Source organism: Streptomyces sp. NPDC085944, from assembly GCF_040686295.1.
Classification (GTDB): domain Bacteria; phylum Actinomycetota; class Actinomycetes; order Streptomycetales; family Streptomycetaceae; genus Streptomyces; species Streptomyces salinarius.
The window spans coordinates 1-57,507 of the sequence record NZ_JBFBJX010000018.1 but is presented as its reverse complement, the minus strand read 5'-3'; the positions used below and the strand labels follow the sequence as shown (position 1 = coordinate 57,507).

The window sequence follows — 57,507 nt, the reverse complement described above, 5'->3', positions numbered from 1 at the left end:
GCGAGCCCTGGCCCGTCGCTGCGCCGGACCGTACGCCGAACACGCGGCCGCGCCCCTCACCCTCGCGGGCTGGGTCGCCTGGTCCACCGGTGACGAGCTGGAGGCACGGGAAGCACTGGCCATGGCACTCGGCGCGGATCCCGACTACCTCTTCGCCCGCCTGCTGCACCAGGCGTGCAACGAGGGCCTCGACCCCGAGTCGATCCGCCGCTGTCTGCGCGAGGGCAGAAAGGGCGGCGCGGACACGGGCGACGGTGCGCCGGACGACGAGGGGCGCGGCGAAACGCGGCCGGAGCGAGAGCCGGCCGAGCCCTCGTCCAGCGTGCCGGCCGGCCGTCGGCGCCGCTCGCGCACCCTCCCCTCGGCGCATGGCGCCCGACGCCGCACGAGGGCGCACGCTCAGGAGCCGAGCGCTGCGATCGCGCGCCCCCGGGGGACGCACAGGGGAGAGCGCCGGGCCGGTGGGGCCGCGAGTGCCCCCGAAGCGGGTGGTCGCGGCCCTCGTCACGGGCTTGACCTGGCGCGAGATCTCCTCGCACGGCCCGCCGGGGCGGGCGTTCGGACACGGGCGGGCAGGGAGTGGATCAATGGTCGAAGCGGTTGACGAAGGGAGTGCTTATCGTCAGGAAGACGACTATGATCACCGCATGCCCTACGACCCGTCAGCCTTTCCGCCCTTCGCCGTCACTGTGGACCTGGTCGTGCTGACCGTGCGCCGCCACTCCCTGTGCGCGCTGGCGGTGCGCAGGGGCGAGCCGCCGTTCCAGGGCCGCTGGGCTCTGCCCGGCGGGTTCGTGCGGGACGGCGAGGACCTGGCGCAGGCGGCGGCGCGGGAGCTGGCCGAGGAGACCGGGCTGTGCGCCCACGACCCGGCCGCGCCCGCTCAGGACAACGGTGCCCATCTGGAACAACTCGCGACCTACGGCGACCCCGAACGCGACCCCCGGATGCGCGTGGTCAGCGTCGCCCACCTCGCACTCGCCCCCGACCTGCCCGCACCACGAGCGGGCGGTGACGCCAGCAACGCCCGCTGGGCGCCGGTGGAGGAGCTGCTGGAGCAGAGCGGCTACGGTCACGCAGGCGAGGCGGTTGCGCCGCTCGCCTTCGATCACGCCCAGATCCTGGCGGACGGGGTGGAGCGAGCCCGTTCCAAGATCGAGTACTCGTCGCTGGCCACCGCCTTCTGCCCGCCCGAGTTCACCGTCGGCGAGCTGCGCCGGGTCTACGAAGCGGTGTGGAGCGTGGCGCTCGACCCCCGCAACTTCCACCGCAAGGTGACGGGCACGCCGGGGTTCCTCGTGCCCACCGGCGGGACGACCACCCGCCAGGGCGGCCGTCCCGCCCAGCTCTTCCGGGCGGGCGGCGCCACCCTGCTCAACCCCCCGATGCTCCGTCCCGAGGTCTGACGCCGAGGTCCGGGCCGGACCCGCGGGCGTGGTGTGCGAGGGATCCGTGGTGTGCGAGGGATCGAGGACGCGGGACCCTGCCCGTGCCGGTAAGCCGTACGGTGCCCGAAAAACCGGATATCGCACGCTATCTTGCTACGGGTGATCCAGGCCTTCGGACTGACCAGCAACCCCCGCAAGGAGCTTCCGCCCGCCGTCGACGACGTCTCGTTCGAGGCGCCCGCGGGCCGCGTCACCGCGCTGCTCGGAGCATCGGGCGCCGGCAAGACGACGGCACTCAGACTCATGCTCGAGCTCCAGCACGGCCGGGGTCTCACCTACTTCAGAGGCCGCCCCCTGCACCGCATCGCCCGCCCCTCCCACGAGGTCGGCGTGCTGCTGGGCGACGTCCCGGGGCACCCGGCCCGCACGGTGCGCGGCCACCTCCGCATGCTGTGCGCGGCCGCCGGCGTCCCCGTCCGCAGGGCCGACGAGGTCCTGGAATCGGTCGGTCTCGAGGGGCTGCGCGACGAACGCCTCGGCACCCTCTCCAGGGGCATGGACCGACGGCTGGGCCTGGCCTGCGCGCTCGTTCCCGACCCGCACACCCTGGTCTTCGACGACCCCGCCGGCGCACTCTCCGCCCCCGACGCCCGACGGTTGCACGGCGCGCTGCGCGCCCACGCCGCCCAGGGCGGCACCGTCCTGTTCAGCACGGCGGACCCCAAGGAGGCCGCGCGCAACGCCGACCACGTCGTCACGCTGGAGCGGGGCAGGGTCGTGGCCGACCAGGAGGCCGCGGAGTTCTCCCGCACCCGGCTGCGTCCCCGCGTCGCCGTCCGCAGTCCGCACGCCGCCCGTCTTGCCGCCCTGGTGGCCAAGGAGGCGCGCACGGCCCGCCGTTCCGTCGAGGTGGTACGTGAGGGAGGCAACCGGCTCGCGGTGTACGGCAGTACGTGTGCCGACATCGGCGAGACCGCCTTCAGGCACGGCATCCTCGTGCACCAACTGGCCGACGAGGTGGGAGACATGGGCGCCGGGGCCGGTGCGGTCCCCGCGGCACGGCACCAGGAGTGGCGGGACAGTGGCGGCGACCGCGCGCAGGTCAACGGGGCGCCGAACACGTCCCGCACCGCGGCCGCCGGCCCCTCCTCGTCTCCCTCCGGCGCCGCCCAGCCGCAGCCGCACCGCCGCGAAGCCCGCCCCCAGGCAGGCCCCCGCCGGGCGCCCGCCCCGGACGGGGACAGGGACGGACCCGCGTCCGGGACGGCCCGCCGCAGGACCCCCGGGCCCCGTCAGGCCCTCGTCCCGGACGGCACCCCCGGCAGCGGCCCCGAATCGCCCGGAGCCCCCGGGGCCGTCGCCCCCGACGTCGCCCCGGGCCGCGCATCGCGCCTCTTCAGCGCGCTCACACCGGGCGCGACGAAGCCGGCGGACACGGCCGTCACGCTCCCGCCCCCCATCTCCGTCCGCTCCGCCCCCAGCCCCCTCCGGCCGCTGCGTTACGAGCTTCGTCGTGCGGTGGGCGTCGGCACCGGCTTCGTCACCGGCGCGGTCGTGCTCCTCGTGTCCACCGTCACCGCCGTGTTCCTCGCCCGGATCGGACACACCCCACAGGCACGGCTCCTGGCCGCGTGGCCGAGGGAGCTCCCGCTGCCGCCCGCCGCGCTCGGCGCCGGGCTGCTCGGCGCGCTCGCCTTCGGCGACGAGTTCCGCCACCCCGCCCTCGCGGCCGACCGCGGGACCGTGCCCCGCCGCATCGGGCTGCTGACCGCCAAACTCCTCGTCTCCGCGGCCGCCGCACTGGTCCTGGCCGCCCTGACCGTGGGCTGCGACGCCGTGGCGCTGCGGCTCTTCTACGGCTCCGAACTCGCGGGGTTCCCCGCCGACTGGCCCGCGCCGGGCGCCGGTTGGATCGCGCTCGTCGTCGGGTGCGCATGGGCCGGCGTGCTCGCCGCGGGTGTCTTCCGGTCCACCACCGCCGGGCTGGCGGCCGTGGTCGCCGTTCCGGTCGTCGTCGTACCGCTCGTACAGAAGGTCTGGGAGGGCCCGTCCGTACGAACCGCCGCCGGCTTCCCGATGCGGGTGCGCGAGGTCCTGCTGACCCAGTGGCCGTTCGGGGGCGAGCGGTACGTGGCGGAGGCGCTGCGTCTGCTCGCCCAACCCGTGGGCGGCGCAATGACGTTGTCCCTGACCGCTCTGCTCTGCGCGTATCTGCTCATGACCCTGCGCAGCAGGATGCGGTGACGCCTGTCTCACCCTTCCGTTCCGACCGTGTGCGCAACTCCCCGGGGAAAGCCCATTTCTTTCCGATAAGGCGTCAATTGCGACGGGGTGAGCGATCACCCTTTCGTGTGCTTTTCACCAAAGACCTCAAGGGAGTTGGGGTCAGCGCCGACAAAGGATGCGTGAGTACCCTTGCGCACACCATGATGACCGCCGCCCGTTCCGCCGACTCCGGCCTCGCGAACCCGGGCGAACTCGACCGCTACCCGTACGCCGAGACGCCCGCCGTCGACCGCGTCGGAGCGCCCTCCTGGGAAGGGATGGAGCCCGAGCTGGGCCGCGTGGGCCGGCGCACCGCGGGCAACCGTGGCCGCGGGTTGCACGGGCAACTCGTCCAGCAACTGGGCCAGATGATCGTTTCGGGCGACCTGGGCGCCGACCGCCCGCTGGTGCCCGAGGAGATCGGGCAGCGTTTCGAGGTCTCCCGCACCGTGGTGCGCGAGTCCCTTCGTGTGCTGGAGGCGAAGGGGCTGGTCAGCGCCCGCCCGAACGTCGGCACGCGCGTGCGCCCCGTGAGTGACTGGAACCTCCTCGATCCGGACATCATCGAATGGCGTGCCTTCGGGCCGCAGCGCGACGACCAGCGCCGGGAGCTGAGCGAGCTGCGCTGGACGATCGAGCCGCTCGCCGCGCGCCTGGCCGCCGGACACGGGCGCGAGGACGTCCAGCAGCGGCTGTCCGACATGGTGGGGATCATGGGGCACGCCATGGGACAGGGCGACGCGCTCACCTTCTCGCGTGCCGATGCCGAGTTCCACACCCTGCTCATCCAGGTCGCGGGCAACCGGATGCTGGACCACCTCTCGGGGATCGTCTCCGCCGCCCTCCATGTCTCCGGCGGCCCGGTCACCGGCTGTGACCGCCCGAACGACGTGTCGCTCGCGCAGCACGGCAGGATCGTCGACGCCCTCGCCACCGGCGACGGCGCGGCGGCCGAGACGGCCATGCGCCAACTTCTGACCGTCCACCCCGAGGTGGAACGCGTGGTGCCCGCCCCGCGCGAGCACTGACCGCCTTCCGCCGCAGCGGCGCGGTCCGGGCACGCCATACCCCTCCTGTGGCAGTGGCCGGCACGCCGTCACCGTCGGACCCCGCGGAGCCTCTCGTGGTTCCCCGGGGTCCGACGGTGCGAATGAGAGGCTGAGTCGTCCCGGCATGGCCGGTGCACACGAGTTGGTGACCTTGTTCATCCGGATCTGACCGGTTTTGATCGCTTACGGGGTGTGACTCGGGCCACGCGGATTGGGCGTAACGCTCTTGGGAACAACACGATGACCTAAGAGGTGACAGCCGCGGAAGGAATACGGACGCCGTTCACGGCGCTGTGCATCTCCCCGGCCCGCCCGCACCGTCGGCCCATTCCCGAGCCGGTGGTCGGCTCCTGTCCGCCGTGGACGGGGCCGGAAGCCGTTTTTCAACGTTCCGAGAGGTTGTTCGTGTCGGCCAGCACATCCCGTACGCTCCCGCCGGAGATCGCCGAGTCCGTCTCTGTCATGGCGCTCATTGAGCGGGGAAAGGCTGAGGGGCAGATCGCCGGCGATGACGTGCGTCGGGCCTTCGAAGCTGACCAGATTCCGGCCACTCAGTGGAAGAACGTACTGCGCAGCCTCAACCAGATCCTCGAGGAAGAGGGTGTGACGCTGATGGTCAGTGCCGCAGAGCCCAAGCGCACCCGAAAGAGCGTCGCAGCGAAGAGTCCCGCCAAGCGCACCGCCACGAAGACGGTCGCGGCGAAGACGGTGACCAGCAGGAAGGCGACCGCTCCCGCCGCCCCGGCGGCACCCGCGGCCGAGCCCGCCGCCGAGGAAGAGGCACCCGTCAAGAAGGCGGCGGCCAAGAAGGCGACCGCCAAGAAGGCGACCGCGAAGAAGGCGACCGCCAAGAAGACGGCGGCCAAGAAGACGACCGCCAAGAAGGAAGACGGCGAGCTTCTCGAGGACGAGGCGACCGAGGAGCCGAAGGCCGCGACGGAGGAGCCCGAGGGTACCGAGAACGCGGGCTTCGTGCTGTCCGACGACGACGAGGACGACGCGCCGGCCCAGCAGGTCGCCGCGGCCGGTGCCACCGCCGACCCGGTCAAGGACTACCTCAAGCAGATCGGCAAGGTCCCCCTGCTCAACGCCGAGCAGGAGGTCGAGCTCGCCAAGCGCATCGAGGCCGGTCTGTTCGCCGAGGACAAGCTGGCGAACGCCGACAAGCTGGCGCCCAAGCTCAAGCGCGAGCTGGAGATCATCGCCGAGGACGGCCGCCGCGCCAAGAACCACCTGCTGGAGGCCAACCTCCGTCTGGTGGTCTCCCTGGCCAAGCGCTACACCGGCCGCGGCATGCTCTTCCTGGACCTCATCCAGGAGGGCAACCTCGGCCTGATCCGCGCGGTGGAGAAGTTCGACTACACCAAGGGCTACAAGTTCTCCACGTACGCCACCTGGTGGATCCGTCAGGCGATCACCCGCGCGATGGCCGACCAGGCCCGCACCATCCGTATCCCGGTGCACATGGTCGAGGTCATCAACAAGCTCGCCCGCGTGCAGCGCCAGATGCTCCAGGACCTGGGCCGCGAGCCCACCCCGGAGGAGCTGGCCAAGGAGCTCGACATGACCCCGGAGAAGGTCATCGAGGTCCAGAAGTACGGGCGCGAGCCGATCTCGCTGCACACCCCGCTGGGCGAGGACGGCGACAGCGAGTTCGGTGACCTCATCGAGGACTCCGAGGCGGTCGTGCCGGCCGACGCGGTCAGCTTCACCCTCCTGCAGGAGCAGCTGCACTCCGTACTCGACACCCTGTCCGAGCGCGAGGCGGGCGTCGTCTCCATGCGCTTCGGTCTCACCGACGGTCAGCCGAAGACCCTCGACGAGATCGGCAAGGTGTACGGCGTCACGCGTGAGCGCATCCGCCAGATCGAGTCGAAGACCATGTCGAAGCTGCGCCACCCGTCGCGCTCCCAGGTGCTGCGCGACTACCTCGACTAGGTCGCAGCAGGCAGTACAGGCAGACGGTACGAGCGGACAGCACGTACGACGCAGGCCCGGTCCCGCCAGGTGCGGAGCCGGGCCTTCGCGCTGGGCAGCGGGTGCGCGGGGCCGCGTACTGGATCACTCTGGGTGTCTCATGACCACCTAGGAGTGAGGAGCCCGCATGCGTCGTCTCTGTGTCCGGACACTGGCCCGGCCGCTGGTGCTGGCGGCCGCCGCGACCGCGATACCGCTGGGGTCCGCCACCCCCGCGGCCGCCGACAGCATCGTCGTCGGAGGCTTTCCGGTCGAAGTGTCCGACAGTCCGTGGACCGTCGCCCTGTCCAGTCGTGACCGGTTCGGGGGTACGCGGGCGGGGCAGTTCTGCGGGGGAGTGGCCGTCGGCCGGACCACCGTGCTCACGGCGGCCCACTGTCTGGGGGAGGAGGTTCTCGGGTCGCCGCCGGAACAGGTGGAGGACCTGCGGGTCATCGCCGGCCGGACCGATCTGCTGTCGGACCGGGGACAGGAGATCCCCATCCGCTCCGTCTGGGTGAACCCGGCGCACGACGACCGCAGCAACGCCGGCGATTTCGCGGTGCTCACTCTCTCCGAGGCGCTGCCCGCCGACTCGGTCATAGGGATGGCGGCGGAAGGTGACCCCGCGTACACGCCCGACACGGGTGCCCTCGTCTACGGCTGGGGCGACACCTCGGGCGCCGGGGACTACGCGAACGGCCTGCACGCGGCCCGGGTGCGGGTGCTTCCCGACGCCTCCTGCGAGCGGGCGTATCCGGGGAACGACGACGGGCGGTATCGCTCGGACAGCATGCTCTGTGCCGGGCAGGAGGCCGGGGGACGCGACGCCTGTCAGGGGGACAGCGGGGGGCCGCTGGTCGGCCGGGGGAGACTCATCGGCCTCGTGTCCTGGGGGAGTGGCTGCGGGCGCCCCGGCAGCCCCGGGGTGTACACGCGCGTCTCATCGATACTGCGGACGTTGGGGTGGGACGGCACGGCCACGAAGCAGCGCGAGGGCGTCTGACGGCCGCTGAGAGCCCGCCGGACACGAGTACGGGCGGCCGCCTCCGGGACACGGAGACGGCCGCCCGTTCATCGGCCTGTGCCGATTCGGCTCGTCGTCGGGCGCGTTGGATTCAGCCCTCTTCCTCGGCGGAGGAAGCCGGAACGGCCGTCAGCCGCTCCGTCTCGTCCTGTATCTCAGCGGCGATCTTCTTGAGTTCCGGCTCGAACTTGCGACCGTGGTGGGCGCAGAAGAGCAGTTCTCCGCCGCTCAGCAGGACGACGCGCAGGTATGCCTGGGCGCCGCAGCGGTCGCAGCGATCGGCGGCCGTCAGCGGGCTTGCGGAAGTCAGAACAGTAGTCACGTCGCCTCTTCTCTAGCTCGACGAGCTGTCGTACCAGGGTCAACATCCAACCAGCCCCAAAACGTTCCCGCTCGTGGCTTTTCCTCGAAAAAAACTTTCCGAGGGGCCGGCTGTTGCCGATTGGCGGCGAATGTGCCGTAGTGCGTGTCTCTGTGTCGTACGGGTTCGCGCGGTCGGTCAGTGTCGGTCCCGCCGGCTGGGTTGCCGGTTTGTTCATGAGGACGTGCCCGGAGCCTAAATGGTTCATGCCTCGAAGGGAACGTGATGTGTGCTTCACCCCATCGAGGGATCGAACAGGCATGCGACCGTGGACTAGGGTGGTTGGGCGACGAGGGTGGCGTTACAACGGCTCTACCAGGCCTCGGTACCCTCTGAGCGGTGAACCGAGCCACGCCCTTACCCAGCGGGGCCCCATCTGAAATTCAGCGAGGAGCGAACCGCGTGACCGCCGAGACATCCGTGCCGTCCACTGCGCTGCTGGCAGGAGCAGACCGGGACGGATCCAACTACACCGCGCGGCACCTGCTCGTCCTCGAGGGGCTCGAGGCCGTGCGCAAGCGTCCGGGCATGTATATCGGATCCACCGACAGCCGCGGTCTGATGCACTGCCTGTGGGAGATCATCGACAACTCCGTCGACGAGGCCCTGGGCGGCTACTGCGACCACATCGAGGTGATCCTCCACGACGACGCCTCGGTGGAGGTCCGGGACAACGGCCGGGGCATCCCGGTCGACGTCGAGCCCAAGACCGGCCTGTCCGGCGTCGAGGTCGTCATGACCAAACTGCACGCCGGCGGCAAGTTCGGCGGTGGCTCCTACGCCGCCTCCGGCGGTCTGCACGGCGTCGGCGCCTCCGTGGTGAACGCCCTGTCCGCACGCCTGGACATCGAGGTGGACCGCGGCGGGCACACCCACGCGATCAGCTTCCGCCGCGGGGTCCCGGGCACGTTCGCGAAGACCGGCCCGGACGCCAGATTCGACGCCGGGAACGGGCTGCGCAAGGTCAAGAAGATCCCCAAGAGCCGCAACGGCACCCGCGTGCGGTACTGGGCGGACCGGCAGATCTTCCTCAAGGACGCCAAGCTCTCCCTGGACACGCTGCACCAGCGGGCCCGCCAGACCGCGTTCCTGGTGCCCGGACTCACCATCGTCGTCCGCGACGAGTTCGGCCTCGGTGACGGTGGCAGCAAGGGCGAGGAGTCGTTCCGCTTCGACGGAGGCATCAGCGAGTTCTGCGAGTTCCTGGCCAGTGACCGGCCCGTCTGCGACACCCTCCGCTTCAGTGGTCAGGGGTCCTTCAAGGAGACGGTCCCCGTCCTCGACGAGGAGGGGCAGATGACGCCCACCGAGGTCACCCGCGACCTCGGCGTCGACGTCGCGCTGCGCTGGGGCACCGGCTACGACACCACGCTCAGGTCGTTCGTGAACATCATCGCCACCCCGAAGGGCGGCACCCACGTCGCCGGCTTCGAGCAGGCGGTGGCCAAGACGATGAACGAGGTGCTGCGCACCAAGAAGATGCTGCGCGTCGCCGAGGACGACATCGTCAAGGACGACGCCCTGGAGGGACTGACGGCGGTCGTCACCGTCCGGCTCGCCGAGCCGCAGTTCGAGGGCCAGACCAAGGAGGTCCTCGGCACCTCGGCGGCCCGCCGGATCGTGAACAACGTGATCAGCAAGGAACTGAAGGCGTTCCTGACCTCGACCAAGCGCGACGCGGCCCAGCAGGCCCGGACGGTCATGGAGAAGGCCGTCGCCGCGGCCCGCACCCGTATCGCCGCGCGCCAGCACAAGGACGCCCAGCGCCGCAAGACGGCCCTGGAATCCTCGTCGCTGCCCGCCAAGCTGGCCGACTGCCGCAGCGACGACGTCGACCGCAGCGAGCTGTTCATCGTCGAGGGCGACTCCGCGCTGGGCACGGCCAAGCTCGCCCGGAACTCCGAGTTCCAGGCGCTGCTGCCGATCCGGGGCAAGATCCTCAACGTGCAGAAGTCGTCCGTGACGGACATGCTGAAGAACGCCGAGTGCGGGGCGATCATCCAGGTCATAGGAGCCGGGTCGGGCCGTACCTTCGACATCGACGCGGCCCGCTACGGAAAGATCATCATGATGACCGACGCGGATGTGGACGGCTCCCACATCCGCACCCTGCTGCTGACTCTGTTCCACCGCTACATGCGGCCCATGGTGGAGGCGGGCCGGGTGTTCGCCGCGGTGCCGCCGCTGCACCGCATCGAGCTGATCCAGCCGAAGAAGGGCCAGGACAAGTACGTCTACACGTACTCGGACCGCGAGCTGCGCGACAAGCTCATGGAGTTCCAGAGCAAGAACATCCGGTACAAGGACTCCATCCAGCGCTACAAGGGTCTCGGCGAGATGGACGCCGACCAGCTGGCGGAGACCACCATGGACCCCCGGCGCCGCACCCTGCGCCGGATCAACCTCACCGATCTGGACTCCGCCGAGCAGGTCTTCGACCTGCTGATGGGTAACGACGTCGCTCCCCGCAAGGAGTTCATCTCCAGCTCGGCCGCGACGCTGGACCGCTCGCGCATCGACGCGTGACCACGCCCGACGGCCGAACCGGGCCCGGGAGCGATACCCGGGACCGGTCCGGCCAGAGGGACCTCTCAGGGTGGAATCACCTGATGGGGTGAAGTGCCCGAGGAAGAAGAGTCGGGGATCTTCCCGTTCTGTCCATCCTTGGGCATGCAGTCAAGCAACGATCGGCCCCGCGGCGCCGGGGGCGGTCCCGAAAGCGCGGCCGACCACCGCGCCGCGCCGGGCAGGGCCCACATCGAGACGGCCCCCGGCCCGCGGTACGACGCTCATCGGCACGAGGATCTGCGGTACGACGACCCGTGGTACGACGCGCTCGCCTCCGGCTGGGGCGAGTCGGCCGGCCCCGGAGCCCCGGAGCCGGCCGTGCCGCCGATGCGCCGGGACCCGGCGGCGGAGCCGTCCCGGGCCGCGGCCGACGTGTACCTGGAGGTGCAGCGCAGCGCGGCCTTCCAGGAGGTCCGCAGCCGCTACCGTGGGTTCGTGGTCCCGGCGGTCGCCGCCTTCTTCCTGTGGTACCTCGCCTACGTGGTGGCCGCCACGACGGCTCCCGCCCTGATGGCCCGCCCGGTGGCCGGCGCGGTGAACGTCGCGATGGTCGCCGGCCTCGGCCAGTTCCTCACCACCTTCCTGCTCACCTGGGCCTACGCACGGCACGCCAGGCTGCGCAGGGACCGGGCGGCACTCGAACTGCGCTGGGACACCCAGGAACTGACGCGCGGTGTGCGAGGCGGTGCGTCGTGACGGGCGATCACCAGACACTGGCGCTCCTGCTGTTCAGCACCTTCGTCGCCGTCACGCTCGCCATCACCACCTGGGTGGGCCGCCACCGGCACGGTTCGGCGGAGGAGTTCTACGCGGGCGGCCGCCTCTTCTCGCCGATGGAGAATGGTTTTGCCATCTCCGGCGACTACATGTCGGCCGCGTCCTTCCTCGGTATCTCGGGGCTCATCGCCCTCTACGGCTACGACGGCATGCTCTACTCGGTGGGCTTCCTGGTGGCCTGGCTCGTCGTCCTCTTCCTCGTCGCCGAACTCGTCCGCAACTGCGGGCGGTTCACCCTCGCCGACGTCGTGGCCGCCCGGATGCGGGAGCGGCCGGTACGCATCGCGGCGGGGACCTCCTCGGTCACCGTCTCCGTCCTGTACCTGGTGGCGCAGATGGTGGGCGCGGGCAGTCTCGTCGCGCTGCTGCTGGGCGGGACGAGCGAGGCGGCGCGGACGTGGACCGTCATCGGCGTCGGCGCCCTCATGGTGATCTACGTGTCGCTGGGCGGGATGCGCGCCACCACCTGGATCCAGATCGTCAAGGCGGTCCTGCTGCTCGGCGGCACCGTGGCGCTGACCACGCTCGTCCTGGTCCGCTTCCACGGCGACGTCGACCGGCTGCTGCGCACGGCGGCCGAGCGCAGTGGCCACGGCGACGCGTTCCTCGCGCCCGGCCTGGCCTACGGCGGGGACTGGGTCTCCCGCTTCGACTTCATCAGCCTGGGGCTCGCCCTGGTGCTCGGCACGGCCGGGCTGCCGCACATCCTGTCCCGCTTCTACACCGTGCCCACCGCACGGGCGGCGCGGCGGTCCGTCATCTGGTCGATCGGCCTCATCGGCGGCTTCTACCTGATGACGATCGTGCTGGGCTTCGGCGCCGCCGCCCTGGTCGGTCCGGACGCCGTACGCGCGTCGAACGCCGCCGGGAACACGGCGGTGCCGCTGCTCGCCCTGGACCTGGGCGGCGGCGCGCAGTCCACCGGCGGGACGGTCCTGTTCGCCGTCGTCGCCGCCGTCGCGTTCGCCACCATCCTCGCGGTGGTCGCCGGCATCACCCTGGCCTCCTCGACGTCCGTCGCCCACGACCTGTACGCCTCCCTGCGGCGCCGCCGCTCCGAGCCGCGCAGCGAGGTCGCCGTGGCGCGGGTCGCCGCCGTCGGCATCGGAGCCGTCGCGATCGGGCTGGGCCTGCTCGCCCGCGACCTCAACGTCGCCTTCCTCGTGGGCCTCGCCTTCGCCGTGGCCGCCTCCGCCAATCTGCCGGTGCTGCTCTACTCGCTGTTCTGGCGCGGCTTCACCACCCGGGGTGCGGTGTGGGCGGTCTACGGCGGCCTGGTGCCGTCCGTGGTCCTCGTGCTGCTGTCCCCGGTGGTCTCCGGCAGCCCGCAGGCACTCTTCCCCGGCCTCGACTTCCAGTACTTCCCGCTGCAGAACCCCGGCCTCGTCTCGATCCCGCTGGGCTTCTTCGCCGGCTGGCTCGGCACGGCCACCTCCCCGGAGGTCCCGGACGAGGCCAGGCACGCCGAGACCGAGGTGCGGTCGCTGACCGGGGCGGGGGCCGTGTAGGGGGGGAGCCCCAGGGCTCCCGGGGCTCAACAGCGGTTCAGGCGCGGGTCGCCCACGCGTAGCGGTGTTCGGGGCGGCCAGCCTCGCCGTATTTGAGGGTCAGTACGGCCCGCCCGGTGCGTTCCAGGAGCTTCAGATAGCGCTGGGCGGTCTGGCGGCTCACCCCGGTCCGATCGGCGATCTCCTGGGCGGAGAGCGGCCCGTCGGCCTGCAGCAGGCACTGGCGCACCAGTTCGGCGGTGGTGGGGGAGTGCCCCTTGGGCAGCCCGGGCTCGGAGGGTGCCGACAGGGCGCCGAAGATCCGGTCGACCTCGGCCTGTTCCGCCTCGCCGCCCCCGTCGAGGGTGCGGCGCAGCTGCGCGTACGCCTCCAGCTTGGCGCGCAGACCGGCGAAGGCGAACGGTTTCACCAGGTACTGGAGAGCGCCCTGGCGCATCGCCGCCTGGACGGTCGAGACGTCCCGGGCGGCCGTCACCATGATGACGTCGGTCTGGAGCCCTCTGCGCCGCATCTCCCCGACGACCTCCAGGCCGGTCCGGTCGGGCAGGTAGTGGTCCAGCAGGATCAGGTCCAGGCGGGGCAGCCGCTCCGTCGCGCCCAGCGCCTCCAGCGCGCTGTGCGCCTCACCGGCGACATGGAAGCCGGGCACCTTCTCGACGTACGCGGCGTTGACGCGCGCGACCCGCGTGTCGTCGTCCACGACCAGGACCTCGATCATCGGGACTCCTTCTCGGCAGCGGTGGTCACAGAGGCGGTGGGGGCGGCTTCCGGGCCCGAGCCCGGGCCCGTCGCCGGTGTCGGCACCGGTTCCGGTTCCGTCAGTGCCTCCGGCAGGGCTACGACGAACTCCGCGCCCCCGCCGTACGCCTCGCCGGCGGTCGCGCTGCCACCCTGCCGCTCGGCCAGGCGGCGCACCAGCGGGAGTCCGATGCCGCGCTCGCGGTGGGCCGGCGCCTCCTTGGTGGACCAGCCCGTCGTGAACACCAGCTCGCGGTGGTCCGCCGGTATGCCGGGCCCCGTGTCCCGCACCGTGAGCGTGGCGGCGCGTCCCTCGGTGCGCAGTTCGACCTCCACGCGCGCGTGCGGTGTCCCGGCGGTGGCGTCGAGCGCGTTGTCGACCAGGTTGCCGACGATGGTGACGAGGCCCCCGGGGTCGACCAGACGGTCGGGCAGCCGCGTCCGGTCCGAGACCCACAGAGCGACTCCGCGTTCGGCCGCGACGGTCGCCTTGCCGACCAGCAGGGCGGCGAGCAGGGGGTCCCGGATCCGCTCGGTGATCTGTTCCGCGGTGACCCGGTGGTCGCCGACCACCTCGCCGACGAACTCCACGGCGTCGTCGTACATCTCCAGTTCCAGCAGGCCCAGCAGGGTGTGCATGCGGTTGGCGTGCTCGTGGTCCTGCGCGCGCAGGGCGTCGATCAGGCCGCGCGTGGAGTCCAGCTCCCGGCCGAGCTGCTCCAGTTCGGTGCGGTCGCGCAGCGTGGCGACGGCCCCGCCGTCGTCGGTGGGCATCCGGTTGGCGACCAGGACCCGCTGGCCGCGCACGGTCAGCAGGTCGGTGCCGGTCACCCGGCCGGCCAGCACGTCGGCCGTGCGGCCCGCGCCGAGCGCTTCGCCGGGGAAGCGGCCGACGGCCTCGCCGCCGATGCCCAGCAGGCGCTGAGCCTCGTCGTTGAGCAGGCGGACCCGGCCCTCGCGGTCGAGGGCGACGACACCCTCCCGGATGCCGTGCAGCATGGCCTCGCGCTCGGCCAGCAGCCCCGCGATGTCCGAGAAGGCCAGGTCCCGGGTCTGCCGCTGCACCCGGCGCGAGATGACCCAGGACGCCAGGGCACCGACGGCCAGTGCGCCGCCGGCGTACGCGAAGAGGCCGGGGATGGCGTGGATCAGCCGCGCCCGGACGCTGTCGTAGGCGATGCCCACCGAGACCGCACCCACGATCGCGCCGTCGCTGTCGCGCAAGGGCACCTTCCCGCGGGCGGAACGGCCCAGGGTGCCGTTGTCGATCTCCATGACCTCGCGTCCCGCCAGGGCCTGCCCCGGATCGGTCGAGACGACCTGGCCGATCCGCTCCGGGTCGGTGTGCGACCAGCGCACCCCCTTGCGGTCCATCACGACGACGTACTCCGCCTTGGTGGCCCTGCGGACCCGCTCCGCCTCCTGCTGCACCGGCCCGTCCGCCGCCGGCCGGGTGGTCCGCAGGTCCCGCACGACCTGCGGTTGCTGCGCGGTGGTCTGCGCGATCGCCAGCGCCCGGCGCATCGCCTGGTCGTCCAGCTGGTCACCGAGCGGCGCCAGGAACAGCCCGGTCGCGAGTACGGCGACGCCCGCGGCGATCGCCAGCTGCATCAGCAGCACCTGCGAGAACACCCGTCGCGGCAGGCCCAGGCGCAGTCGGCGTACGGGGGGAGTGGAGCTCATGGCCAAGACGGTACGTGCGGACCGCGGCGGGCCGTAGCGGGGTGTGGCGTGTATCTCCCGTCCGGCGGCTCTGCCCGCGTCCCCGGCCGAGGGGGCAACCGAGCTGCCGGCCGGCTCCCGGGTGGTCCGCGCGTCAGCTCGCCAGTGCCGCAGCCGGCGCCGGCAGCTCGCGCACCGCCGTGACCTTCATCCGGGCCGGCGAGCCCAGCACCGACGCTCCGCAGCTCTCCGGTCGCGGGGGCGCCGAGGCCCCCTGTACGACGGTGACCCGCCAGCGCCGGCCGTCCGAGTGGGCCAGGGTCACCTCCCAGCGCGGAGCGGCGCCGTCCGTCCGTACGACCGTCAGTGCCTGCGCCGCGTCCTCGGCGACGGCCGACCGCAGGGCCAGCTCGGCCGCCTGGCCGGGGCGCTCCCAGGCGGAGTGCCCGCGGCAGCCCTCCACGACGATCCGGCCCTCCTGCGCACGGTGCAGGACCTCCTTGACGGAGTGTGCCCGGACCCGCCCGTAGACATAGCCGTGCGGCAGCACCAGCACGGTCGGCGAGAAGCGGTGGCCTCCCAGGTGGGTGACTTCCCAGACGCCGTCGGCCCCGGAGGCGGCGATCTCGGCCGCCAGCGGCCTGCCGAGGAGCGCGCAGCACCGGTCGCGTTTGCCGTTGGTGCAGACGAGCGCGAGCGGATCGCCCTGGTGGGGGCCACCGGCCAGCACCGAGTCGAAGGTGTGGTGGTCGCCCCGGCCGAGTGCCGGGAAATCGAGGTCCAGCAGTCGGCTGGGGTCCTCGATCGTGGTGCCGCGCAGCCACACGTTGCCCGGCACGGTGTGCGCCGCGTACACCCTGCGCTCGGCGGGCGTGCCCCGGTCCGCGTGGCGCCCGGGGCGGCGGATGAGCGCGATGCGCACGCCCGTCCCCTTCGCCGCCGACTCCAGGGCACGCCCCAGCGCGGGGTCCAGATGGCTCGAGGTGAGCGCCTTGGCGCCCCACGGGCCGGGCTGTTCGAGCAGCAACCAGGTCCTCGCGACGGGTGCGGTGCCCGCAAGGGGCTCGTCGAGGTCCCGGGAGACGGCTGAGCACGTACTCACAGAGGTGAGCCTAACCTGACTTGCGCCACGGCGACGTCCAGCCGCGCCTGGGCGCTACTCCGGTAGGGGGCGCGGCGGCCTGGGGCCGGAGTACAGCCCGCTCGGCCGCATCCGCAGGGGGCGCTCCCCGTACTCCTCCAGGGCATGCGCGATCCAGCCCGCCGTGCGGGCCACCGCGAAGATCGTCTCGGCAGCGGTGGATGCCATGCCGGACGACGCGGTGAGCACGGCGAGCGCCAGGTCGACATTGGCGTGCAGCGGGGTGTGGCGGGCGGCGGTGGCCTGGATGTCCCTGGCCGCCGCGAGCGCGGGCGCCGCCCGGGGGATGTCCTCCAGGAGCGCGAACAGGGCACGCGCGCGTGGGTCCTCACCGGGGTAGAGCCGGTGGCCGAGTCCCGGGATGCGCCGGCCGGCCCGCAGTTCCTCCGCGACCACCGGGCCCGCGCTGCCCAGTTCGAGCACCTCCATCAGCATCCGGTGGGCGAGTCCTCCGGCGGCGCCGTGCAGCGGTCCCTCGATGACGCCGAGCCCGGCGGACACCGCGGCGTAGGCGTGGGCCCGGGCCGACGCGGCGACGCGCACGGCGAGCGTGGAGGCCGCCAGGTCGTGGTCGACGAGGAGGCAGAGCGCCGCGTCGAGAGCGCGCAGCGTCGGCTCGTCGGCCTCCCGCCCGCTGAGCCGGGTCCACAGGCGGTGGGCGATCGGGGCCCGGTCGTCACCGTCGCGCAGCACGGGGGGCAGTGCGGCGACGAGAGTGGGGATGAGGATGCGGGCCGTGCCCAGCACCGCGCCCTCCGACAGGTCGAAGCGGAGCGGGTCCGCGACCGCGGCGGCGATCGCCGCCACGCGGAGCCGGTCGGTGGGGCCGGCGTGTTCGGGCAGGGCGTCGACGGCCCGGCGGGCAGCGGTCACGGAGGGTTCCGGCGCCGAGAAGGCGGTGCCCGGACGCAGCTGCCCGGTCCAGAACCACTCGACCACCTCCTCGTAGGTGTGGTGTGCGGCGAGTTCGGCCGCGTCGACGCCCCGGTAGTAGTACCGGTCGCTCTCGATGAGCGTGAGGCGGGTGCGTACGGTCAGCTCCTGACCGGCGGCCGAGGCCGCGGGTCCGCCGCCGTCGCGCCGGTTGCGCCGGGCGAGGGCCCGGACCTCCTCGGCGTCGAAGGTGCTGCCCCGGCCGCCGGGTGTGCGCCGGCTGCCGAGCTGGCCGCGGCTCACGTACGCGTAGACGGTCTCGGGTTTCACCCCGAGCAGTTCGGCCGCCTCCCGGGTGGTCAGGCGCCGCTCCTCGGCGTCGGGACGACCGGGCTCTTGAGCACGCATGGGGTCACCGTATCCAGCCGAAGGGGGTGCGTGTTGAGTCGTGAAGCACATGCATTGATTAAAGCCGGTCTCAATCAATATTGACACTTAGGTAGTCAAGTATGGACAGTTGAATCAAGTTCGAGGAGGTAATCATGTCCGTCAACAGGACCGCAGCCCCCACACCGCTCGTCGAGGTGCCGCGCGGACTCGCCGGGGTCGTGGTGGCCGACACCGAGGTCGGCGACGTACGAGGGCTCGAGGGCTTCTACCACTACCGGCAGTACTCGGCCGTCGAGCTCGCACAGAACCGCCGCTTCGAGGACGTCTGGCACCTCCTGGTCCACGGAGAACTCCCCGACGCCCGACGCGGCGCCGCCTTCGCCGCCGAGACCGCGGCCCTGCGGCGGCTCCCCGACGCGGTGCGCGCGGCACTGCCCGCCATCGCCGCGGCCGGCGGGCGCTCCGGCCCGCTCGCCGGGATGCGCACGGGTCTGTCCCTGCTGGGCGCGGCCCTGGGCTTCAGGCCGGTGTACGACCTGCCGGCCGACCGGCGCCGGCAGGACACCCTGGTCGCCGTCGCGGCCGTGCCGACACTGCTCGCCGCGCTGCACCGGCTGGGGCAGGGCCTCGAGCCGGTGGAGCCCCGAGAGGACCTGCCGTACGCGGCGAACTACCTCTACATGGTGACCGGCGACGAGCCGGACGAGATGCGCACGCGCGCGGTCGAGCAGTACCTGATCTCCACCATTGATCACGGGTTCAACGCGTCCACCTTCACCGCACGGGTCATCGCGTCGACGGGTGCGGACGTCGCGGCGTGTCTGGCCGGTGCGGTGTCCGCCCTGTCCGGCCCGCTGCACGGCGGCGCGCCCAGCAGGGCGCTGGACACTCTGGACGCGATCGGCACGCCCGACCGCATCGACGGGTGGATCCGCGAGCGAGTGCTCGCCGGTGACCGCATCATGGGCTTCGGCCACGCGGTCTACCGCACGGAGGACCCGCGCTCGCGCATGCTGCGGGAGGTGGCCCAGCGGTTCGGCGGTCCGCGGGTGGAGTTCGCCGTCGAGGTGGAGCGACAGGTCGAGGCGATCCTCGCGGAGCTGAAACCGGGGCGCGAACTGCACACCAACGTCGAGTTCTACGCGGGCGTGGTCATGGAGCTGTGCGGTCTGCCCCGCGAGATGTTCACGCCGACGTTCGCGGCGGCGCGGGTGGTGGGCTGGAGCGCGAACATCCTGGAGCAGGCGTGCGACTCGAAGATCATCCGGCCGGCGGCCCGGTACGTGGGGCCGGGAGCGCCGGTCGGCGTACCGGCGGTGGCCTGAGAAACGCGAGCGGCCTGGTGCCGTTCGGGCGCCAGGCCAGGTCGGGAAGGGTCGAGCAAGGTCGGGGTGCCGGGTTGCTCGCCGGGAGTGGGGCCCGTGCGCGGTCGGCGGTGGGTACGGCCAAGGACACGGCTGCCGTCAGGCGTCGGGGATGTCCGCCTTGGCCCGGATGAGGGTCTCCCGGCTGACGACCACGATGCGTTCGTAGTCGGCCCGGGAAGCGTCGGCGGGCAGCTCACGCTCGAGGGCCTCGGTGGCTTCCGTACCGATCACGGCGAAATTGCCGTCGCTCAGTTCGAACAGATCCGGGCAGAGTGCCGAGCGGCGCTGATCGACGGGGAGGCGGAGAGGCGGCGCACGGAGGGAAGCGAGGGTCGCACGGTCCGGCGCCATGCAAAACGTCTGCCCACCAAGTGCTGCTAACAATCGTTCACTCCGCGGGTACTCCGCCGGCTCGTATCCTGAGCAGGCAATTCCGTACGTGGGTGTACGCCCTGCCGCGGGCCGGCGTACGCGTGGGTGAGAGAGAGGTCGCACGGTGGGGCAGCGCCCGACTCCGCAGCAGATCCCGGTCGTCGTACTCGCCGGATTCCTCGGCTCCGGGAAAACCACCCTTCTCAACCATCTCCTCCACCGCAGCGGAGGCAGCCGTATCGGCGCCGTCGTCAACGACTTCGGCTCCATCGAGATCGACGCGATGGCCGTCGCGGGCGCCCTCGGCGACTCCACCGTGTCACTGGGCAACGGATGCCTGTGCTGTGCCGTCGACGCGAGCGAACTCGACGGGTACCTGGAGCGGCTGGCCCGGCCCGAGGCCGGCATCGACGTCATCGTCATCGAGGCCAGCGGTCTCGCCGAACCGCAGGAACTGGTGCGCATGCTGCTTGCCAGCGAGCAGCCGGGGGTCGTCTACGGCGGTCTCGTCGAGGTCGTCGACGCCGCCGAGTTCGACGACACCCGCGCCAAGCACCCCGAGATCGACCGGCATCTGGCCCTCGCCGACCTGGTCGTGGTCAACAAGACCGACCGTGTCCGCGACCCGGAGCGCGTGCTCGCCCTCGTGCGCTCGCTCGCCGACGGTGCCGCCGTCGTCCCGGCGACCTACGGCCGTATCGACCCGGAGTTCCTCTACGACTGCCGGCCCACCGAGGAGCGCGTGGGGCAGCTGTCCTTCGACGACCTGCACGACCACTCCGGGGGCGGCGCGCACGCCGGGCACCTGCACGCCGCCTACGACACCCTGTCGTTCGTCTCCGACCGCCCGCTCGACCCGCGCCGGCTCATGCGCTTTTTCGACGGCCGGCCCGAGGGCCTCTACCGCATCAAGGGGTACGTCGACTTCGGCCCGTACGACACACGGAACCGGTACGCCGTCCACGCCGTCGGACGCTTCCTGCGCTTCTACCCGGAGCCCTGGACATCGGCGGCCGAAGCCGCCGGTGCCGCCGACACCCCCGGCGCCCGCCGGACCCAGCTCGTCCTCATCGGCACCGGCATCGACACGGCCCCCCTCGGCGAGGAACTCGCCGCGTGCCGCCGGGACGCCGGCGCCCCACCCGCCGACGAACACGGCATGTGGGGGGTCCTGCGCTACGTGCCCGACGGTGAGGAGCCCGACGGCGAGGAGCCGCCGGACGCCCCGTAGGCCTCCCTAGGCCGGCCCCGCCACCACCGACACCGTCTTCGGCAGCGACACGCCCGAGCCGTCGCGGCGCGGGTCGATGTCCGGGAGCTGAGCAGGCGTGCCGTTCTTCTGCGCGGCGAGTGCCGGGGTGGCGCCCGCCCAGGCGAAGGCCAGGCAGTCCTCGCCCTTCAGGAACCGCTGGCAGCGCACACCACCCGTGGCACGGCCCTTGCGCGGATACTGGTCGAAGGGCGTCAGCTTGGCCGTGGTCTGCACGGAGTCGTCCAGCGTGCCGCGCGATCCGGCCACGGTGAAGACCACCGCGTCCGCCGCCGGGTCCACCGCCGTGAAGGAGATGACCTTGGCGCCGTCGGTGAGCTTGATGCCGGCCACACCACCCGCCGGACGGCCCTGCGGGCGGACCTGCGAGGCCTGGTAGCGCAGGAGCTGCGCGTCGTCCGTGACGAAGACCAGGTCCTCGTCGCCGGTGCGCAACTCGACACCGCCGACGACGCGGTCGCCCTCCTTGAGGGTGATGACCTCCAACTCGTCCTTGTTGGAGGGATAGTCGGGCACCACCCGCTTGACGACGCCCTGTTCCGTGCCCAGCGCCAGCCCCGGCGACGACTCGTCCAGCGTGGTCAGGCAGACGACGTCCTCGTCGTCCTCGAAGGACACGAACTCGGCCAGCGGCGCGCCGCCCGCGAGGTTCGGTGCCGGCATGGACTCCGGGAGCTGGGGCAGGTCCACGACGTTCACCCGCAGCAACCGCCCCGCGGACGTGACCACGCCCACCTCGCCGCGCGCCGTGGCCGGCACGGCCGAGACGATCACATCGTGCTTGACCCGCTTGGCGCCCGCCTCCGTGACCAGGGGCTCGTCGTTCGCGGTGCGGGCCAGCAGGCCCGTCGACGACAGCAGCACCCGGCACGGGTCGTCCGCCACCTGGAGCGGCACGGCGGCGACCGGGGCGCCGCTGGACTCCAGCAGCGTCGTACGGCGGTCGGTGCCGAACTTCTTCGCCACCGTGGCCAGTTCGGCCGAGACCAGCTTGCGCAGTTCCGCGTCCGAGTCGAGGATCCGGGTCAGCTCCTCGATCTCCGCGTTCAGCCGGTCCTTCTCGGCCTCCAGCTCGATGCGGTCGTACTTGGTGAGCCGGCGCAGCGGTGTGTCCAGGATGTACTGCGTCTGGACGTCGCTCAGCGAGAAGCGCTCCATCAGCCGCTGCTTGGCCTGGGCGGAGTTCTCGCTGGAGCGGATGAGCCGGATGACCTCGTCGATGTCGACCAGGGCGGTGAGCAGGCCCTCCACCAGGTGCAGCCGGTCGCGCTTCTTGCTGCGGCGGAACTCGCTGCGGCGCCGGACGACGGTGAAGCGGTGGTCGAGATAGACCTCCAGCAGCTCCTTGAGGCCCAACGTGAGGGGCTGGCCGTCCACCAGGGCGACGTTGTTGATGCCGAAGGACTCCTCCATGGCCGTCAGCTTGTAGAGCTGCTCCAGGACCGCCTCGGGCACGAAGCCGTTCTTGATCTCGATGACCAGGCGCAGTCCGTGCTCGCGGTCGGTCAGGTCCTTGACGTCCGCGATGCCCTGGAGCTTTTTCGAGCCGACCAGGTCCTTGATCTTCGAGATGACCTTCTCGGGGCCGACCGCGAAGGGCAGCTCGGTGACGACGAGACCCTTGCGGCGGGCCGTCACCGTCTCCACCGACACCGTCGCGCGGATCTTGAAGGTGCCGCGCCCCGTCTCGTACGCGTCCCGGATGCCGGGCAGGCCGACGATGCGGCCGCCGGTGGGCAGGTCGGGGCCCGGCACGTGCTTCATCAGCGCGTCCAGGTCGGCGTTCGGGTACCGGATCAGGTGCCGGGCCGCCGCGATCACCTCGCGCAGGTTGTGCGGCGGCATGTTCGTCGCCATGCCGACCGCGATGCCCGAGGCGCCGTTGACCAGCAGGTTCGGGAAGGCGGCGGGCAGCGCCACCGGTTCCTGCTCCTGGCCGTCGTAGTTGGGGGCGAAGTCGACGGTGTCCTCGTCGATGGACTCCGTCATCAGGCCCGCGGCCTCGTCCATGCGGCACTCGGTGTACCGCATGGCGGCCGGCGGGTCGTCGTTGCCCAGCGAGCCGAAGTTGCCGTGGCCGTCCACCAGGGGGACGCGCATCGAGAACGGCTGGGCCATGCGCACCAGCGCGTCGTAGATCGACGCGTCGCCGTGCGGGTGCAGCTTGCCCATGACCTCGCCGACGACGCGGGCGCACTTCACGTAGCCGCGCTCGGGCCGCAGGCCCATCTCGTTCATCTGGTAGACGATGCGGCGGTGCACCGGCTTGAGGCCGTCGCGGGCGTCCGGCAGCGCACGGGAGTAGATGACCGAGTACGCGTACTCGAGGAAGGAGCCCTGCATCTCGTCGACGACGTCGATGTCGAGGATCCTCTCCTCGTACGAGTCGTCGGGCGGCGGGGTCTTCGTACTACGGCGGGCCATCGCTGCCGGCTCCTTGCTGAAGCGTGAACGGTGATCTGACGCCGTCCATTGTGGACTGCGGCACTGACAGCGACCGACCAGGACCCGTCACGGGCTGCCCGGCCCGGCGCTGCCCGCAGCGTACGCCCTCGTGCCGCGGGCAGCGTCCGCGCAGCCGTCCCCGGCGGCCCGTCAACCGCCTGCTCGCTCTCGGCGTACGAGCCCCGGGAACTCCACCGGCGGCCCGCACGCTTGCATACAGTGGCAGGATCGGCGGAATTCCGCAGTTCCGCCCGCTGATTCCCCCGGTGGTTCACCCAGTGATCCCACCAGATATTTCGCGATCGAAGGGACGTACATGCCCATGGGTCACACGGCCACAGCCCAGGCAGGCTCCGGCGGCCTGACAGCGACCGAGCACCGCCTGGCCAACGGCCTGCGCGTGGTGCTCTCCGAGGACCACCTGACCCCGGTCGCGGCGGTGTGCCTCTGGTACGACGTCGGTTCGCGCCACGAGGTCAAGGGACGCACCGGCCTGGCTCACCTTTTCGAGCACCTCATGTTCCAGGGCTCCGCCCAGGTCAAGGGCAACGGCCACTTCGAGCTGGTGCAGGGCGCCGGCGGCTCGCTCAACGGCACCACCAGCTTCGAGCGGACCAACTACTTCGAGACCATGCCCGCCCACCAGCTGGAGCTCGCCCTCTGGCTGGAGGCCGACCGCATGGGCTCCCTGCTCGCCGCCCTGGACGAGGAGTCCATGGAGAACCAGCGGGACGTCGTCAAGAACGAGCGCCGCCAGCGCTACGACAACGTCCCCTACGGCACGGCCTTCGAGAAGCTGACCGCCCTCGCCTACCCGGAGGGCCACCCCTACCACCACACGCCGATCGGTTCGATGGCCGACCTGGACGCGGCGACCCTGGAGGACGCGCGCGCGTTCTTCCGCACCTACTACGCGCCGAACAACGCCGTGCTGTCGGTCGTCGGCGACATCGACCCCGAGCGGACGCTGGCCTGGATCGAGAAGTACTTCGGCTCCATCCCCTCGCACGACGGCAAGCAGCCGCCCCGGGACGGCTCGCTGCCCGACGTCATGGGCGAGCAGCTGCGCGAGGTCGTCGAGGAGGAGGTCCCGGCCCGCGCCCTGATGGCCGCCTACCGCCTCCCGGAGGACGGCACGCGCGCGTGCGACGCGGCCGACCTCGCCCTGACCGTCCTGGGCGGCGGCGAGTCGTCCCGCCTCTACAACCGGCTGGTGCGCCGCGACCGTACGGCCGTGGCCGCAGGGTTCGGCCTGCTGCGCCTCGCCGGAGCCCCCTCCCTGGGGTGGCTGGACGTGAAGACGTCGGGCGACGTCGAGGTGCCGGTCATCGAGACCGCCGTCGACGAGGAGCTGGCCCGGTTCGCCGAGGAGGGCCCCACGGCCGAGGAGATGGAGCGCGCCCAGGCCCAGCTCGAGCGGGAGTGGCTGGACCGCCTGGGCACGGTGGCCGGCCGTGCCGACGAACTGTGCCGGTACGCCGTCCTGTTCGGCGACCCGCAGCTCGCCCTCACCGCCGTGCAGCGGGTGCTGGAGGTGACCGCGGAGGAGGTCCAGGAGGTCGCCAAGGCCCGCCTGCGTCCCGACAACCGCGCGGTGCTCGTCTACGAGCCCACCGCCCCGGCCGACGAGACCGACGCCGACCCGACCGACGCCACCGACGAGAACGAGGAGGCGGCCAAGTGACCGAGCTCGCCACCATGGACTTCCACGCACAGCCGCAGGCCGGCGAGCCCAAGCCGTGGGCCTTTCCGGCCCCCGAGCGCGGCAGCCTCGACAACGGACTCACCGTGCTGCGCTGCCACCGCCCAGGCCAGCAGGTCGTCGCCGTCGAGGTGCTCCTGGACGCGCCCCTGGACGCCGAGCCGGCCGGTCTCGACGGCGTCGCCACCATCATGGCGCGCGCCTTCTCCGAGGGCACCGACAAGCACTCCGCCGAGGACTTCGCCGCCGAGCTGGAGCGCTGCGGCGCCACCCTCGACGCGCACGCCGACCACCCGGGTGTCCGGCTGAGCCTGGAGGTCCCCGCCTCGCGCCTCGCCAAGGCGCTCGGCCTGCTCGCCGACGCCCTCAGGGCGCCCGCCTTCGCGGACGGCGAGGTCGAACGGCTGGTGCGCAACCGGCTCGACGAGATCCCGCACGAGCTGGCCAACCCCTCCCGCCGCGCCGCGAAGGAACTCTCCAAGGAGCTGTTCCCGGCCGACTCGCGCATGTCGCGCCCGCGCCAGGGCACCGAGGAGACCGTCGCGGCCGTCGACTCGGCCGCCGTACGCGCCTTCTACGAGCGGCACGTCCGCCCCGCCACGGCCACCGCCGTGGTCGTCGGCGACCTCACCGGCGTCGACCTGGACGCGCTGCTCGGCGACACCCTGGGCGCGTGGACCGGTCCGGCCGCAGAGCCGCGCCCCGTGCCCCCGGTGACCGCCGACGACCGGGGCAGGGTCGTCATCGTGGACCGTCCCGGCGCCGTCCAGACGCAGCTGCTGATCGGCCGCACCGGCGCCGACCGGCACGACCGCGTGTGGCCCGCGCAGGTGCTCGGCACGTACTGCCTCGGCGGCACCCTCACCTCGCGCCTGGACCGCGTCCTGCGCGAGGAGAAGGGATACACCTACGGCGTACGGGCGTTCGGCCAGGTCCTGCGGTCCGCGCCGGACGGGACGGGCGCCGCGATGCTCGCCATCAGCGGCTCCGTCGACACCCCCAACACCGGTCCCGCCCTGGAAGACCTGTGGACGGTGCTGCGCAAGCTCGCCGCGGAGGGGCTCACCGACGCCGAGCGCGACGTGGCCGTGCAGAACCTGGTGGGTGTGGCGCCGCTCAAGTACGAGACGGCGGCGGCCGTGGCGGACACGCTCGCCGACCAGGTCGAGCAGCACCTGCCCGACGACTTCCAGGCGACGCTCTACCGTCAACTCGCCGCCACGGGCACCGTGGAGGCCACGGCGGCGGTCGTGAACGCCTTCCCGGTGGACCGCCTCGTGACGGTCCTCGTCGGCGACGCGGCGCAGATCAAGGAGCCCGTCGAGGCCCTCGGCATCGGTGAAGTCACCGTGGTGGCGGCCGAGTAGCGGCAGGCGCGTGCGGTGGCCCTGGTGACCGGAGTGTCACCAGGGCCGCCGTATGTCCCAATTGGGGGAGTGGCTGCCTGTCTGCCCTGTGGCGTGCGCTACAAAAAGCCTGTTGCGTTTGAGGATTGAACACAGCCGCGTTTAGCGTCTTCCGGGCTGTTCGTCAGGCAGTGCGCCGCACCCGCGGCACCGGACAGTCATCGCCGAGTCCCCGTACGGCGCGAGCCAGGGGAGCCGGGGACCCACCGCAGTCCCTGGGGTGAATCGGACGCCCGCGCGCGCAGCGAGGGGGTCCGTAGGAGACCTTCCACCTCCGAACCCGTCAGCTAACCCGGTAGGCGAGAGGGAAGGAAAGGACAAGCCTCTACATGGCGTTCACGCGCGCCACCGGGAAGCACCGCCGTCCCAGTCGGGTGCACCGCACCACCGCCCGTGCGGCGGGAGTCGCGGCCCTCGCCACCACCGGCGTCGTCGGCACCCTCGCGGCTCCGGCGCTCGCCGCCGAGCCCGAGGTGGAGCAGAGCGGACTCACCCCGGTCGTCACCATCGGCGACTCCATAGCCGACGAGATCGACGCCCAGGCCGTCGCCCAGAAGCAGGCGGCCGTGGACGCCGCCGCCCGCGAGGCGGCCCGGGAAGCGGCCCGCGAGCGGGCGGCCGAGGCGGCCAAGGAGGCGCGCGAGGCCAAGGAACGCGCCGCGCGGGAGGCGGAGCGCAAGCGCCTCAACACCTTCGTCACGCCGATCACCGCCTCCTACGTCTCCACCGCGTACCGGGCCGGCAGCTCCCTGTGGTCCTCCGGCAGTCACACCGGCATCGACTTCCACGCCGCCGGCGGCACCTCCGTGCACGCGGTCGGCGTCGGCACCGTCGTCGAGGCCGGCTGGGGCGGTGCGTACGGCAACCAGGTCGTCATCAAGATGCACGACGGCACGTACACGCAGTACGGGCACCTGTCCTCCATCGGCGTCTCGGTCGGTCAGTCGGTCGGGCCCGGGCAGCAGATCGGCCTCTCCGGCGCCACCGGCAACGTCACCGGACCGCACCTGCACTTCGAGGCACGCACGAGCCCCGAATACGGCTCGGACATGGACCCCGTCGCCTACCTCCGCTCGCACGGCGTGAACGTCTGACGGCCGCGTCAGAAAAGCCCCGCCTCCTTGAGTCGGGGCTTTTCGCATTCCATATTCGCTTGATTGGCCTAGAGTCGCTGAACATGCGTCCATCGTCGACGTTTCAGGGATCGAGGCGGAGGTCGGTCATGCGTATTCCGGCGCATTCTGTGTGCACGGCGATCCGGGACGACATCGTCGCCGGTGTCCACGGACGCGGGAGCCGGCTCACCGAGGAAATCCTCGCCCGCCGCTACGGCGTCTCGCGCGTCCCCGTGCGCGAGGCCCTGCGCACGCTGGAGGCGGAGGGCTTCGTGGTGACCCGGCGGCACGCGGGCGCCTGCGTCGCGGAACCGACCGAGCAGGAGGCCGCCGACCTGCTGGAGACCCGCGCCCTCCTGGAGCCGCTCGGTGCCTCCCGGGCTGCCCGGCGGCGCACCGAGGCCCACCTCAAGGTGTTGCGCGGCCTGGTCAGGCTGGGGCAGGAGCGGGCCAGGCAGGGCGGCGGGGAGGATCTGCGCCCGCTGGGCGGCTGGTTCCACGAGACCCTCGCCCGGGCGGCGGGCAGCCCCTCCCTGGCCGCACTCCTGACCCAACTGCGCCACAAGATCGCCTGGATGTACGTCCAGGAGGCCCCCGCCGGACCCGTGCAGCACTGGGCGGAGTGCGGCGCGATCGTCGACGCGGTGGCCCGGGGCGACGGTGAACGCGCCCGGGCGCTCATGACGCTGCACACCGAACGGTCGGCGTCGGCATACCGGCTGCGGTTCGCCTCCGGCGGCGGGCGGACGGAGTGCGTGAGGAATGCGCAACAATCCGTACACACGGCGGTGCTGCCGAAGTAACACGAGTGCCGTACAAAGAGGCGGGGAATTCAAGGACCGCTTTTCCGGTGCTCGGAACGGAAAAGGTGAAAGGCCCGCCGGGCGATACCGGCGGGCCTTTCGGTGCTGCTGCTCCCTGGTCCGTCAGACGGTCTCGGGAAGCTCCTCGAGCCCCTCGGCGACCAGCTTCGCCAGCCGGTCCAGGGCGGCCTCGGCGTCCTCGGCGTCGGAGGCGAGGACGATCTCCTCGCCACCCTGGGCGCCGAGGCCGAGGACGGCCAGCATGGAGGCCGCGTTGACGGGGGACCCGTCGGCCTTGGCGATCGTCACCGGGACGCCTGTGGCCGTGGCGGCTCGGACGAAGATGGAGGCGGGGCGGGCGTGGAGACCCTCGGCCCAGCCGACGTTGACGCGGCGCTCAGCCATGTGATGCTGCCCTTCAGGTGTTCAGAGGGGTTGGAGTTGTCTAGACCAGGTTGTCTAGACCAGTTTCCCACATCGTGAAGCAAGGCGGGACGACCGCGTGTGCCGTCCCGTGCGGTGCCCGGACCGCGGCCTCGGTCCGGGATTCCGTTGTCCACAGACTGCCCCGCGCCGTTGTCGTACGCGAGCCGTAGTCTGGGGCCCATGCAGACCTCGTCGGACCGGCACGAGTACCCCGCCCACTGGGAAGCCGACGTGGTGCTGCGCGACGGCGGCACCGCGCGCGTCCGCCCCATCACCGTTGATGACGCCGAGCGCCTGGTCAGCTTCTACGAGCAGGTCTCCGACGAGTCGAAGTACTACCGCTTCTTCGCGCCGTACCCTCGCCTGTCCGCCAAGGACGTCCACCGCTTCACGCACCACGACTTTGTGGACCGGGTGGGACTCGCGGCCACCATCGGCGGCGAGTTCATCGCCACCGTACGCTACGACCGGATCGGCGCCGGCGGAACACCCGCCACCGCACCGGCCGACGAGGCCGAGGTCGCCTTTCTCGTCCAGGACGCCCACCAGGGACGCGGCGTCGCCTCCGCCCTCCTGGAGCACATCGCCGCCGTCGCCCGCGAGCGCGGCATCCGCCGCTTCGCCGCCGAGGTGCTGCCCGCCAACACCAAGATGATCAAAGTCTTCATGGACGCCGGGTACACCCAGAAGCGGAGCTTCGAGGACGGCGTGGTCCGCCTGGAGTTCGGTCTCGAACCCACCGACCGCTCGCTCGCCGTGCAGTACGGGCGCGAGCAGCGCGCGGAGGCCCGTTCCGTCCAGCGGCTGCTGCAGCCCGGCTCGGTCGCGGTCGTCGGCACCGGCCGCACCCCGGGCGGCGTCGGCCGCAGCATCCTCGACAACATCCGCGACGCCGGCTACACGGGCCGTCTGTACGCCGTGAACAGGGCGTTTCCCGAGGAGCAGAAGACACTCGACGGGGTCACGGCGTGCCGCTCCGTGCGCGACATCGACGGACCCGTCGACCTCGCCGTCGTCACCGTGCCCGCCGCGCGCGTCCCCGACGTCGTCACCGAGTGCGGCGAGCACGGCGTGCAGGGCCTCGTGGTGATCTCCGCCGGGTACGCCGACAGCGGCCCCGAAGGCCGTGAGCGCCAGCGGGCCCTCGTGCGCCAGGCGCGCACCTACGGCATGCGGATCATCGGGCCCAATGCCTTCGGAATCGTCAACACCTCCCCGGACGTGCGGCTCAACGCCTCCCTCGCCCCCGAGATGCCGCGCCCCGGCCGGATCGGCCTGTTCGCCCAGTCCGGCGCCATCGGCATCGCCCTGCTCTCCCGGCTGCACCGGCGTGGCGGCGGGGTCACCGGCCACACCGGCGTCTCCACCTTCGTCTCCTCCGGCAACCGCGCCGACGTCTCGGGCAACGACGTCCTGCAGTACTGGTACGACGACCCGGACACCGACGTCGCGCTGATGTACCTGGAGTCCATCGGCAACCCGCGCAAGTTCACCCGCCTCGCCCGACGGACCGCCGCGGTCAAGCCCCTGGTCGTCGTGCAGGGCGCCCGGCACGGCGGCGTGGCACCCCAGGGACACGCCGTACGGGCGACACGGCTGCCGCACGCGACGGTCTCCGCGCTGCTGCGCCAGGCCGGCGTGATCCGGGTCGACACCATCACGGAGCTGGTCGACGCGGGGCTGCTCCTCGCCCGCCAGCCGCTGCCGACCGGACCGCGGGTGGCCATCCTGGGCAACTCCGAGTCCCTGGGACTGCTCACGTACGACGCGTGCCTCTCCGAGGGACTGCGCCCGCAGCCCCCGCTGGACCTGACGACCGCCGCGTCGGCCGACGACTTCCACGCCGCCCTGGCCGGGGCCCTGGCCGACGGCACCTGCGACGCCGTCGTGGTGACCGCGATCCCCACGGTGGGGGAGGGGGCCGCCGGGGACGCCGCACTGGCCGAGGCGCTGCGCTCGGCGGCTGCCGCGGTCCCCACCAAGCCGGTCCTCGTGGTCCACGTGGAGCTGGGCGGCCTGGCGCAGGCCCTGTCGGCGGCGACAAGCACCGCCCCCCAGGCCGGCTCCGCCCCGACCGCCGCCCCGGCTGCGCCGGGCACCGCAGCCCAGTCCGCTCCGGGCACCGCCGCGCAGGCCGCCCCGGGTGCCCCTTCCGACGCGGCTGCGGGCAGCGCCGCCGGTCCCGCCCCGGCCGCACCGGGTCCCGCCGCCGATGACGCTCCGGGTGTCGCCTCTCACACTGGGCCGGGGGCCGCGTCTCAGGCCGACCCCGGCACCGCCTCTCAGACTGCGCCGGGCCCCGTCGCCGATTCCGCTCCGGGCACTCCTGCCGCCGCTCGGGGCGCCGCCCCACAGGAAGCGCCAGGCGCCCCTCAGGCCGCTCCGGGCCTCGCCTCACCGGCAGCTCCGCCCCGTGGGGAGGCTCCGAACCCTGCCGCCGAGACCGCTCCAGGAGCCCCTCCGGCTGCGGCTCCGGGCCCCGCCGCCGAGACCGCTCCGGGCGCGCGTTCCGAGGCGGCTTCCCGCAGCCCCGCACGGGGCGCTGCGCGCAGCGCCCCCCACGCCGCTCCCGGCGGGGCCGCTGCGGCTCCCTCCGGTTCGTCCGCGGCCTCGCCCCGAGTGCCGCCCGCCGTCCCGGCGCCGGCAGGAGCCCACCTGATTCCCGCCTACCCCGCAGCCGAGCGAGCCGTCCGCGCGCTCGGTGAGGCCGTCGCCTACGCCCAGTGGCGGCGCGAGGCCGCCGACCCCGGCAAGGTGCCCGAGTACGAGGACATCGACGAGAAGGGCGCCGCCGAGCAGATCGCCGGCCTCCTCGCGCGCGGACAGGGGCTCACCCTCGGCGACCGGGAGACCTGCGACCTGCTCGGCAGGTACGGCGTCCACGTCCACCGCGCCCTGCCCGCCCCCACCCCCGACGACGCCGCGGCCGCCGCGCGGACCCTCGGCTACCCCGTGGCCCTCAAGGCCACCGCCCCGCACCTGCGTCACCGCGCGGACCTGGGCGGCGTACGCCTCGACCTCGCGGACGAGGAGCAGCTGCGCCGTGCCTTCGCCGAGTTGACCGAGCTGTTCGGGAAACCCGCGGAGCTGCGCCCCGTCGTGCAGGGCATGGCCCCGCGCGGCGTCGACACCGTCGTACGGGCGGTCATCGACCCGGCCGCCGGCGCGGTGCTCTCCTTCGGCCTCGCCGGCGCCGCCACACAGCTGCTCGGCGACATGGCGCACCGGCTGATCCCGGTCACCGACCGGGACGCCACCTCGCTCATCCGCTCGATCCGCACGGCACCCCTCCTCTTCGGCTGGCGCGGCTCGGCTCCCGTCGACTCCGCCGCGCTGGAGGAGCTGCTGCTGCGGGTCTCCCGGCTGGTCGACGACCACCCGGAGGTCGTCGCCGTCACTCTGGAGCCGGTCGTGGTCGCCCCGCACGGCCTGAGCGTCCTCGGCGCCTCCGTCCGCCTCGCGCCCCCTCCCGCCAGGGACGACCTGGGGCCGCGGACCATGCCGGCGTACTGATCCGCCGCCGCACGGACCCGCCCGGTCCCCGCGCCGCCCACGGCCCGGGACGGGTACCCGCAGGAGCGTCCCTCGCAGTCAGTGGGTCCCCGTAGGATGGACGGCATGGCCAAGACCAGTACGACGACCCAGGGGCTGCGAACGGCGATCGAGCGCAGTGGCTACTACCCGGCCCTCGTGGCCGAGGCGGTGGAGGCCGCCGTGGGCGGCGAGCCCGTGCGGTCGTACCTGGTCCACCAGGAGACGACGTTCGACCAGAACGAGGTGCGCCGGCACGTGACCGTGCTGGTCCTCACCGGCAACCGCTTCATCGTCAGCCACACCGACGAGCAGGCCGCCGACGACACCTCCCCGACGCCGTACGCCACCACGTCCACGGAGTCCGTCAAGCTCGGCCGGATCTCGTCCATCGTCGTCAGCCGCGTCGTCGCCAACCCGGAGCAGTACAAGCCGGGCACGCTGCCCCGCGAGATCGTGCTGACCATCGGCTGGGGCGCCGTCTCCCGCCTCGACCTGGAACCGGCCGCCTGCGGCGACCCCAACTGCGAGGCCGACCACGGCTACACGGGCAGTTCCACGGCCGACGACCTCAGCCTGCGCGTCAGCGAGGCCGGCGACGGTCCCGAGACGGTGCGCCAGGCGCTCGACTTCGCCCAGGCCCTCTCCGAGGCGACCGCGGACTCCGCCCGCTGATGACGCAGTACACCGCCTGGGACACCCACCCGGAACCGCTCCCCGTCTACTCCGCCCCCGTACCCGAGTACGGCACGGGGTCCCTCGCCGACCTGCTGCCCACCCTGGCCGCCGGCCTCGGCGTCCCCGGCATGACAGCGGGGATCACCGAGCTGACCCCGGCCGACCGCAACTGCGTCTTCCTGATCGACGGACTCGGCTGGGAGCAGCTGCGCGCGCACCCCGACGACGCCCCCTTCCTCACCTCGCTCCTGGACAGCTCACGCGGTGGCACCGGGCGCCCGATCACCGCCGGTTACCCGGCCACGACCGCGACCTCCCTCGCCTCCGTCGGCACCGGACTCCCGCCGGGCGCCCACGGTCTGCCCGGCTACACGGTGCGCGATCCCGCCACGGGCGCGCTGATGAACCAGCTCCGCTGGCAGCCCTGGACCGCGCCCGGCCCCTGGCAGCCGTACCCCACCGTCTTCGGCCTGGCCCACGCGGCCGGCGTGCACGCGGCCCAGGTCTCCTCACCGACCTTCGCGAACACCCCGCTGACCAAGGTCGCGCTCAGCGGCGGCGAGTTCCACGGACGGCTGTCCGGAGAGGACCGGATGGACTGCGCCGCCGAGCAGCTGGCCCGCGCCGACCGCGCCCTCGTCTACACGTACTACGCCGAGGTCGACGGCGCCGGCCACCGCTTCGGCGTCGACTCCGACACCTGGCGCGGCCAGCTCGGCCACGTCGACCGGCTCGTCCAGCGCCTCGCCGAGCAACTGCCGCCGCGCAGCGCCCTGTACGTCACCGCCGACCACGGCATGATCGACGTGCCCTTCGACGAGGAGCACCGCATCGACTTCGACGAGGACTGGGAGCTGAAGGCGGGCGTCGCCCTCCTCGGCGGCGAGGGCCGCGCCCGCCACGTCTACGCGGTCCCCGGCGCCCGGAGCGACGTGCTGACCTGCTGGCGCGAGGTGCTCGGCGAGCAGTTCTGGGTGGCGTCGCGGGACGAGGCGATCGCGGCGGGCTGGTTCGGTCCCCGCATCGACGACCGGGTGTACGCCCGCATCGGCGACGTGGTCGCCGCGGCGCGCGACGACGTCCTGCTCATCGCCTCCGAGCGCGAGCCCAAGGAGTCGGCGATGGTCGGCAACCACGGCTCGATGACCCCGGCCGAGCAGCTCGTCCCCCTGCTCGAAGTACGCTCCTGACCCCGCACGCCCCTCCTCCGCCGAAAGGTGCCCAACCCCTCATGCCCGAGCTGGTGTTCTTCTCCGGAACGATGGACTGCGGGAAGTCGACACTGGCTCTCCAGATCGAGCACAACCGCTCGGCGCGCGGACTGGCCGGCATGATCTTCACCCGCGACGACCGCGCGGGCGAGGGCAAGCTCTCCTCCCGCCTCGGCCTCGTCACCGACGCGGTGGAGGTCGGGGACGGCCAGGACCTCTACGCCCATGTCGTGGACCACCTCTCGCAGGGCGGCCGGGTGGACTACGTCATCGCGGACGAGGCGCAGTTCCTCGCCCCGGACCAGATCGACCAGCTCGCGCGCGTGGTCGACGACCTCGACGTCGACGTGTACGCCTTCGGCATCACCACCGACTTCCGCTCCAAGCTCTTCCCCGGCTCCCAGCGCCTGGTGGAACTCGCCGACCGCGTCGAGGTGCTCCAGGTCGAGGCCCTGTGCTGGTGCGGCGCCCGCGCCACGCACAACGCCCGCACCGTCGGCGGCGTCATGGTCGTCGAGGGCGCACAGGTGGTCGTCGGCGACGTCGCCCAGTCCCCGGACGAGATCGGCTACGAGGTGCTGTGCCGCCGCCACCACCGCCGCCGTACGACCGCCGCGACGGCCCGCGCGGCTGCCCTGTCGCCGGACGTGCTGCCCGTCTCCCCGAGCTGACGGGTCCGACCGGGCCCGCCCGGGGCGGGGGAGCGGCCGCTCAGCCGATGCGGGTGCCCGAGCCGCCGACCCGGACGCGGGGGTCGCCCGCGCGCAGGGTGACCGTGAGCTCGCCGGGGCGGCCCAGGTCCTCGCCCTGGCGGAGGGTGAGGACGGCGTCCGCGGGTACGAGGCCGAGCTCACGGGCGTACGCGCCGAACGCGGCGGCCGCGGCGCCGGTCGCGGGGTCCTCGACGACACCGCCGACGGGGAACGGGTCACGGACGTGGAAGAGGGTGGCCGACTCCCGCCACACCAACTGCACCGTGGTGAGGTCCAGTCGGTGCATCAGCGCTTCGAGGCGGGCGTAGTCGTACGCCAGCTCCGCGAGGCGGGCGCGGGTCGCCGCCGCGAGCACCAGGTGACGTGCCCCGGCGAACGCGATCCGGGGCGGAAAGGCCGGGTCGAGATCGGCGGCCGGCCAGTCGAGCGCGGCGAGCGCTTCCCCGAGGTCGGCGTCGGTGACCTCCTCGACGTGCGGCTCGACGCTGGTGAGCGTGGCCCTGAACGCCCCGCCCTCCTCGGCCACCGTCACCGGCACGGTACCGGCGCGCGTCGCGAACACCAGCTCCCCGGGCCCGATCCGCTCGGCGAGCGCGACGGCCGCCGCGACGGTGGCATGCCCGCAGAACGGCACCTCGGCCTTGGGACTGAAGTAACGGATGCTGTACGCCCGCCCTTCCTCGCCGCCCAGACCCTCCGGGGGAGCGGTCAGGAACGCGGACTCGGAGTACCCGAGCCCGGCGGCGATGCCCAGCATCCCGGCGTCGTCCAGACCGGAGGCGTCCAGCACGAGACCGGCGGGGTTTCCGCCGTCTGGGGTGCTGGAGAAGGCGGTGTAGCGCAGTACCTCGGGTTCCGCGGCATTCGTCGTCATGATCGCGCCAACACGGGGCCGGGCAGGCGTATTCCGGCAGCGTCGTACGCGCCCGCCTGCTCAGCGCGGAGGCTGCACCACCGTGAATCGCGCCCCCTCCGGATCCGCCACCGTCGCCACCCGTCCGTGGACCGTGTCCTCGGCGGGCGTGAGGACATGCCCGCCCAGGCCGACGAGCAGCTCCACGGACGCGTCCGTGTCGGCCACCTCGAAGTACGTCATCCAGTGCGGGCCCCGGTCGCGCGGCAGGGCGTCGCCGACGCCCTGGATGCCGGCCACCGGGCGGCCGGCCAGGCGCAGGGTGACGCGGTCGCGGCCGGCCGAGGTCTCGGGGTCCAGTTCGAAACCGAACACCGTCTCGTAGAACTTGGCGACGCTCGTGGTCTCGTACGTCAGCAGCTCGTTCCACGCCGGGGTGCCGGGCACCCCGGCGACGGCCGTGCCGAGGTGGGCCGCCGCCTGCCAGATGCCGAAGACGGCACCCGCCGGGTCGGAACCGAGGGCCATGCGGCCCGCCTCGCCCGCGTCCAGGGGGCCGACGCCGACCGTGCCGCCGCACAGGCGCACCGTATCGGCCGTGCGGTTGACGTCGTCCGAGGCGAAGTAGGGCGTCCAGGCGGTGGGCAGTTGGCGGTCCGGGGGCAGTTGACCGATGCCGGCCACCTCGCGCCCGTCGAGCAGGGCCCGTGCGTACGGCCCCAGTTGGTGGGGTCCCGGCCGGAACTCCCAGCCGAACAGGGCGCCGTAGAAGTCGTGGGTGGCGGCCGGTCCGTGCACCATCAGACTCACCCAGCAGGGTGTGCCGGGCGCGCGCCGGACGTTCGTCTCGCCGATCCGGCTGTCCGATCCCCGTGCGTCGGTCATCGTCACCCTCTTCTCGGCCCTTCGCGGGCCGTGCGTCCGCTTCCGCTCCGGTGGGCTCTCGCGGCTTGCGCACCGAAGCCGGCACCGGATCCGGTGCGGCGTTTCGGGCGGGGTCGCGCTCGTGGGGCAGCTTGCTGCCCGGGCAGTACAGCATGTGGCCGAACCCGTACGCCTCGTGATCGGTACTGTCCGGCGGGCAGAGTAGCCCGACAACGACGCCTCGGCCACTCGGTACGCCAGGATGGGGCCATGAACGCCATCATCTCCGCATCCGAACTCGTCGACGAACTGGCGGGCGCCAACCCGCCGGTCCTGCTCGACGTCCGCTGGCAACTGAGCACGGCGAAGGCGGCCGGGGCCGCGCCGTTCGACGGCCGGGCCGAGTACGAGGCCGGGCACCTGCCCGGTGCCGTCTACGTCGACCTGGACCGGGAGCTCGCCGCCACGCCCGGCGCGGGCGGCCGCCACCCGCTGCCCGACGTGGCGGAGTTCGGCGCGGCGATGCGCCGGGCGGGCGTGTCGCGGGGTCGGCCGGTCGTCGTCCACGACGGCGGACAGGGGTGGGCGGCGGCCCGTGCCTGGTGGCTGCTGCGCTGGACGGGTCACCCGGACGTGCGAGTGCTCGACGGCGGGTTGACGGCCTGGGAGGGGCCGCTGTCGACGGACGTCCCGACGCCCGCGGAGGGCGACTTCGTGCCCGCGCCGGGCGCGGCGGGACTGCTGGACGCGGACGAGGCCGCCGCGCTGGCCCGGTCCGGGGTGCTGTTCGACGCCCGCGCGGGGGAGCGCTACCGGGGCGAGGTCGAGCCGATCGACCGGGTCGGCGGCCACATCCCGGGCGCCGTGTCCGCGCCCACGACCGCCAACGTCGCCCCGGACGGGCGCTTCCTGCCGGCCGAGGAACTCCGGGCGCGTTTCAAGAGCCTGGGCGCCACGGAGGACGGCGCGGTCGGTGTGTACTGCGGCTCGGGCGTGTCGGGCGCCCACGAGGTGCTCGCGCTGGCGGTGGCGGGCATTCCGGCGGCGCTGTACGTGGGTTCGTGGTCCGAGTGGTCGTCGGATCCGGAGCGGCCGGTCGCCGTGGGGCCGGACCCGCAGTAGGGGCAGGACGGGGGTCGGGGCCGCACCCGCCGGTGCGGCCCCTTCGGTTGCCCGGTCTCAGCGGGCTACTCCTGCTTCTTGCGCCGCGTCCCGAACACGATCTCGTCCCAGCTCGGCACCGCCGCGCGGCGGCCCGGCCGGACGCCGTCGGCCTCGGCCTGGCGGTCGGTGGAACCGGTGAGGCGGTCGCGGTGACTGGCCACCGAGCGCGGCATGAGCACGTCCGCATAGGCGGAACCGGCCGACGCCGCGGGCGCCGGGGGCTCCTCCACCTCGGGTTCCTCGACGGGCTCCTCCACCGGTTCCGGAGCGCGCTCGGGCACCACCAGGTCGCCCCGGAAGCTCGGTACGGCCTCCAGCAGGCTGGTCAGGGAGTCGCGTTCGCGTTCGACCGAGGCGGTGGCCGCGGTGTCGTCGGACGGCTCGGCCGGCGGCGGGGGCAGGCTCGGACGCTCCCGCTGCTCCCGGTCGAGAGTGCGGTCGAGCGGCCGGTCGCGCGGCAGCCGGGCGATGCGCGGCACGAACGGGAAGCTGGGCTCGGGCGCGGCGAGGTCGTCGGACTCGCCGATCAGCGCGCGCGCCTCCGCGTCGACGGCCTGGACGAGGCGCCGCGGCGGGTCGTACGTCCAGCTCGCCGAGTGCGGTTCGCCCGCGACCAGGTAGACCAGCAGGACTTCCCAGGTGCCGTCGTCGCGGCGCCAGGAGTCCCACTGGACGGTGTCCTTGTCGGCGCCGCGCAGCAGCAGCCGTTCCTGGACGGCCTCGCCGAGGGGCGGTCCGGAGTTCTCGCCGGGGCGGCGGACGGGGGTCTTGCGGGCCCGCTCCGCCATGAAGGCGCGCTCGGCCAGCACGGGACCCTCGAAGCGCCGTACGCGGTCGACGGGGATGCCGGCCATCTGCGCGACCTCTTCCGCGGTCGCGCCGGCTCGTATACGCGCCTGGATGTCGCGGGGGCGGAGATGGCTCTCCACCTCGATCTCGATCTGGCCGAGGCGGGGACGGTCGCCGCGCACGGCGGCCCGGAGCCGCTCGTCGATCGGAAGCGTGTACTCCGTGCTGTCCGCAGCCTTCAGCACCAGCCGTGTGCCGTCATTCGAGACGGCCACGACACGCAGTTCGGGCATGGGGACCTCCCGGGTGGTGCCTGCCGACGTCACGTGCGTCGCTGCTTCCGCTCTGTCGAGTGTGGCCTGCCCGGGTGCAGCCTGCCACAACCTTGCCGAGTTGCCCGGCGTGTCGGGCGCGGGCCCTGGATCGCCGTTATGGCACGGTTACCTGTTCGCAACGCTAAGTGACCAACTCCGTCACCCTGTGCAACTGTCCCCCTCGTGGCGGTCCTTCGCGGTGCCGGACCCCTCGTCGGGAGACCGGCTCCAGGGCTCGCAACAGTACTCCATTCGGGCCACGTGCGTGGATTGGCACGCCGCCCAACTTCTGGCAAGAGGTGCTCCTTGGCCGTCCACGGCCGGATTTCCGCGATCTTGGACGTGGCGTACTTCACGCAATCACCAGAAACGGAACTAATGGTTTCGGCCGCACGTCCCTTTCTCGTGCAGTTGATCGCTCCCGTACGGGAAAGGAAGGCAAGGTCCGACGATGCGTGAAAGGTCCGATGGTGCGGGTGATGCGGACATGCAAGCGAAGGGGGAGTCCAAGCGAATCGACCTGAGCGTCCCCCAGGTCGCGAGCAGCGCCCTGGCCGCGGTGGTGGCCGCCAAACTCGCCTCCTCCTTCGGCGTCTACGGCACGATCGCCGGCGCCGGTCTGATCAGCGTCGTGGCCACCTGCGGGGGCTCGGTGCTCCAGCACTTCTTCAAGCGCACCGGGGAGCAGATCCGGGTGAAGCGCACCGTCGCCGCCGTGCGGATCGGCGGCAGGACCGTGCCGGTCCCGGCCGCGGTCCCGGGCCCGGGTTCCGCCTCTGCCGCGGGCGACTTCACCGAGGGCACCGTCTACCGCGCGCGGACCAGGGGCCGGCGCCGCCCGCTGGTCGCGGCGGCCCTCGTCTTCGGCGTCACGATGGCCGGGATCACCGTGTACGAGGTCGCCTCCGGCCAGAACCTGAGCGGCGGACACAGCACCACCGTCGGCAGCGCCTTCACCGGTCACGACAAGTCCGCCTCCCCCTCGGGGGAGTCCGGCGGCTCCGAGGGCGTGCGGGACGGCGGGGGCTCGGGCGGCTCCGGTGACCCGGATGACGCGAAGGACTCCGGTACGGGGAACGACGCACCGGCCTCCACCCCTTCCGGGAGCCCGGACGGGGCCGGCGAGAGTCCGTCGCCCGAGGGCGGTTCCGCGGAGGGCGGCGGTACGACGGCCGGCCCGACGCCCACCCCGGACGCCACCGGCGACGAGGGCGCCGGGGACGACACCGGTACCCCCGGCCCGGACGCCTCGGCTACGGCCCCAGAACCCGGCGCAGGTAGTCGTTCAGGAACAGCCGGCCAGGGTCAAGACGGTCCCGCAGCGCCGTGAACTCGCCGAAGCGCGGATACACCCGGGAGAAGTACTCGGCGTCCCGGGTGTGGACCTTGCCCCAGTGCGGCCGGCCCTCGTGCGCCGTGAAAATGCGCTCGGCGGCGGTGAAGTACGCCTGATAGGGCGTGCCCCGGAACATGTGGACGGCGATGTACGCGCTGTCGCGCCCCGAGGCGGTGGACAGCGTGATGTCGTCGGCCGGGGCCGTGCGCACCTCGACCGGGAAGCTGATCCGCAGCCGCGAACGGTCGACCATGGCCCTCAGTTCGCGCAGCGTCTCGACGACGGCCTCGCGCGGAACGGCGTACTCCATCTCCACGAACCGCACCCGGCGCGGTGATGTGAAGACCTTGTAGGGAGTGTCCGTGTACGTCCGCGCCGAGAGTGCCCTGCTGGAGATCCGGGCGATCGACGGGATGGTGGCGGGCGCCGCGCGGCCGACCCAGTTCGCCGCCTGGAAGACGCCGTTGGAGAGGAACTCGTCGTCCATCCAGCCCTGGAACCGGCCCACCGGCTGCTCCGGACCGGCGCTGCGGTTGTTGCGCTTGGTGTTGGTGCTGTTGGTGTGCGGGAACCAGTAGAACTCGAAGTGCTCGTTCTCGGACCACAGCGCGTCGAAGTCGGACAGGACCCGGTCGAACGGCATCGGCTCCTCGCGGGCCGTCAGCAGGAAGATCGGCTCCACGGCGAGGGTGATCGCGGTGACGACGCCCAGTGCCCCGAGGCCGATCCGCGCGGCGGCGAACACCTCGGGGTTCTCGTCCGCGGAGCAGGTCAGCACCGAGCCGTCGGCCGTGACCAGCTCCAGGCCGCGGATCTGGGCGGCGATCGAGGCCGAGTCGCGGCCGGTGCCGTGGGTGCCGGTGCTGATGGCGCCCGAGACGGTCTGCTCCATGATGTCGCCCATGTTCGTGAGCGACAGACCCTCCCGCGCGAGCGCCAGGTTGAGCCTCTTGAGCGGGGTTCCGGCCTCGACCGTGACCGTCATGGCGTCGCGATCGATGCCGCGGATGCCCGTCAACAGTTGAGGGCGGATCAACACACCGTCCGTCGCGGCTATCGACGTGAACGAGTGCCCCGTGCCGACCGCCTTGACCCGCAGCCCGTCCTCGGCCGCCCTGCGCACGGCGCCGGCCAGTTCGTCTACCGAGGCGGGAGCGACCTCCCGCGCGGGGCGCGCCGTGATGTTGCCGCCCCAGTTACGCCATGTGCCGTTCCGGCCCTTCGGCCGCCCGCTCGCCCTGCCGCTCGCCGTGCGTGTGCTGCTCAACGGTCCCTCCCCGACGCGGTTCCGGCCGCTTGAGCCGGCGGTACCCGAGGAAACCGACCGCGACCGCGACGGCCCCGGCCACCGCCGGAACCCCGTACCCGGCACGCGCCCCGGAGGCGTCGATCACCCAGCCGCCCGCGGAGGAGCCGAGCGCGACCCCGACCGCGAGTCCGGTGCTCACCCAGGTCATGCCCTCGGTGAGCTGCGTGCGTGGTACGTGCTCTTCGATGAGGGACATCGTCGTGATCATCGTGGGAGCGATGGACAGGCCCGCAACGAACAGCGCCACGGCCAGGAACGGCAAGTTTCCGACCAGTAGGAGGGGGATCATACTCACGGCCATCGCACACACGCCCAGGAGCCAGCGGCGTTCCGGCGGTCCCGCGAAGCGCAGCAGGCCGAAGACCATGGCCGCCGTGCACGATCCCGCCGCGTAGAGGGCGAGGACGAGGCTGGCGGCGGCCTTGTGTCCCTCCTCCTCGGCGAACGCCACGGTGACCACGTCGATGGCGCCGAAGATCGTTCCCGTGGCCGCGAACGTGCCGACCAGGACCCGCAGGCCCCGGGAGCGCAGTGCGGTGCCGCCGCCCTTGTGCTCGCGCGGGTGCGGTTCCGGCTCGGTGGCGCGCTGCGAGGTCAGCCAGAAGACGCCCGTCGCCAGGAAGCAGGCGGCGAGCAGCGGCCCGGCCTGCGGGAACCAGGCCGTGGACAGGCCGATGGAGACGATCGGGCCGAGGATGAAGCAGATCTCGTCCACCACGGACTCGAAGGAGTACGCGGTGTGCAGCTGCGGCGTGCCCCGGTACAGGGCCGCCCAGCGGGCCCGGACCATCGCGCCGAGGCTCGGCACGCAGCCGATGCCGACGCAGGCGACGAACAGCACCCAGTCCGGCCACTCGAAGTACGCGGCCGCCAGCAGCAGCGCCGCCGCGGTCAGCGACACCAGGGTCGCCGGGCGCAGCACCCTGCGCTGCCCGTACCGGTCCACCAGGCGGGAGACCTGGGGTCCCGCCACGGCTGCGGCGAGCGCGATGGTCGCCGACAGGGCCCCGGCCAGTCCGTACCGCCCCGTGAGCTGGGAGATCATCGTCACCACGCCGATGCCCATCATCGACAACGGCATCCGGCCGAGGAAGCCCGCGGCGGAGAAGCCCTTGGTGCCGGGGACGGCGAACAGGGCGCGGTAGGGACTGGCCAACGAGGTCTCCGAAGCGGCTCAGTGACGGCAGGGCGACGGCTTCGTAAGGCGCGAACGCGGTCGATACAGATTACTCGTCACCGCGCCCGAAGACACCCCCGGGACCTGGTGACACGCACGGTCGGTACCCCACCGTTTCCCCGCTGTCAGTGCCGGGTGGCAGGATCGGGGCATGCCAGACGTGCTCGATGCCAGCCCCTACGACGCCCTGCTCCTGCTCTCGTTCGGCGGCCCGGAGGGCCCGGACGACGTGGTCCCGTTCCTGGAGAACGTGACGCGGGGCCGCGGCATCCCCAAGGAACGCCTCAAGGAAGTCGGCCAGCACTACTTCCTCTTCGGCGGGGTCAGCCCCATCAACGACCAGAACCGCGCCCTGCTCGACGCCCTCCGCAAGGACTTCGCCGAGCACGGCCTGGACCTGCCGGTCTACTGGGGCAACCGCAACTGGGCGCCGTACCTGACGGACACCCTGCGCGAGATGGTCCGCGACGGCCGCCGCCGCATCCTGGTCCTCGCCACGAGCGCCTACGCCTCGTACTCGGGCTGCCGCCAGTACCGCGAGAACCTCGCGGACGCGCTCGCCGCCCTGGAGGCGGAGGGCCTGGAGCTGCCGAAGATCGACAAGCTCCGGCACTACTTCAACCACCCCGGCTTCGTCGAGCCCATGGTCGACGGGGTCGTCCGCTCCCTCGCCGAGCTGCCCGAGGAGGTCCGGGAGGGCGCGCACCTCGCGTTCTGCACCCACTCGATCCCGAACTCCGCCGCCGACACCTCCGGACCGGTCGAGGAGCACGGCGACGGCGGGGCGTACGTACGCCAGCACCTGGACGTGGCGCAGTTGATCGCCGACGCGGTGCGCGAGCGCACCGGTGTCGACCATCCCTGGCAGCTTGTGTACCAGTCGCGCTCGGGCGCGCCGCACATCCCGTGGCTGGAGCCCGACATCTGCGACCACCTGGAAGAGCGGCACGCGGCCGGTGTCCCGGCCGTGGTCATGGCCCCCATCGGGTTCGTCTCCGACCACATGGAGGTCCTGTACGACCTCGACACGGAGGCCACCGCCAAGGCCGCAGAGCTGGGGCTGCCGGTGCGCCGCTCGGCCACGGTGGGCGCCGACCCGCGGTTCGCCGCCGCCGTTCGCGACCTGGTCCTGGAGCGCGCGGGCGACGAGCGCGGGCAGGAGGTCACGCCGTGTGCCCTCGGCACGCTCGGCGCGAGCCACAACCTGTGCCCGGTCGGCTGCTGCCCCGCCCGTGCCCCCCGGCCCGCCGCCGCGGGCGCCGACAGCCCCTACGCGTGAGGAGCCCCGTGACCGACGTGACGCCCGACCCGCTCCGTGCCGACCTGCTGAAGATCGCCCAGGAGGCCGCCCACCGCGCGGGCGAGCTGCTGCGGGACGGCCGTCCGGCCGACCTCGCGGTCGCTGCCACCAAGTCCAGTCCGATCGACGTGGTCACCGAGATGGACATCGCGGCGGAGAAGCTGATCACCGGGCTGATCGCCGACCGTCGCCCCGACGACGGTTTCCTCGGTGAGGAGGGCGCCGCCACGGAGGGCACCAGCGGCGTCCGGTGGGTCATCGACCCCCTCGACGGCACGGTGAACTACCTCTACGGCCTGCCCACCTGGGCCGTCTCCGTCTGCGCCGAGCAGGACGGCGAGCGGGTGGCCGGCGTGGTCGTGGCCCCGATGCGGGGCGAGACGTACCGGGCGGTGCTGGGCGGCGGTGCCTGGGCGACGGGCGCCTGGGAGGGCGAACGCAGGCTCACCTGCCGGTCCGCCGCCCCGCTGGACCAGGCGCTGGTCTCCACCGGCTTCAACTACGTCGCCGACGTCCGCGCGGAGCAGGCGGAGATCGCGCGGCGGCTGATCCCGCTGGTCCGCGACATCCGGCGCGGCGGCTCGGCCGCGATCGACCTGTGCGACGTGGCCGCGGGGCGCCTGGACGGCTACTACGAGCGTGGTCTGCACCCCTGGGACCTCGCGGCGGGCGACCTGATCGCCCGGGAGGCGGGCGCGGTGACCGGCGGACGCCCCGGTGAGCGCCCCAGCGGCGCCCTCACCATCGCCGCCACCCCGGCCGTCTTCGAGCCCCTCCAGCGGCTCCTGACGGACTTCGGGGCATAGGTCTCCGGCGGCCGGACGGATCGAGGGTGTCCCCGGCGCGGGGGAGGGCATCGTGCCCGTGCCGCGGGGCGTGGGCGCCGGTCCTCGGTGCGTGTGCGGGCGGGTCTGCGGAGCATCTGTCCGCCGGCGGTCGAGCGGGTGCGTTCCCGTCGGGGGAGGGCGCCGCGTCGACGCCGTGGGGCGTGTGCCGGTCCGCTGTGCGTGCACGGGCGGGGCCTGCGGAGCGGCCCGCCTGCCGACGTGCCGTGCGCGTGTGTCCGGACCGCCCACCCCGGCGCGGCCACCCACTCGGCGCGCCCCGGTCGCCGTCCTGACCGACCGGCCGGGACGGTCACCGCACCGCCGGACGGCGCCGCACACGACGAAGCCCCGGCGCTGGATCTCGCCGGGGCCTTGTCTCCGCGGGCCGGTCAGGCGTTGGTCGCGCTGACTTCCACACCGTGCTCGGCAGCGAGACGGCGCAGATCGTCGAGCTCGCCCAGCTCCACCTCGACAAGGAACTCGTCGCCCTCGTCGCGGGCCCGGGAGAGGTCGGTCTCGGTCGTCTTTATGCGCTGCAGAAGTCCTGCGGTGAAAGCGTCCATGCTGCGCCCCCTCGTCCTGGGTCGTGGGTCGTTGGCACGGGGGTGTGCCGATCGGAAGGGGCGATCACGTCTCCGGTGGAGTGCCCAGCGCTGCCCGGCCGGGCGGCGACGGTGCCGGACACCCACGCCCGCTCTGCGGAAGCGGACCGCGACGTACCGCGCGGTAACGTGGTACAGGCAGAGCGTGATCGCGGGATGTAAAGCCGTCCTCCCCCGGCTCCCCTTCGCGGAAACCTCAACCGCGCGAGAAAATCTCGCATTCCCGTTTCCGCGGCCTTTCCGCACCGTTCTTCGTCACCGGCCCCTCACCCGGCTTACAGCCGACTTATGGCCGAAAAGGGCAGGATGGAGGCAACACACCCACCAGCCCCCTGCCCTCGTGCGCCCGACAAGCGCTACGCGGGTGGACACAGGAAGGACAAGCGACGTGCGCGTACTCGTCGTCGAGGACGAGCAACTGCTCGCCGATGCGGTGGCCACCGGACTGCGCCGGGAGGCCATGGCCGTCGACGTCGTGTACGACGGTGCGGCCGCCCTGGAGCGCATCGGCGTCAACGACTACGACGTGGTCGTCCTCGACCGCGACCTCCCCCTCGTGCACGGCGACGACGTGTGCCGCAAGATCGTCGAGCTGGGCATGCCCACGCGCGTGCTCATGCTCACGGCCTCCGGCGACGTCAGCGACCGGGTCGAGGGCCTGGAGATCGGTGCCGACGACTACCTGCCCAAGCCGTTCGCGTTCAGCGAGCTGATCGCCCGCGTGCGTGCCCTGGGCCGGCGCACCAGCGTGCCCCTGCCGCCCGTCCTGGAGCGTTCCGGGATCAAGCTCGACCCGAACCGCCGCGAGGTCTTCCGCGACGGCAAGGAGGTGCAGCTCGCGCCCAAGGAGTTCGCCGTGCTCGAGGTTCTGATGCGCAGCGAGGGCGCCGTGGTCTCCGCCGAGCAGCTGCTGGAGAAGGCCTGGGACGAGAACACCGACCCGTTCACCAACGTCGTGCGCGTGACCGTCATGACCCTGCGCCGCAAGCTGGGCGAGCCGCCCGTCATCGTCACCGTCCCCGGCTCCGGCTACCGGATCTGACCGGCCGTGGCGACGACACCCGCGCCCCCCGGGGCGCCCCCCAAGCCCACGTGGGACCCGCGCTCGGTCACGCCCCTGCCGTGGCTGCGGCCCACCATCCGGATAAGGCTCACGCTGCTGTACGGCGGCATGTTCCTGATCGCCGGCATCCTGCTGCTGTCGATCATCTACCTGCTCGCCGCCCAGGCGGTGCGCACCGGGAACGAACCGCTGTACAAGATCGTCGACTTCACCGACCTCAAGGTCTCCAGCAGCACGTGCCCCGTGGTCGACAACGGCGGTCTGTCGCTGTCCGACTTCAACGCGGCGATCAGCGACTGCATGGACCACCAGCGCAAGGTGGCCCTGGACAACCTGCTCAGCCGCTCCCTGCTGGCGCTGCTCGGCCTCGCCGTGATCGCCTTCGCCTTCGGCTACGCCATGGCCGGCCGCGTCCTGTCCCCGCTGGGCCGGATCACCCGCACCGCGCGCGCGGTGGCGGGCTCGGACCTGTCCCGGCGGATCGAGCTGGACGGCCCGGACGACGAGCTGAAGGAGCTGGCGGACACCTTCGACGACATGCTGGAGCGGCTGCAGCGGGCCTTCACCGCCCAGCAGCGCTTCGTCGGCAACGCCTCCCACGAACTGCGCACGCCCCTGGCGATCAATCGCACCCTCCTGGAGGTGCACCTGTCCGACCCGGGCGCCCCGGTGGAGCTCCAGCAGCTCGGCAAGACGCTGCTGGCGACCAACGAGCGCAGCGAGCAGCTGGTCGAGGGGCTGCTGCTGCTGGCCCGCAGCGACAATCAGATCGTCGAGCGCAAACCCGTGGACCTCGCCGAGGTGGCCGGCCAGGCCATCGACCAGGTGCACGCCGAGGCCGAGACCAAGGGCGTGGAGATCCGCGGCATCCGGGAGGCCGCGGTGGTCCAGGGCAACGGCGTCCTGCTGGAGCGCATCGCCCTGAACCTCGTCCAGAACGCCGTGCGCTACAACGTGGCCGAAGGGGGTTGGGTGGAGGTCACCACGGCCGTGGAGGGCGGACAGGCGGTCCTGGTGGTCACCAACACGGGCCCGGTCGTACCGGCGTACGAGGTGGACAACCTCTTCGAGCCGTTCCGGCGGCTGCGCACCGAGCGCACGGGCAGCGACAAGGGCGTCGGGCTCGGACTGTCCATCGCGCGGTCCGTGGCCCGGGCGCACGGCGGGCACATCTACGCCCAGCCGCGCGAGGGAGGGGGGCTCGTGATGCGCGTGACACTGCCCGTCTGAGATCATGACCCCGACACCTCACCGAGATCCGAGGATGTTCGCTTTGAGCGGAATTTCGAGGTCGTCGGCCCGGGAGTCGCATGTGTGATCGATCACAACGGGGACTTGCCCGGCCTCTACTCTCCGTGATCATGCACCCTGTCGGAAAGCCGGGAAAATCCCGGTTTTCGAGGGTCCAGATCACGGGAAGTACACGGTGGGACGCCTTTGAAGTGCGGCATTCGGACCGTGTACGGTCCCCATCGCCATCCAAGCCGATCACTCATGCGAGGTCCGGTTGGGTGTCGATTGAGTAACAGACCTTGATGTGAGGCAAAATCTCCGCCTCGGGTCGGGCACAAGTCCGGCCTCTCACGCGTTACGTGCGCTGAAGACACCGCAGACACCCAGAGGGGGAGAGCGACCATGGCAACCGATTACGACACTCCACGCAAGACCGACGACGACGTCGATTCGGACAGCCTCGAAGAGCTGAAGGCCCGGCGGAACGACAAGTCCGCCTCGGCCGTCGACGTCGACGAGTTCGAGGCCGCGGAAGGCCTCGAACTTCCCGGCGCCGACCTCTCGAACGAGGAACTGGCCGTCCGCGTGCTGCCGAAGCAGCAGGACGAGTTCACCTGCATGAGCTGCTTCCTGGTGCACCACCGCAGCCAGCTGGCCCGGGAGAAGAACGGCCAGCCGATCTGCCGCGACTGCGACTGAGGCGGGGTCGGCCGTGACCACCGGCTCGACCCCTCCCTGGAAGCGCCGTTTCTCCTGGCGAGGAGGAGCGGACCAAGGGCCGTCCGACGGCCCGTACAGCGCGCGTGACGACGAGCGGGGCCCGACCGACATGGGGAAGGCCCCGCTCGAGCCAGTGGCCGACCGGAGTGACCTCCCGGCGACCACGCAGCCTCCGGCAGCCGCTGCCCGGCGCCGGGCGGCGGCGTTCCGGGAGAAGGCCGACCAGGGCGTCCGCAACGGCGGCGCTCGCGCCAGAGCGGCGCTGGGACACCTCGCCGACCGGATCATCGACCTCGCGCCACGCGTGCCCGTACGCGACCTCGCGACGCTGCGCAGGCAGTTCCCCGGCCTCGGTCCGGAGGGGCTCGCCGACCGGCTCGTGGCCGGCGCGGCCAAGGGCACGGCGACCGTGGGGGCCGGCATCGGAGCGGCGGCGATGCTGCCGGTACCGCCCGCGATGCCCACCGAACTGGCCGCCGAGATCACCGGCGTCGCGGCGATCGAGCTCAAGCTGATCGCCGAACTCCACGAGGTCTACGGCGTGCGCCCGCCCGGCGGCCTCGCGCAGCGCAGCACCGCGTACCTGAACTCGTGGTCCGACGAACGCGGCGTCGACGTGTCCAAGCCGTCGACCCTGGGCGCGGCGATGAACAGCCACATGAAGCGCCAGCTGCGCCAGCAGATCATGAAGCGGATGGTGCGCAACCTGCCGAACCTGATGCCGTTCATGGTGGGCGCGGCCGTGGGCGCCGTCATGAACCGCCGCGACACCAGAAAACTGGCCGCGAGAATCCGCGCCGACCTGCGCAAGCACCAGGTCGCCTGGAGCGCCCTGGAGGAACTCCCCGCGCTGGAACGGCCGCGGGACGCCCTGGACATGGGCGCGATCACCAACGGCCTGCACAGGGGCGTCGGCCCCGGCGGCCACAGGGAAAACTTCGGCAAAGACGGCGGCTGACGGCTCCGACCGCGGCCACGCGCGCGTGCGCGGTCCCGTCCGGGCGGCTCCCGCCGCGGACCAGCCGGACAGGCGCTACGCCGCAGTCGCCTTCGCCGCCGTCAGGGCCTCGATCAGCCGCTCCGGCTCGCGCGTCGACAGGTACAGGTACGGAGTCGGATCCTCCGGATCCGTGACCACCACGCGCACGGCACGCGGGATGTAGGCGCGCAGCAGCAGGAACGCCCGGGTGTCGGCCTTGTACGTGCGCCAGGCGCGGGCCTCCTCCGGGTCGAGGATCTCCGCCTCGCCCAGCGCCGACACCGGCACCCGTGCCTCGCCCGCGATCAGCGAGTCGCCCACGACGCGGATGCGGACCGCGCCGTACGAACTGGCCGCCACCGCCGCCACCGCCGTGCCGCCCGCCAGACCGCCCAGCATCGGCAGCGTGCCGAAGGGCAGCAGGATCAGCGCGAACGCCAGCCCCACCAGGAAGGAGACGAGCCACCAGGAGCGGGGCGCTGTGAGGCGTTCTTCGTACGGGGCCGTGGAGAGCTGCATGAACCAAGCTTGGCACGGGATCGGTGTTCGGCCGACGCACGGGTAAGGTCTGCGCCTGTGAGTGGTACTTCCCCAGGTCTTCAGCCCCCCGCCGACGCCGTGAAACCCGTACGGCACCCCGACGCGCCCGCCCCCGGCGAGCTGCTCGGCGCCCACTACGGCCAGTGCTTCGGCTGCGGCGGCGACCAGCCCCACGGGCTGCACCTCCAGGCACGGGCGGGCGAAGGCGTGTCGATCACCGCCGAGTTCGTCGTCCGCCCCGCCCACCAGGGCGCACCCGGTCTGGCGCACGGCGGCGTGCTGGCCACCGCCCTGGACGAGACGCTGGGCTCGCTGAACTGGCTGCTGCGCACCATCGCGGTGACCGGTCGGCTCGAGACCGACTTCCTGCGGCCGGTGCCCGTCGACACGACGCTCTACCTGGAGGCCGAGGTCACCGCGGTGGCCGGCCGGAAGATCTACTCCACCGCCACCGGCCGGATCGGCGGGCCCGACGGCCCGGTGGCCGTCCGCGCCGACGCCCTCTTCATCGAGGTCAAGGTCGAGCACTTCGTCCACAACGGCCGCGAGGAGGAGATCCGCGCCGCCATGGACGACCCCGACCAGCTCCGCCGCGCCCGCGCCTTCGAGGTGAACCCGTGAGCCGTGCCGACCTCGAGGTGCTGATCCGCCGCGTCGACCCCGACGTGCCGCTGCCGGAGTACGCGCAGCCCGGCGACGCGGGAGCCGACCTGCGCACCACCCTCGGCTGCGAACTGGCGCCCGGCGAACGCGCCGTTCTGCCCACGGGTGTGTCTGTGGCGCTCCCCGAGGGGTACGCGGCCTTCGTGCACCCGCGTTCCGGTCTGGCCGCCCGCTGCGGTGTCGCCCTCGTGAATGCCCCGGGGACGATTGATGCCGGGTACCGTGGGGAGATCAAGGTGATCGTGGTGAATCTCGACCCGCGCGAAAGCGTGCGGTTCGAGCGCTTCGACCGGATTGCCCAACTGGTCGTCCAGCAGGTCGAGAGGGTCCGCTTCCGTCAGGTCGCGGAGCTTCCCGACTCGACGCGGGCCGAGGGGGGCTTCGGGTCCACCGGCGGCCACGCCGGGTTGGACCGTGCAAGCGGCACAAGCGGTCAGGTCGCCGAGGGCGGCCCGACGGGTGGGAATCGATACGCTTCGGTCGTATCCGACCGGGAAGGACAGTGACGTGTTCGGACGTCGCAAGAAGAATGACGCCGCCGAGGACGCGGCCGGCGAGACCGAGCAGGTCGTCGACAGCGTCGACACCGGGGCGGACGAAGAGCGTGAGCGCGTGCGGCTCGAGCCCGAGCCGCGCCCCGACGGGCCCTGGGACAGCAGCGAGGTCCGCGACCCGGCCGAGGGACGGGTGGACCTGGGCGGCCTGTTCGTCCCCGGGGTCGACGGCATGGAACTGCGGGTGGAGGTCGCCGGTGACGCGATCGTCGCCGCCACCGTCGTACTGCGCGACAGCGCCATCCAGCTCCAGGGCTTCGCCGCCCCCAAGCGCGAGGGCATCTGGGCGGAGGTGCGCGAGGAGATCGGCTCCGGCATCACCCAGCAGGGCGGCATCATCGACGAGGTCGAGGGCCCCCTGGGCTGGGAGCTGCGGGCCCAGGTCCCGGTGCAGCTGCCGGACGGCACCAGCGGCTTCCAGGTCGTGCGGTTCGTCGGTGTGGACGGACCCCGCTGGTTCCTGCGCGGTGTGATCTCGGGCCAGGGCGCGGTGCAGCCGCAGGCCGCCGGTCTGCTGGAGCAGATCTTCCGGGACACGGTCGTCGTCCGCGGTGAGGGCCCGATGGCCCCGCGCGACCCGATCGTCCTCAAGCTGCCGAACGACGCCCAGATGGTCCCCGAGGGCGTCCAGCAGGAGGAGGGCTCCCGCTTCGCCGGCGGCATGGGCCAGCTCCAGCGCGGCCCGGAGATCACCGAGGTGCGTTAGGCAAAGACCTGGTACGGCTTTCCGTCGTACGCGAGCCACGACGGCCGCGCCCTCGTAGGGGGTGCGGCCGTCCGCGTCGGGGCGGGCACGCGCTCGTCCGGCCCGGGCGTGCGGAAGAGGGACCGGCGGCGAGGGGCCCTGCGGACGCCCGCGGGCGTCGCCGGCGGGGCGCTGCCGCGAGCGATCCGGTCCCGGCCGTTGAACCCGTCCTCCTCCGCAGGTGATACTGGCGCCCGGTTTCACGGCGTACGGCGGGGGAGGGCGCGAGATGAGCCAGGTGGCCACCGGGACCATGGTGCGCGTCGAGGACGTACACAAGTCCTACGGTCGCGACAGCGCCGCCGTGCACGCGCTGCGCGGCGTCTCCTTCGACGTGCCGCGCGGGGAGCTGGTCGCCCTCAAGGGGAGGTCGGGCTCCGGGAAGACCACACTGCTCAACATCGTCGGCGGCCTCGACACGCCGGACGCCGGCCGGGTCGAGGTCGACGGCCGGGACCTCGCCGAGCTGGACGAGGGCGGACTGCTCGCGCTGCGCCGGGACCGGGTCGGCTTCGTCTTCCAGTCCTTCGGGCTCGTACCGATCCTCACCGCCGCCGAGAACGTCGGCGTACCGATGCGGCTGCGCCGGGCCGCGCCGCGCGAGCGGGACGAGCGCGTCGAGCTGCTGCTCGCCCTCGTCGGCCTCTCCGACCACGCCGCCCAGCGCCCCGGTGAGCTGTCCGGCGGCCAGCAACAGCGGGTCGCCATCGCCCGCGCCCTCGCCAACGACCCCGCGCTGCTGATCGCCGACGAGCCCACCGGTCAGCTGGACGCGGAGACCGGGCACTCCGTGATGGAGCTGCTGCGTGCCGTCGTACGCAGCGAGCAGGTCACGGCCCTGGTCGCCACCCACGACGCCACCCTGCTCGACCTCGCCGACCGGGTGCTGGAGCTGCGCGACGGGGAGATCGTCGAGCAGTGACGCCGCCGGGAGCGGGCGGCCGTCAGGGTTGCGTCAAGGACGACCGGCATCCACACCCCCGCCCCTTTTGCCGTGGTTGTGGGTCGTAGGGTCGACGCTGCGCACTCAGCGGTGACCGGAAGACAATGAGGCCATGGGACGCGGCAAGCTACGGATCTACCTCGGCGCGGCGCCGGGCGTCGGCAAGACGTACGCCATGCTGTCCGAGGCGCACCGCCGCGTCGAACGGGGCACCGACTGCGTGGTGGCGTTCGTCGAGCACCACGGCAGGGCCCGTACCGAGGTGATGCTGCGCGGCCTGGAGCAGGTCCCGCGCCGGGAGGTCGCGTACCGGGGCGCGGACTTCAGCGAGCTGGACCTGGACGCGGTCCTGGCCCGCGCACCCCGGGTGGCCCTGGTGGACGAACTGGCCCACACCAACGTCCCCGGCGTGCGCAACGCCAAGCGGTGGCAGGACGTCGAGGAACTCCTCGCCGCCGGGATCGACGTCGTGTCCACCGTCAACATCCAGCACCTGGAGTCGCTCGGCGACGTCGTGGAGTCGATCACCGGAGTACGGCAGCGGGAGACGGTGCCCGACGAGGTGGTGCGGCGGGCGGACCAGATCGAACTGGTCGACATGTCGCCGCAGGCACTGCGCCGGCGCATGGCCCACGGCAACATCTACCAGCCGGACAAGGTCGACGCCGCCCTGTCCAACTACTTCCGCCCCGGCAACCTCACCGCCCTGCGCGAGCTGGCGCTGCTGTGGGTCGCCGACCGGGTCGACGAGTACCTCCAGCAGTACCGCAGCGAGCACCGCGTCTCGAGGATCTGGGGCTCGCGCGAGCGCATCGTGGTCGGCCTGACCGGCGGCCCCGAGGGCCGGACGCTGATACGCCGGGCCGCGCGCCTCGCCGAGAAGGGCGCCGGCGGGGAGGTGCTGGCCGCGTACATAGCCCGCAGCGACGGGCTGACCTCCGCCTCTCCGAAGGAGCTGGCGGTCCAGCGCACCCTGGTGGAGGACCTCGGCGGCACCTTCCACCACGTCCTCGGCGACGACATACCGGCCGCTCTGCTCGACTTCGCCCGCGGCGTCAACGCCACCCAGATCGTCCTGGGCTCCTCGCGCCGCAAGGCCTGGCAGTACGTCTTCGGCCCCGGCGTCGGCGCCACCGTCGCCCGCGAGTCCGGACCCGACCTGGACGTCCACATCGTCACCCACGAAGAGGTCGCCAAGGGGCGCGGGCTGCCGGTGGCCAGGGGCGCGCGGCTCGGCCGTTCCCGCAGCGTCTGGGGCTGGTTCGCGGGCCTGGGCGGGCCGGTGCTGCTGACACTGCTGCTCAGTAGCGTCCACCTCGGCCTCGCCAACGACGTCCTGCTCTACCTGGCGCTGACCGTCGCGGCGGCCCTGCTCGGCGGCCTGTATCCGGCGCTGGCCTCGGCGGCGGTCGGGTCGCTGTTGCTGAACTGGTTCTTCACGCCGCCCGTCAACCGGATCACCATCGCCGACCCGAGGAACATGCTTGCGCTCGCCATATTCGTGGGCGTGGCGCTCTCCGTCGCCTCGGTCGTCGACGTCGCGGCCCGCCGCACCCACCAGGCCGCCCGGCTGCGCGCCGAGTCGGAGATCCTGTCCTTCCTGGCCGGTGACGTGCTGCGCGGCGAGACCAGCCTGGAGACACTCCTCGAACGCGTCCGCGAGACCTTCGGCATGGAGTCCGCGGCCCTCCTGGAGCGGGAGGGCGACATGGCCCCCTGGACCTGCGCCGGCCGCGCCGGGTCGGGACCGCCCGTCGACCGCCCGGAGGACGCCGACGTGGACATGCCCGTCGGCGACCACATGGCCCTCGCGCTGACCGGCCGCGTGCTGCCCGCCGAGGACCGCCGGGTCCTTGCCGCCTTCGCCGCACAGGCCGCCGTCGTCCTGGACCGGCGCCGCCTGCGCGAGGAGGCCGACCGGGCCCGCGCCCTGGCCGAGGGCAACCGGATCCGCACCGCGCTGCTGGCCGCCGTCAGCCACGACCTGCGCACCCCGCTGGCCGGCATCAAGGCGTCGGTGACCAGCCTCAGGTCGGACGACGTGGCCTGGTCGGACGAGGACCGGGCGGAGCTCCTCGAAGGCATCGAGGAGGGCGCCGACCGGCTCGACCACCTCGTGGGCAACCTGCTCGACATGTCCCGCCTCCAGACCGGCACCGTCACCCCGCTGATCCGCGAGATCGACGTCGACGAGGTGGTGCCGATGGCGCTCGGCGGGGTGCCCGAGGGAAGCGCGGAGCTGGACATCCCGGAGACGCTGCCCATGGTCGCCGTGGACGCCGGGCTCCTGGAGCGGGCGATGGCCAACCTGGTGGAGAACGCCGTCAAGTACAGTCCCGACGACCGGACCGTCCTGGTCGCCGCCAGCGCCCTCGCCGGCCGCGTCGAGGTGCGCGTCGTCGACCGGGGGCCGGGCGTGCCGGACGACGCCAAGGACCGCATCTTCGAGCCCTTCCAGCGCTACGGCGACGCCCCGCGGGGGGCCGGGGTGGGGCTCGGTCTGGCCGTGGCCCGCGGCTTCGCCGAGGCGATGGGCGGCACACTGAACGCCGAGGACACCCCCGGCGGCGGCCTCACCATGGTCCTCACCCTCCGTGCGGTGGGCTCCTCCGGTTCCCCCGCGACGACCCCCGACCTCGCGACCGCGGAAGGCGCGACCGCAGAAAGGCAGGCCGCCGGATGACCCGCGTCCTCGTGATCGACGACGAACCGCAGATCGTGCGCGCCCTCGTGATCAACCTCAAGGCGCGCCACTACGAGGTCGACGCCGCCCACGACGGCGCCACCGCCCTCCGGCTCGCCGCCGCCCGCCACCCCGACGTGGTGGTGCTGGACCTGGGCCTGCCCGACATGGACGGCGTCGAGGTGATCAAGGGGCTGCGCGGCTGGACCCGGGTGCCGATCCTGGTGCTCTCCGCCCGGCACTCCTCCGACGAGAAGGTCGAGGCGCTCGACGCGGGTGCCGACGACTACGTCACCAAGCCCTTCGGCATGGACGAGCTGCTGGCCCGGCTGCGGGCCGCCGTCCGCCGGGCCGAACCCGTTCCGGGCGGCGAGGACGAGGTGGTGGTGGACACCGCGGAGTTCACCGTCGACCTGGCCGCGAAGAAGGTCAACCGGAGCGGGAAGGACGTACGCCTGACGCCCACCGAGTGGCATCTGCTGGAGGTACTGGTGCGCAACACGGGGCGCCTGGTGAGCCAGAAGCAGCTGCTGCAGGAGGTGTGGGGGCCGTCGTACGGGACGGAGACGAACTACCTGCGGGTCTATATGGCCCAGCTGCGCCGCAAGCTCGAGGCGGACCCCGCGCACCCGCGGCACTTCATCACCGAACCGGGCATGGGCTACCGCTTCGAGAAGTGAGCCGGTGTGCACGCGAGGTGAGGGGGGAGTGAGCCTCGCCATCCCGTCCCGAGAGGGGTGCATGGCTGTCGGCGGGCCCCGGTACGCTTCAGACATGAGTGCTGCTCCGCGTTCCGACAAGCCGGTGGGCCGGTTCCGGCGCATGTTCGACCGGCTCTCCTCGTCACAGGAGGACCTGGAGTCGGAGGAACTGCGCGAGGACGCCGACACCACCGGCTGCACGCGCATCGGAGACTGCCAGGACCGGCAGGTCGTGTCGGTAACTGGTACCTTGCGCACGGTCACCCTGCGACCGCGTGCGGGCGTTCCGGCCCTGGAGGCCGAGCTGTTCGACGGCTCCGCCGCTCTGGACGTGGTGTGGCTGGGCAGACGCTCCATCGTGGGCATAGAGCCGGGGCGCAAGCTCATCGCATCGGGCCGGATCTCGATGAGCCACGGCCGCCGGGTGCTCTTCAACCCGAAATACGAACTGAGACCCCTCGGACGGGAGTAGCCGGTGACGTCGCTCGACAAGCCGACCGAAGAGACGACAGAGGCCGACGACGCCCGGGCGGTGACGGAGGCCGCGTTGTTCGAGGCGTTCGGCGGCGTGCGCGGCATGGTCGAGACGGTGCTGCCGGGCCTGCTCTTCGTCACCATCTTCACGCTCAACAACGACCTGCACATGTCGGCGATCGCCGCCCTGGCCGTGTCCGTCGTGCTGGTCGTGGTCCGGCTGGCGATGAAGGACACCGTCAAGCACGCGTTCAGCGGGGTCTTCGGCGTCGCCTTCGGCGTGGTCTTCGCGATGATGACCGACAACGCCAAGAACTTCTATCTGCCGGGCATGCTCTACACCCTGGGTCTGGCGCTGGCGTACATCGTCACCTCGCTGGCCGGGGTACCGCTGATCGGCCTGATCCTCGGCCCGGTCTTCAAGGAGAACCTCTCCTGGCGCACCCGCAACCCGGGCCGCAAGAAGGCGTACACGAAGGCCAGCTACGCCTGGGGCTTCATCCTGCTCGCCAAGTCCGCGATCCTCTTCCCGCTGTACTGGTGGGCGGACACCGAGCAGCTCGGCTGGGTCCTGGTCACCCTGAAGATCCCGCCCTTCCTGCTCGCCGTCTGGCTGACCTGGGTCTTCCTGGCCAAGGCGCCGGCCCCCATCGACGTCTTCGCGGAGATGGAGGCGGCGGAGAAGTCGGAGGAGGCCGAGAAGGCGGAGAAGGCCGAGCGGGAACGGCGCGAGCAGGAGGCCGGCGGAGCCGTCCCGGCGCCCTCCGGGGCCGATGGGGAGCCGGCCGACCCGCGCGGCGGCAGGCACCGCAAGGCCTGACGCGCAGGACGACGCGATACGGCGGTGGGGGGGGGCGGGCGGCGGGGCGGCCCCCCCCCCCCGCGGCGGGCGGGGGGCGGGCCGCGGGGCGAGACCGCTCACTAGAAAGACT

Annotated in this window: 50 protein-coding genes and 1 riboswitch (1 of these 51 only partly in view); of the genes, 35 read left to right on the top strand and 15 right to left on the bottom strand. The window is 72.5% G+C overall.

Annotation, left to right across the window (positions count from 1 at the left end; genetic code table 11):
- The 6 genes from AB0P07_RS29650 to AB0P07_RS29625 all read left to right on the top strand — a co-directional run.
- A protein-coding gene (locus tag AB0P07_RS29650; protein ID WP_365555947.1) for a DUF4192 domain-containing protein crosses the window boundary here: on the top strand, window positions 1-604 show its final stretch. The gene continues 965 nt to the left of window position 1, outside the view; the window shows 604 of its 1,569 coding nt (coding positions 966-1,569); the start codon falls outside the window, past its left edge; the stop codon is at window positions 602-604.
- Between the two features lie 43 nt (window positions 605-647).
- Entirely contained in the window at window positions 648-1,406 is a 759-nt protein-coding gene (locus AB0P07_RS29645) for an NUDIX hydrolase (protein WP_365555945.1), read from the top strand.
- Between the two features lie 141 nt (window positions 1,407-1,547).
- Window positions 1,548-3,632, top strand: a complete 2,085-nt coding sequence (locus AB0P07_RS29640) for an ATP-binding cassette domain-containing protein (RefSeq protein WP_365555943.1) — start codon at window positions 1,548-1,550, stop codon at window positions 3,630-3,632.
- A 161-nt stretch (window positions 3,633-3,793) separates the two neighbouring features.
- Window positions 3,794-4,681, top strand: coding sequence for a sporulation transcriptional regulator WhiH (whiH, locus tag AB0P07_RS29635; protein ID WP_365555941.1), 888 nt, complete (start codon window positions 3,794-3,796; stop codon window positions 4,679-4,681).
- Between the two features lie 426 nt (window positions 4,682-5,107).
- A complete protein-coding gene (locus AB0P07_RS29630) occupies window positions 5,108-6,640 on the top strand; it encodes an RNA polymerase sigma factor (RefSeq protein WP_365555939.1) in 1,533 nt (510 codons plus the stop codon).
- A gap of 166 nt (window positions 6,641-6,806) precedes the next feature.
- The gene (locus AB0P07_RS29625) at window positions 6,807-7,664 is read left to right on the top strand and encodes a serine protease (RefSeq protein WP_365555938.1); all 858 of its coding nucleotides are present in this window, start codon (window positions 6,807-6,809) and stop codon (window positions 7,662-7,664) included.
- Between the two features lie 112 nt (window positions 7,665-7,776).
- On the opposite strand, the gene AB0P07_RS29620 is transcribed toward AB0P07_RS29625, so the two are convergent.
- Window positions 7,777-8,007, bottom strand: coding sequence for a hypothetical protein (locus AB0P07_RS29620; RefSeq protein WP_365555936.1), 231 nt, complete (start codon window positions 8,005-8,007; stop codon window positions 7,777-7,779).
- A 441-nt stretch (window positions 8,008-8,448) separates the two neighbouring features.
- Here AB0P07_RS29620 and AB0P07_RS29615 point away from each other — a divergent pair, with 441 nt between their 5' ends.
- The 3 genes from AB0P07_RS29615 (at window position 8,449) to AB0P07_RS29605 (ending at window position 12,899) form a co-directional block, all read left to right on the top strand.
- Window positions 8,449-10,572: a DNA topoisomerase IV subunit B gene (locus tag AB0P07_RS29615; protein WP_365555934.1), complete on the top strand. Its 2,124-nt coding sequence runs from the start codon at window positions 8,449-8,451 to the stop codon at window positions 10,570-10,572.
- A 144-nt stretch (window positions 10,573-10,716) separates the two neighbouring features.
- The gene (locus tag AB0P07_RS29610) at window positions 10,717-11,310 is read left to right on the top strand and encodes a DUF485 domain-containing protein (protein WP_365555932.1); all 594 of its coding nucleotides are present in this window, start codon (window positions 10,717-10,719) and stop codon (window positions 11,308-11,310) included.
- Window positions 11,307-12,899, top strand: coding sequence for a cation acetate symporter (locus AB0P07_RS29605; protein WP_365555930.1), 1,593 nt, complete (start codon window positions 11,307-11,309; stop codon window positions 12,897-12,899). Before AB0P07_RS29610 ends, AB0P07_RS29605 begins: the two co-directional genes overlap by 4 nt.
- 37 nt (window positions 12,900-12,936) lie before the next feature.
- On the opposite strand, the gene AB0P07_RS29600 is transcribed toward AB0P07_RS29605, so the two are convergent.
- The 4 genes from AB0P07_RS29600 to AB0P07_RS29585 all read right to left on the bottom strand — a co-directional run bounded on the left by AB0P07_RS29600 (window position 12,937) and on the right by AB0P07_RS29585 (window position 17,721).
- Window positions 12,937-13,617, bottom strand: a complete 681-nt coding sequence (locus AB0P07_RS29600) for a response regulator (RefSeq protein WP_365555928.1) — start codon at window positions 13,615-13,617, stop codon at window positions 12,937-12,939.
- Window positions 13,614-15,320 carry a sensor histidine kinase gene (locus tag AB0P07_RS29595; protein ID WP_365555926.1) on the bottom strand — a complete coding sequence of 569 codons (1,707 nt, stop codon included), beginning with the start codon at window positions 15,318-15,320 and terminating at the stop codon, window positions 13,614-13,616. The genes AB0P07_RS29600 and AB0P07_RS29595 overlap by 4 nt, the downstream gene beginning before the upstream one ends.
- Window positions 15,321-15,453: 133 nt before the next feature.
- Window positions 15,454-16,401, bottom strand: a complete 948-nt coding sequence (locus AB0P07_RS29590; protein ID WP_365555924.1) for a sucrase ferredoxin — start codon at window positions 16,399-16,401, stop codon at window positions 15,454-15,456.
- Window positions 16,402-16,455: 54 nt separating this feature from the next.
- A complete protein-coding gene (locus tag AB0P07_RS29585; protein WP_365555922.1) occupies window positions 16,456-17,721 on the bottom strand; it encodes a citrate synthase in 1,266 nt (421 codons plus the stop codon).
- 134 nt (window positions 17,722-17,855) lie between these two features.
- Between AB0P07_RS29585 and AB0P07_RS29580 the strand changes: the two genes are divergently transcribed.
- Window positions 17,856-19,028 carry a citrate synthase/methylcitrate synthase gene (locus AB0P07_RS29580; protein WP_365555920.1) on the top strand — a complete coding sequence of 391 codons (1,173 nt, stop codon included), beginning with the start codon at window positions 17,856-17,858 and terminating at the stop codon, window positions 19,026-19,028.
- A 138-nt stretch (window positions 19,029-19,166) separates the two neighbouring features.
- Here AB0P07_RS29580 and AB0P07_RS29575 read toward each other — a convergent pair whose 3' ends face one another.
- Window positions 19,167-19,301 carry a hypothetical protein gene (locus AB0P07_RS29575; RefSeq protein ID WP_365556072.1) on the bottom strand — a complete coding sequence of 45 codons (135 nt, stop codon included), beginning with the start codon at window positions 19,299-19,301 and terminating at the stop codon, window positions 19,167-19,169.
- A 265-nt stretch (window positions 19,302-19,566) separates the two neighbouring features.
- On the opposite strand from AB0P07_RS29575, the gene AB0P07_RS29570 reads away from it, so the two are divergent.
- Window positions 19,567-20,673 (top strand): GTP-binding protein, encoded by a 1,107-nt coding sequence (locus AB0P07_RS29570; protein ID WP_365555918.1) that lies wholly within the window; start codon window positions 19,567-19,569, stop codon window positions 20,671-20,673.
- Window positions 20,674-20,679: 6 nt separating this feature from the next.
- Here the strand turns inward: AB0P07_RS29570 and AB0P07_RS29565 are convergent, their stop codons facing one another.
- Entirely contained in the window at window positions 20,680-23,136 is a 2,457-nt protein-coding gene (locus tag AB0P07_RS29565) for a DNA topoisomerase IV subunit A (RefSeq protein WP_365555916.1), read from the bottom strand.
- A gap of 337 nt (window positions 23,137-23,473) precedes the next feature.
- Between AB0P07_RS29565 and AB0P07_RS29560 the strand changes: the two genes are divergently transcribed.
- From AB0P07_RS29560 to AB0P07_RS29545, 4 genes are all read left to right on the top strand, one after another.
- Window positions 23,474-24,841: a pitrilysin family protein gene (locus AB0P07_RS29560; protein WP_263548129.1), complete on the top strand. Its 1,368-nt coding sequence runs from the start codon at window positions 23,474-23,476 to the stop codon at window positions 24,839-24,841.
- Window positions 24,838-26,226, top strand: coding sequence for a pitrilysin family protein (locus AB0P07_RS29555; RefSeq protein WP_365555914.1), 1,389 nt, complete (start codon window positions 24,838-24,840; stop codon window positions 26,224-26,226). Before AB0P07_RS29560 ends, AB0P07_RS29555 begins: the two co-directional genes overlap by 4 nt.
- A 191-nt stretch (window positions 26,227-26,417) precedes the next feature.
- Window positions 26,418-26,582, top strand: a riboswitch (cyclic di-AMP (ydaO/yuaA leader).
- Between the two features lie 12 nt (window positions 26,583-26,594).
- Window positions 26,595-27,359: a M23 family metallopeptidase gene (locus tag AB0P07_RS29550; protein WP_365555912.1), complete on the top strand. Its 765-nt coding sequence runs from the start codon at window positions 26,595-26,597 to the stop codon at window positions 27,357-27,359.
- A 128-nt stretch (window positions 27,360-27,487) separates the two neighbouring features.
- Window positions 27,488-28,183: a GntR family transcriptional regulator gene (locus tag AB0P07_RS29545; RefSeq protein ID WP_365555910.1), complete on the top strand. Its 696-nt coding sequence runs from the start codon at window positions 27,488-27,490 to the stop codon at window positions 28,181-28,183.
- Between the two features lie 123 nt (window positions 28,184-28,306).
- Here the strand turns inward: AB0P07_RS29545 and AB0P07_RS29540 are convergent, their stop codons facing one another.
- On the bottom strand, window positions 28,307-28,588 hold the full coding sequence (locus AB0P07_RS29540) for an HPr family phosphocarrier protein (protein WP_365555908.1): 282 nt from the start codon (window positions 28,586-28,588) through the stop codon (window positions 28,307-28,309).
- A gap of 201 nt (window positions 28,589-28,789) precedes the next feature.
- Between AB0P07_RS29540 and AB0P07_RS29535 the strand changes: the two genes are divergently transcribed.
- From AB0P07_RS29535 to AB0P07_RS29520, 4 genes are all read left to right on the top strand, one after another.
- Window positions 28,790-32,122 carry a GNAT family N-acetyltransferase gene (locus tag AB0P07_RS29535; protein WP_365555907.1) on the top strand — a complete coding sequence of 1,111 codons (3,333 nt, stop codon included), beginning with the start codon at window positions 28,790-28,792 and terminating at the stop codon, window positions 32,120-32,122.
- A 96-nt stretch (window positions 32,123-32,218) separates the two neighbouring features.
- A complete protein-coding gene (locus AB0P07_RS29530; protein ID WP_365555905.1) occupies window positions 32,219-32,815 on the top strand; it encodes a DUF5998 family protein in 597 nt (198 codons plus the stop codon).
- Complete coding sequence (locus tag AB0P07_RS29525; RefSeq protein WP_365555903.1) at window positions 32,815-34,008, top strand: nucleotide pyrophosphatase/phosphodiesterase family protein; 1,194 nt, start codon at window positions 32,815-32,817, stop codon at window positions 34,006-34,008. Before AB0P07_RS29530 ends, AB0P07_RS29525 begins: the two co-directional genes overlap by 1 nt.
- A 41-nt stretch (window positions 34,009-34,049) precedes the next feature.
- A complete protein-coding gene (locus AB0P07_RS29520) occupies window positions 34,050-34,700 on the top strand; it encodes a thymidine kinase (RefSeq protein WP_061442133.1) in 651 nt (216 codons plus the stop codon).
- A gap of 40 nt (window positions 34,701-34,740) precedes the next feature.
- On the opposite strand, the gene AB0P07_RS29515 is transcribed toward AB0P07_RS29520, so the two are convergent.
- Window positions 34,741-35,616, bottom strand: coding sequence for a PhzF family phenazine biosynthesis isomerase (locus AB0P07_RS29515; RefSeq protein WP_365555901.1), 876 nt, complete (start codon window positions 35,614-35,616; stop codon window positions 34,741-34,743).
- Between the two features lie 60 nt (window positions 35,617-35,676).
- Window positions 35,677-36,480: a VOC family protein gene (locus tag AB0P07_RS29510; protein WP_365555899.1), complete on the bottom strand. Its 804-nt coding sequence runs from the start codon at window positions 36,478-36,480 to the stop codon at window positions 35,677-35,679.
- A gap of 249 nt (window positions 36,481-36,729) precedes the next feature.
- On the opposite strand from AB0P07_RS29510, the gene AB0P07_RS29505 reads away from it, so the two are divergent.
- Window positions 36,730-37,581 (top strand): sulfurtransferase, encoded by an 852-nt coding sequence (locus AB0P07_RS29505; protein ID WP_365555897.1) that lies wholly within the window; start codon window positions 36,730-36,732, stop codon window positions 37,579-37,581.
- Between the two features lie 65 nt (window positions 37,582-37,646).
- On the opposite strand, the gene sepH is transcribed toward AB0P07_RS29505, so the two are convergent.
- Window positions 37,647-38,705, bottom strand: coding sequence for a septation protein SepH (sepH, locus tag AB0P07_RS29500; RefSeq protein ID WP_102929405.1), 1,059 nt, complete (start codon window positions 38,703-38,705; stop codon window positions 37,647-37,649).
- Between the two features lie 472 nt (window positions 38,706-39,177).
- Between sepH and AB0P07_RS29495 the strand changes: the two genes are divergently transcribed.
- Window positions 39,178-40,056 carry a hypothetical protein gene (locus AB0P07_RS29495; RefSeq protein ID WP_365555895.1) on the top strand — a complete coding sequence of 293 codons (879 nt, stop codon included), beginning with the start codon at window positions 39,178-39,180 and terminating at the stop codon, window positions 40,054-40,056.
- Here AB0P07_RS29495 and AB0P07_RS29490 read toward each other — a convergent pair.
- Together AB0P07_RS29490 and AB0P07_RS29485 are read right to left on the bottom strand one after the other, a co-directional pair.
- Window positions 39,980-41,329 (bottom strand): D-arabinono-1,4-lactone oxidase, encoded by a 1,350-nt coding sequence (locus tag AB0P07_RS29490; protein ID WP_365555893.1) that lies wholly within the window; start codon window positions 41,327-41,329, stop codon window positions 39,980-39,982. The genes AB0P07_RS29495 and AB0P07_RS29490 overlap by 77 nt on opposite strands.
- Complete coding sequence (locus AB0P07_RS29485; RefSeq protein ID WP_365555891.1) at window positions 41,259-42,527, bottom strand: MFS transporter; 1,269 nt, start codon at window positions 42,525-42,527, stop codon at window positions 41,259-41,261. The genes AB0P07_RS29490 and AB0P07_RS29485 overlap by 71 nt, the downstream gene beginning before the upstream one ends.
- A gap of 172 nt (window positions 42,528-42,699) precedes the next feature.
- Here AB0P07_RS29485 and AB0P07_RS29480 point away from each other — a divergent pair, with 172 nt between their 5' ends.
- Entirely contained in the window at window positions 42,700-43,827 is a 1,128-nt protein-coding gene (locus AB0P07_RS29480) for a ferrochelatase (RefSeq protein WP_365555889.1), read from the top strand.
- Window positions 43,828-43,835: 8 nt separating this feature from the next.
- Entirely contained in the window at window positions 43,836-44,654 is an 819-nt protein-coding gene (locus AB0P07_RS29475; RefSeq protein ID WP_365555887.1) for an inositol monophosphatase family protein, read from the top strand.
- Window positions 44,655-45,064: 410 nt separating this feature from the next.
- Here the strand turns inward: AB0P07_RS29475 and AB0P07_RS29470 are convergent, their stop codons facing one another.
- Window positions 45,065-45,238 carry a hypothetical protein gene (locus AB0P07_RS29470; RefSeq protein ID WP_217165847.1) on the bottom strand — a complete coding sequence of 58 codons (174 nt, stop codon included), beginning with the start codon at window positions 45,236-45,238 and terminating at the stop codon, window positions 45,065-45,067.
- 427 nt (window positions 45,239-45,665) lie between these two features.
- Here AB0P07_RS29470 and AB0P07_RS29465 point away from each other — a divergent pair, with 427 nt between their 5' ends.
- The 4 genes from AB0P07_RS29465 (at window position 45,666) to AB0P07_RS29450 (ending at window position 49,251) form a co-directional block, all read left to right on the top strand.
- A complete protein-coding gene (locus AB0P07_RS29465; RefSeq protein ID WP_016432179.1) occupies window positions 45,666-46,319 on the top strand; it encodes a response regulator transcription factor in 654 nt (217 codons plus the stop codon).
- Window positions 46,320-46,325: 6 nt separating this feature from the next.
- Window positions 46,326-47,570 (top strand): HAMP domain-containing sensor histidine kinase, encoded by a 1,245-nt coding sequence (locus AB0P07_RS29460; protein ID WP_365555884.1) that lies wholly within the window; start codon window positions 46,326-46,328, stop codon window positions 47,568-47,570.
- Between the two features lie 405 nt (window positions 47,571-47,975).
- Window positions 47,976-48,272, top strand: coding sequence for a DUF4193 domain-containing protein (locus AB0P07_RS29455; protein ID WP_003993510.1), 297 nt, complete (start codon window positions 47,976-47,978; stop codon window positions 48,270-48,272).
- 154 nt (window positions 48,273-48,426) lie between these two features.
- Window positions 48,427-49,251, top strand: a complete 825-nt coding sequence (locus AB0P07_RS29450; RefSeq protein WP_365555882.1) for a hypothetical protein — start codon at window positions 48,427-48,429, stop codon at window positions 49,249-49,251.
- Between the two features lie 75 nt (window positions 49,252-49,326).
- Here AB0P07_RS29450 and AB0P07_RS29445 read toward each other — a convergent pair whose 3' ends face one another.
- Window positions 49,327-49,791, bottom strand: a complete 465-nt coding sequence (locus AB0P07_RS29445; RefSeq protein ID WP_164411952.1) for a DUF3093 domain-containing protein — start codon at window positions 49,789-49,791, stop codon at window positions 49,327-49,329.
- A 57-nt stretch (window positions 49,792-49,848) separates the two neighbouring features.
- On the opposite strand from AB0P07_RS29445, the gene AB0P07_RS29440 reads away from it, so the two are divergent.
- The 8 genes from AB0P07_RS29440 to AB0P07_RS29405 all read left to right on the top strand — a co-directional run bounded on the left by AB0P07_RS29440 (window position 49,849) and on the right by AB0P07_RS29405 (window position 57,395).
- The gene (locus AB0P07_RS29440) at window positions 49,849-50,433 is read left to right on the top strand and encodes a PaaI family thioesterase (RefSeq protein ID WP_365555879.1); all 585 of its coding nucleotides are present in this window, start codon (window positions 49,849-49,851) and stop codon (window positions 50,431-50,433) included.
- A complete protein-coding gene (gene dut, locus AB0P07_RS29435) occupies window positions 50,430-50,981 on the top strand; it encodes a dUTP diphosphatase (protein WP_263547028.1) in 552 nt (183 codons plus the stop codon). The genes AB0P07_RS29440 and dut overlap by 4 nt, the downstream gene beginning before the upstream one ends.
- Window position 50,982: 1 nt before the next feature.
- On the top strand, window positions 50,983-51,735 hold the full coding sequence (locus tag AB0P07_RS29430; RefSeq protein ID WP_102928817.1) for a DUF3710 domain-containing protein: 753 nt from the start codon (window positions 50,983-50,985) through the stop codon (window positions 51,733-51,735).
- A gap of 268 nt (window positions 51,736-52,003) precedes the next feature.
- Window positions 52,004-52,696: an ABC transporter ATP-binding protein gene (locus tag AB0P07_RS29425; protein WP_365555877.1), complete on the top strand. Its 693-nt coding sequence runs from the start codon at window positions 52,004-52,006 to the stop codon at window positions 52,694-52,696.
- Window positions 52,697-52,829: 133 nt separating this feature from the next.
- The gene (locus AB0P07_RS29420) at window positions 52,830-55,400 is read left to right on the top strand and encodes a sensor histidine kinase KdpD (protein WP_365555875.1); all 2,571 of its coding nucleotides are present in this window, start codon (window positions 52,830-52,832) and stop codon (window positions 55,398-55,400) included.
- Window positions 55,397-56,080 (top strand): response regulator, encoded by a 684-nt coding sequence (locus AB0P07_RS29415; RefSeq protein WP_365555872.1) that lies wholly within the window; start codon window positions 55,397-55,399, stop codon window positions 56,078-56,080. The genes AB0P07_RS29420 and AB0P07_RS29415 overlap by 4 nt, the downstream gene beginning before the upstream one ends.
- 94 nt (window positions 56,081-56,174) lie before the next feature.
- A complete protein-coding gene (locus AB0P07_RS29410; RefSeq protein WP_365555870.1) occupies window positions 56,175-56,573 on the top strand; it encodes an OB-fold nucleic acid binding domain-containing protein in 399 nt (132 codons plus the stop codon).
- Window positions 56,574-56,576: 3 nt separating this feature from the next.
- Complete coding sequence (locus AB0P07_RS29405) at window positions 56,577-57,395, top strand: DUF3159 domain-containing protein (RefSeq protein WP_365555868.1); 819 nt, start codon at window positions 56,577-56,579, stop codon at window positions 57,393-57,395.
- Window positions 57,396-57,507 lie beyond the last annotated feature (112 nt).

Coding starts and splice junctions, on each gene's coding strand:
- AB0P07_RS29645 (WP_365555945.1), top strand. CDS start 648: ATGCCCTACGACCCGTCAGCCTTTCCGCCCTTCGCCGTCACTGTGGAC.
- AB0P07_RS29625 (WP_365555938.1), top strand. CDS start 6,807: ATGCGTCGTCTCTGTGTCCGGACACTGGCCCGGCCGCTGGTGCTGGCG.
- AB0P07_RS29610 (WP_365555932.1), top strand. CDS start 10,717: ATGCAGTCAAGCAACGATCGGCCCCGCGGCGCCGGGGGCGGTCCCGAA.
- AB0P07_RS29600 (WP_365555928.1), bottom strand. CDS start 13,617: ATGATCGAGGTCCTGGTCGTGGACGACGACACGCGGGTCGCGCGCGTC.
- AB0P07_RS29595 (WP_365555926.1), bottom strand. CDS start 15,320: ATGAGCTCCACTCCCCCCGTACGCCGACTGCGCCTGGGCCTGCCGCGA.
- AB0P07_RS29585 (WP_365555922.1), bottom strand. CDS start 17,721: ATGCGTGCTCAAGAGCCCGGTCGTCCCGACGCCGAGGAGCGGCGCCTG.
- AB0P07_RS29580 (WP_365555920.1), top strand. CDS start 17,856: ATGTCCGTCAACAGGACCGCAGCCCCCACACCGCTCGTCGAGGTGCCG.
- AB0P07_RS29565 (WP_365555916.1), bottom strand. CDS start 23,136: ATGGCCCGCCGTAGTACGAAGACCCCGCCGCCCGACGACTCGTACGAG.
- AB0P07_RS29560 (WP_263548129.1), top strand. CDS start 23,474: ATGCCCATGGGTCACACGGCCACAGCCCAGGCAGGCTCCGGCGGCCTG.
- AB0P07_RS29550 (WP_365555912.1), top strand. CDS start 26,595: ATGGCGTTCACGCGCGCCACCGGGAAGCACCGCCGTCCCAGTCGGGTG.
- AB0P07_RS29545 (WP_365555910.1), top strand. CDS start 27,488: ATGCGTATTCCGGCGCATTCTGTGTGCACGGCGATCCGGGACGACATC.
- AB0P07_RS29540 (WP_365555908.1), bottom strand. CDS start 28,588: ATGGCTGAGCGCCGCGTCAACGTCGGCTGGGCCGAGGGTCTCCACGCC.
- AB0P07_RS29535 (WP_365555907.1), top strand. CDS start 28,790: ATGCAGACCTCGTCGGACCGGCACGAGTACCCCGCCCACTGGGAAGCC.
- AB0P07_RS29530 (WP_365555905.1), top strand. CDS start 32,219: ATGGACGGCATGGCCAAGACCAGTACGACGACCCAGGGGCTGCGAACG.
- AB0P07_RS29525 (WP_365555903.1), top strand. CDS start 32,815: ATGACGCAGTACACCGCCTGGGACACCCACCCGGAACCGCTCCCCGTC.
- AB0P07_RS29520 (WP_061442133.1), top strand. CDS start 34,050: ATGCCCGAGCTGGTGTTCTTCTCCGGAACGATGGACTGCGGGAAGTCG.
- AB0P07_RS29515 (WP_365555901.1), bottom strand. CDS start 35,616: ATGACGACGAATGCCGCGGAACCCGAGGTACTGCGCTACACCGCCTTC.
- AB0P07_RS29510 (WP_365555899.1), bottom strand. CDS start 36,480: ATGACCGACGCACGGGGATCGGACAGCCGGATCGGCGAGACGAACGTC.
- AB0P07_RS29505 (WP_365555897.1), top strand. CDS start 36,730: ATGAACGCCATCATCTCCGCATCCGAACTCGTCGACGAACTGGCGGGC.
- sepH (WP_102929405.1), bottom strand. CDS start 38,705: ATGCCCGAACTGCGTGTCGTGGCCGTCTCGAATGACGGCACACGGCTG.
- AB0P07_RS29495 (WP_365555895.1), top strand. CDS start 39,178: ATGCGTGAAAGGTCCGATGGTGCGGGTGATGCGGACATGCAAGCGAAG.
- AB0P07_RS29480 (WP_365555889.1), top strand. CDS start 42,700: ATGCCAGACGTGCTCGATGCCAGCCCCTACGACGCCCTGCTCCTGCTC.
- AB0P07_RS29470 (WP_217165847.1), bottom strand. CDS start 45,238: ATGGACGCTTTCACCGCAGGACTTCTGCAGCGCATAAAGACGACCGAG.
- AB0P07_RS29455 (WP_003993510.1), top strand. CDS start 47,976: ATGGCAACCGATTACGACACTCCACGCAAGACCGACGACGACGTCGAT.
- AB0P07_RS29445 (WP_164411952.1), bottom strand. CDS start 49,791: ATGCAGCTCTCCACGGCCCCGTACGAAGAACGCCTCACAGCGCCCCGC.
- AB0P07_RS29425 (WP_365555877.1), top strand. CDS start 52,004: ATGAGCCAGGTGGCCACCGGGACCATGGTGCGCGTCGAGGACGTACAC.
- AB0P07_RS29420 (WP_365555875.1), top strand. CDS start 52,830: ATGGGACGCGGCAAGCTACGGATCTACCTCGGCGCGGCGCCGGGCGTC.
- AB0P07_RS29415 (WP_365555872.1), top strand. CDS start 55,397: ATGACCCGCGTCCTCGTGATCGACGACGAACCGCAGATCGTGCGCGCC.
- AB0P07_RS29410 (WP_365555870.1), top strand. CDS start 56,175: ATGAGTGCTGCTCCGCGTTCCGACAAGCCGGTGGGCCGGTTCCGGCGC.